Consider the following 57,671-nt stretch of genomic DNA (forward strand, 5'->3'; position numbering starts at 1 on the left):
CAGGAGGGAACTACGCTGGAAGGTACCGCAGGGATAAGGCCTAAAGGACAGGTGTTCGAAATAGATGTATTTGAAAACCTGGACGCTCAGTTTGTGATGCATGGCCATGTCGATAAAAACGGGCGCTTTATTCACAACCTGGCTACACATATCGCTGAAGGTTTTACGCATCGCGATAACTGGGTAGTACATGGCATATTATGGACGCCCAACAGCATTAAACATTACATCAACGGACAGCTGATCAAAGCTTATACAGACCCACATCAGGTATATTCCCCCAATCACTTCATGAACGTATTCCTGGGTAGCTATGGCGGCGGAGGAAGTGTGAATATGGAAGTAGATTACATTCGCGGATATCAGTGGCTACTGGAAGGTGGAAACGAATTGCCCAATCCGGGATTTGAAGCCAATAACAACCTGCTGCCCTGGGAAGGGACTGGTACTTTATCGGCCGGGGTGAAAAGGAATGGTCAGCATGCCCTGTTACTCAAGCCTGGCCAGGAAATAACGCAATATGTTTACCTGAACAACGATGCCGCCTACCAGTTGTCGTACTGGGCGCAGGGTAGCAGCGAATTGTACGCCACCGTGAACAATGTGAAGCTGGTGACCGGGGAATTGCAGCAGGCGGCTGAACAACATAAAACGGGAAAAAGCACTTTTACTGAAAACAAGTTTTTCTTTAAAACAGGGAAAGAGTACGGTAACAATACGAAAACCGTAAAGATCAGTTTCACCAACCGGGGTAGTGCTGATATTATACTGGACGATGTGGATGTACGGAAAGCCGGTAAATAAACAATAGCATTGCAGGCGGAGATAAGCGCGCCGCCTGCAATTCATGTTAATGATCACTTTTTGACCAGCTGCGAATAACGCAGTATTTCTCCTTCACCGGGCACAACGATCCTGCTGCCCAATTGCTCTTCCGCAATATATTTTCTCAGTTCACTTTTTGTAAGGCTGCAATGGTTGATGCCATCCATATGTACTGCCACTACCTTTGTTGCCGGCAATAGCTGCGTGATACTTTTCAGTTCTTCTGCAGTCAGCGTCATAGGGATACCCGGAGCCAGTACCGGATTTTCTTTAGTGAAGTGGCATTGTCCGGTATTGGCGATGACCACCGGCGGATGAGTGGCGTTCAGGGAGGCTTTCAGGCGCTCATCCAGGATAGCATCGCCGGTAAAGAATACGGATGCTTCTTTCGTTTTCAGATAGTAGGAAGATGATTCACCGAATGGAGGTGCTCCATTAGCGCCCTGGTGATGGCTGGCCCGGAACCGCGTAATGGAGATCCCTTCCCAGGTGAGACTGCTGTCGATTACGCGCGTATTGGTAAATCCTTTTTCCTGCAGTTTTTTATCTTCCCCAGGTTGACAAAAGATCAGCATATCCTTCGGTAAAAACTTTTCTGCTGCTTCATCAAAATGATCAGGATGGTAATGGGTTAGCAACACTGCATTTACATCTTTGATAACCTGCTCCCTGCTGAAAGGCAGGTCGATAGTGGGATTGGGAACGTCGTTGGAGAAAAAAATCGGCGGTTCCGTACCTTTGTCTCCGAGTATCGGGTCTACAAGCAATGTCACATGCTGGTAATGTACTTTCACCGTAGCGCTTCTGATTAACTGGATGGTTATCGCATCGGATGCCGTAGCTGCTGAAGAAGTAAAGGTCTTGAATAATATCGCAGCAAATAATGCTAACTTTTTCATGTATAAATGAATTTATTTGCAGCAAACGTAGACCTTTATGTATCCATCGTCAAGTAGGTACATTTCCGTTCGGCACATACTTTTTGGTGCGTAATGTGAATGGACGGATATCTTGAGAATAAAAAAAAATGAAGAAAAATGAGAGATCCAAAATTACATTGTCCTTTAACCTTTGCGGTGAAGGCCATTAGTGGGAAATGGAAACTATATATTTTAAGTTTATTATCAGATGGGAAAGTAAAGCGATATGGAGAGTTCAGAAACAATTTTGAACACCTCACCGAGAAAATGCTCACCAGTCAGCTGCGGGAGCTGGAGCGCGATGGCATCATTTCACGGACCGTATATCCCGAAGTACCGCCCCGGGTGGAGTATCAGCTAACAGAGCTGGGAAAGAAACTGTGTAAGGTGTTTGATGTGTTGTATGACTGGGGCGTGGAGTATATGAAGGAGCGGAAGCAGGAAGAGTTGGTACGGTTGGAGCAGGCGGGAGTTCATTTGGAGGATGGGGGAGGTGAATCTATTTAGTGATGTTTTCAGCAATAGTATTTATATCTATTTTTTCACAAATGGACTCAGCTAAAATTATTTGAAAGGATTTTTAATTGTAATCTTTCCATTGATGACCTGGCCGTTATGTAAATCTTCCGAATAGAGGACACTGCAATTACTTTCCAGGGCAGCAGATATAATCAAACTATCATAAAAGGAGAAACCGTACTTGTCGGCTATTTGACATGCTTGCAAAATAGTATTTTCAGTATTGGTATGAAGGTTATTGTTTTGGCAACATTCTTTTATTGCCATTGCAGCCTGTGTATAGCTAAATTGGAATTTACGGGTGACAATATTGCATAGTTCCTGCAAAACCTGGGTACTAATAAAAGAATTGTTATCAGTTATTAATTTTCGCGAAACTTCTTGTTTACTTATTTCCGAATTGGAATAAGAATAAACCAGGATATTGCTATCGAGAAAAACATTATCGTTCATTGGCTTCATCCCGATTAAATTTGTATCCTCTTGTATCAATCGATAAAGCAGAAAATGTTACCTTTTTCTTTAATGGTTTTTTCTCAGTAAAGCCTTCGTCTTTTGCAAAGGCAATCACTTCTATTTGTTTCCCTACATAGTCTTTGGGGATATCAAAAGAAATGGTTTGTTGATTGGGAATTATTATTGTGCGTATCATAATTTATGATGTATAAGTTAAAATGTAGTATTATTCTTTCGTTTCACTGGTCATATTCCCAGCATTTTAATGGACGTTCGTATAGTACTATTTGAGGTAAATATAGTCAAAATTCCCAAGAAGCTGAATACATATATACTATGTAATATGTAAATTTCTTATTCACTGCCATTCAAAATAGCTCCTATAATAATCATCGGATCAGCAGCATATTCATAGCACCTTTCCATCTCCCCACATTCTTAAAACAAAAATAATACTACGAAATACCAAAGTTTATCAACTTGCAGGCGATTGTATTCAGATGACACATTAATTTTTTAAGCGAAATACCTTCAGCATATGGCGACGGAAGAAACCAGCATACTGGTAAAAGAACTACAGCAGGGGGATTTAAAGTCATTTAATACCCTGTATTATAAATACTACCGTCCTGTATTTGCGAACATATGCCGGCTAATAAGAAAACAGGAAGATGCGGAAGAAATACTACAGGATGTATTTGTAAGCTTATGGAATAAAAGAGAAACATTGGATCCCGACATGTCCATCGGGGGCTGGCTGATGGTCGTTAGTCAAAACAAATCTATCAATTACCTGCAGAAAAAGGTCAGGGAGAAATTACTTTTGACGGGGGATGTCACGGATGAAGCGCTTCAAAATGCCGACAATAAAGAAACCTTTAATATAGAAGCACAGCTCGCACATCTGGATAAAGCCATTAGTAATTTACCTCCTAAACAAAGACAGGCTTTTACACTTTGCAAACTGCATCTCAAGACCTACGGACAGGCTTCCGAATTGCTGGGGATATCGCCTCATACAGTGCGGGAATATGTTACCAAAGCGGGCGAACGCGTTAAATGGGAAATGCTGCAAATAGACGCTGATCTGCTTTTTATTACACTCGTATTACTTCCTCTGTTGTCAGTGCCCCATTATTGTTAACATTAACGTAACATAGCCCAACCCCTCACTTCTGTTAAAGCGCATTGTATTTAAACGTGAAAGCATGCAGGAATTAGAAGCATTATTAGATAAGTTTTGGTCTGACACAATCAGTCAGGATGAATTGAAGCAACTGGAAACATTGTTACAGCAGCAGCAATCCGGAAATGGAGCGTCTGCTTTGATGATGCAGGGTGCTGCCGGAGAAAATGTGCAAAGTACTTTAGATCCGGAGAAAGCAGATGAATTATTTAAAAGTATCCATACAACTATTTCAAATGCCGGTGTTGCAAAGAGCACCAGTGCTTTGAAGAAGAAAACGGTAACACCCTGGCTTCGTTTAGCCGGAATAGCGGCGGGTATTATGATAGCTGTTATATTCACCTGGCTATGGACAAGGAAAGGCGAGGTGGTACAAATGAAAAATAGCATACAAATGGCAGGCAGTAAAGTGCTTCATCATACAGAAAATAAAACGGATACCATAATGAAAATTTCGTTGCCGGATGGCTCTGCAGTCATGCTTTATCCCGGAAGTGAAATCAGTTATTATTTCCCTTTTATAAATAACAAAAGAGACATCATACTTAGAGGCGCTGGTGAGTTCAACGTAGCCGGAGATCGTTCAAAACCATTTACTGTATATGCGAAGGATATCGCTACTACAGCACTGGGAACGCGTTTTAAGGTAGATGCAGAGAAAAAACAAGTGCATGTATTATTATACGAGGGGAGGGTTGTTGTTCAACCGGCCACGGGCAACAACAACTCCAAGAAAGCATACCTGTATCCTGGCCAGCAACTTGCCGTAACAAATGATTTTGATTACAACATCACCGGAATACAGTCAACGGCGAAGTTAGCCGCTGCAACAAAGGGTAAGAAGGTGCTGCATAAGAATGATTTTCCTGCAGAAAGTGCAGATACGGCCAACCTGAGTTTTAGAAATACTCCTTTGTCAGATGTCTTTGATAATCTGGCCAACAAATTTCATGTGCATATTATCTGTGCTGACAGAGATAAATTGCAACAAATACCATTTACCGGCCACTTCAATGGCAGCGATTCCCTGGAGAACCTGTTAAAGGTGCTTTGCGGAATGAACAACCTGCAATATCAGTTAGCAGGCGATGAAGTAACCATCAGCCATCCATAAAGCTATAGCGTGTACATCTGCTTTCGTCCTTTCATAAGGACGTGAAAACTCCTGCGAGGGGTGGTGGGAATGTATTGCCTTATATCAACCTTCAAATGAAAATTGTTAAATATGACCATCTTTAAAAAGAAGATTAGCAGCATCCTTTTTTTTATACTGGGTTTCCTGCCGATACTTGTCCATGCACAAAACGCAAGAATAAAAGGAACTGTTCTTGACGAAAAAGGAAGTCCCTTACCGGGCGTAGCGGTAAGCATAGGGTTAAATAATGCCTACACCTACGCAGCATTAACTGATACCGCAGGATTATTCAGCATAGACAACCTGGCTATCGGTAAAAAGTATGATTTTCGATTCAGCTATGTTGGTTACGAAACCTACACGGAAAAGGCGGTAGCAATTGTGAATAACATTGCCAACCTGCTTGTTCGTATGAAACCAGGGAATAAACAACTGAACGATGTAGTGGTAGTTGGATATGGAACACAAAAGAAAGTAAACCTTACAGGCGCTGTGAGCCAGGTGGATGCTACGGCATTTGAGAATAAGCCCATAGCCACAGTGGGACAGGCATTGCAAGGGGCCATTCCTAACCTGAACATCAACTTTGGAGACGGTCATCCCGGAAGCGTTGCTACCTTCAACGTCAGAGGCTTTGCATCTATCAACAATGTAAGCGGCTCTCCATTGATCATCATTGACGGTGTGCCCGGTAAGATGGATCTGTTAAACCCTAACGATATCAATTCTGTAACCGTATTGAAAGATGCCGCCTCTGCTGCTATCTATGGAGCCAGAGCGGCGTTCGGCGTTATCTTAATTACCACTAAAACAGCAAAGAAAGGAAAGTTAAATCTGTCTTACGGCTATAGCTACGGCATACAAACCCCTACTACAAGAACTGATTTCATGACGGATGCATACACCCAATTAAAACTGGTGGATGAGGCATTCAGCCGGAATACGGGCAGTAGCTACTCCGGGTATACCGATAATGACTATGCTGAATTAAAGAAAAGACAAACGGATAAAAGTCTTCCGGATATTGTAAAACAGAACAGGAATGGCAGAGATATGTACGTTTCCTACGGCAACACCGACTGGTGGCATTATCTGTACAGAAGATCCACACCTCAAATGGAGCATCATTTTACGCTGAGCGGCGGATCGGAAAAAACAAGTGTCCTTATTTCCGGCAGATATTTTTCCCAGCAAGGGCTATACCAGGACTACCTGGGGAATGATAATTACAAGGGCTACAATTTGAGAGCAAAAATAAACACGCAGGTCAACGACTGGTTAAACCTATACACCAATACTCAGTTTGCTGCGGGCAATAACAATTGGCCAGGATCCGGGAAATACGGCAATAATACCGGTTTGTATAATCATGCCATGGCGGCCTACGTTCCCAGGAACCCCGATGGCTCGTTGAGATTCAGAACCAACCTGAATAATTACGCTGCAAGTGAATATCCCGAGTTATCATACGGCAAATCAAAAGGAAAGGAAACAAAATATGATATATCGGAAATCCTGGGGTTTACGATGAATTTCTTCAATGACAAACTGAAAATAGACGGAAATTTTTCATACGAATATATGCCCGGCTACCTGACGCAAAGATCATCAAAGTTTCCATGGTCAGTTTATCCCGGTGTGTATGAATATGATGGCAACAGTGCTTTAACGGAAACGAATAATATCAATCAACATCAGACATTAAACCTTTTTACAACTTATACAACCGGCAAGGGCGATCATCATCTGCAAGCCACCGCCGGTTATAACCAGGAACTGCAAAGATTTAAATACACGAGTGCAAAAGCATACGACCTGTTGTCTGATGACCTGGGCCAGCTGGACCTTGCAACAGGAAGCAACTATACATACGGCAATGAGAATGAATGGGCGTTAATGGGCTTCTTCGGAAGGGTCAGCTACGACTATAAGAGTAAATATCTGCTGGAGCTCAATAGCCGGTACGACGGAACATCCAGGTTTCCCAAAAGCAGCAGGTTTGGATTATTCCCTTCTGCATCGGGAGGATGGCGGGTGAGCAGCGAAAACTTTTTTGCACCACTTAAAAAATACATCAGCGATTTAAAGATAAGAGCATCTTACGGTTTATTAGGCAACCAGGATGTAGGCAGTGCTTCATCCGATTATTATCCTTATATCCCGGTGATGAATAATGGAACAAGCAATTGGGTGAACAGTAATGGACAGGTAAAATACATCAATGCCCCTAATCCGGTAACACCAAATTTTACATGGGAAAAAACTAAGTCTTTAAATATTGGTGTTGATGTGACAATTCTCAGGAATCTGCAGCTGAGCTTCGACCGTTACCGGCGCCTGACAACAGACATGCTGATTAACGGAAAAACCCTTCCTTCCGTATTTGGAGCGGGCTCGCCCAAACAAAACGCCGGCGACCTGCAAACGGACGGCTTTGAGTTCTCTTTTAACTGGAGCAACAGCTACCGTGTAGGGGGCAAAGACATGTTGGTGTCATTCGGTGGAAATATCAGTAACTATACTGCGAAGATCACCAAATTTGATAACCCTAAACAACTGCTGAATAATTATTATGTAGGTCAGCGAATTGGTGAAATATGGGGATACACTACGGATGGCCTGTTTAAAAGTGATGCGGAGGCAGCTGCCTGGCCAATTAACCAGGACCAGATTGATCTCTCCCAAAGAGTGGAATCTCCCGGCGAGTGGAGTAAACTGAAGGGAGGAGATGTGAAATTCAAAGATTTAAACGGAGATAAAGTTATCAATAACGGTAGTAACACCGTAACAGATCATGGCGACTTAAGAGTGATTGGCAACTCATTGCCGCAGTATGCTTATAGCTTTAACACCCGCGTGAATTGGAACAATTTTGACCTGTCTTTATTTTTCCAGGGCGTATTAAAACAAGATTGGTATCCAACAGTGGAAGCCGGCCTTTTCTGGGGCGTTTTTGGAAGACCTTATACTTCTTTCATTCCTAAGGATTTTGAAAAAGATGTGTGGACGCCAACCAATACAGATGCCTATTTCCCAATAGTGAGAGGGTATGAAGTATATTCCGGCGGGGCTTTGAATACGCCCAACGACCGTTATCTGCAAAACATCGGTTATTTAAGATTAAAAACTGCGATTATAGGCTACACGTTATCTCCCCGCATCCTGGGCCGGTTCCGTAACTATATTCAAAATGTACATGTATACTTTTCCGGACAGAATTTGTTCACCTTTACCAAATTCAGGTCAAAATATATAGACCCGGAATCAGTAGGGCCGTATGATCTGGACAGAGGCGCCGGATCCTATAATCCCAATACTGCTGCTTCAAATACAACCGACAATGGCGCCAGGTCTTATCCTTACATGAAGAACTATACGGTAGGCGTAAACGTGACTTTCTAATATTACAAATGATATCAATTATGCAACGTAGTATAAAAACAATACTTTCAGTAACATTGTTGTCAGTGGTGCTTCATTCATGTTCAAAATTTTTAGATAGGGAGCCGCTTTCCCAGATAGCTCCTGACAAAGCTTTTAATTCTGAAAACGAACTGGACCTATACGCTAATTCTTTTTACGATGGTATTTTGCCCGGCCCTTCGGGAAATGATCAGGCAACCAGTCTTCCTTTTTATGGTCTGACCGGCGAAAATTCGGATAACATCGTATTGAATGGTCTGCCAGGCGAGCTTACGGGAAACAGGATCATACCGGTATCTGGGGGCGGCTGGAGTTGGGACCAGCTCAGGAATATCAATTATTTTATCAATAATTGCCGGAGCGGCAACGTAAATCCATCCATAGTAAATAAGTATGTAGGAGCGGCCAGGTTTTTCCGTGCTTTCTTTTATTTTTCTATGGTCGCCAGGTTTGGGGATGTGCCCTGGTATTCCGATGTAATATCTCCCAACGATGATAAAGCATTGCTGAAACCACGGGATTCCCGGGTCATGATCATTGACTCCGTACTTAATGATATAGACTATGCCATCAATAATCTGGATTCTTCAAAATCGAGTGTGAACAAGGTAAATAAGTGGACCGCATTGGCGCTTAAATCCAGGATCTGCCTTTTTGAAGGTACTTTCAGAAAATATCATACAGAGTTTGCACTGCCGGGAAGCACCGAATTATTAACACAGGCAGCAAATGCAGCATTGCAATTGATTAGCAGCGGTCAGTATAATTTATATGTTGGCAGCAACCCGCAGACTGCTTATCAGGAACTGTTCACCACTGCATCAAAAAATAATAGTGAGTATATTCTCGCACGTAATTTTTTGTCCCAGGCCAATATCTATTATAGCGTCAATTATTATACTATCTCTCCTTCATTTGGTAAGCCCGGATTGGAAAAGAATCTTGTGAATTCTTATCTTATGAAAGACGGAAGCCGGTTTACGGATACACCAGGCTATGATACGCTTTCTTTTTATACCGAAATGCAGAACAGGGATCCCAGGCTTTCTCAAACAATCAGAACGCCGGGCTATAAAAGGATCGGAGGAGCTGCTACACTGGTGCCCTCTTTTACCAGCACCTGCACAGGGTATCAGCTAACTAAGTTTGTAACAGATGAGTCACAGGATAAATTGAATGGAAATTCCAATCCTTTACCCATCTTCCGGCTTGCAGAGGTATTATTAAACTATGCAGAAGCAAAAGCAGAGTTGGGAACCCTTACACAGACAGATCTGGATGTATCTCTTAACAGGTTAAGAGCAAGGGTAGGGATGCCATCCCTTCTTCTTGCAACAGCCAATAGCGTCATAGACCCTTTCCTGGCAACTGCATATACCCATGTCAATGGCCAGAATAAAGGGATTATCCTCGAGATCAGAAGAGAAAGAAGGATAGAACTGGTGATGGAGGGATCCAGGTGGAATGACCTGATGCGCTGGAAAGAAGGTCACTTGCTGACAAACCAATTTAAGGGCATGCACTTTAGCGGGTTAGGTGCTTTCGACCTGGATCATGACGGTACTACAGATCTGGTTATATTTAAGGGTACGAAACCTCCGGTTGCTGCTGCTCAGTACCTGGAACTGGGAGTAGATGTTAACCTGGAAAATGATGCCAGCGGCGGCTTAATTACAATTCTTCCCACCATTAAAAAAACATTCAATGAAAGCCGGGATTATTTATTTCCTTTGCCAACGCAGGAACTGCTGTTGAATAAGAAATTAACACAGAATCCTAATTGGTGAGTAACAAAATAGCATACTAACGGATGAAAAGGAGAGAACTAATCAGGGCATTGGGAATATCGTCACTGTTCCCACTTTCATCGATCGCAGGCATTGGAAATGCAACGCCTGCAGGCAACCGGCGATTGAGGATTGCCCATCTTACAGATATACATTTAAAAGATGACTTTAATGCGCCCGGGCATTTTGCAAAATGTTTGCAGCATGTACAGCATCTCACTCCGTCGGTTGATCTCATACTTAACGGAGGCGATATCGTATTTGATGCCAATAAGGAAAATGTTTCAAGTATCACCCAACAGTGGAACTTATACCATGCTATTATCAAAAAGGAATGCTCCATCCCTGTATATCATGTCCTGGGAAATCATGATGTCTGGTGGAATGAGGATGACCGCAACCAGACCCTTTATGGCAAAAAACTGGCGATGGATCAGTTACATCTGGATCGTCCTTATTATTCTTTTGTGAAAAACGGCTGGAAATTTATTTGCCTGGATAGCGTACACCTGGATATCGATAACACCTGGTATATCGGTAAACTGGGGGAGGCACAATTTGACTGGCTCAAAGAAGAATTAAATAGTACCAACCCTGCTACCCCTATATGCATTCTTTCACATATCCCGATTTTGACGGCTACCAACCTGATTGCAGATGATGTTGTAAATAGATGGGAAATGTTAGGCGGTGATATGCATACGGATGTTGCAAAGATTATTCATCTTTTTTATCAACATCCTAATGTCAAATTATGTTTGGGAGGTCATATCCATCTGTTGGATAAAGTTGTTTATAACAATGTAACCTATATCTGTGACGGTGCTGTCAGCGGCGCATGGTGGAAGGGGAATAACAGGGAAACGGCCCCTGGTTACGGGTTAATAGATCTGTATGCGAACGGAGATTTTCATGCTTCCTATGTGAATTATTGATAATCCTGGAAGCGGAAATTTAGTTAAAACAATATTGAAGAAAAGGCTTGTAAGTGCTAAGCTTACAGGCCTTTTTATTGCCGGCATATATTCCGGTAAATCATTTAAAATAGTTTGGATAGATAACTATACTTGTTAGTAGTTTCAAAAAATAGCAGACTTATTAGTAGTAATAATAATCATGGAAATAATCCACAGTGCTGCTTCTTTGGGTATCATGCGGTATTATGTTGTTATCTTGAAAAAGATTTTACTCAAAGGGATTTGTTTTTTATTATCAATAAATACTACATTAGATTACTGTGCAGATATCACGGTAATTTGGAACCCTAACCCCGCATAAAAACCCGGTTATATATAATGATCATGTTAACTGGGAGCATACCTGATTTATCTTCCCGATAATAAAGTCTGTAAGCTTACATATTGTTATTTCTTAACCAAAAAAATTCTAAAAATGAACGGTCTTACATTGGAACTCCAGCATGTACCTGTTGTAGCAGTTAAACAGGATTTAATGCAAAAACGTACAGTTTCCGAACTTTCTGAAAAGGAAATGCTCGAAATCGACGGCGGTACTTCACCTATTTGCGCTGCTGCGGCAGTATGCGCTGTTGGCTATTACTGTGGCAAGGCACTCTATTATGCAACTCACTAAGGCTGCGAAGTTGCCCTCTGATTACACGTTTATTAAAAACTTTGATTTATGGAAAAAGAATTGGTATTAAGTAAACCCAATATTTCGCAACCTTTGTTTGAGAAAAGAACAGTAACAGAGTTGTCTGACGACCAGATGGAAAGGGTTGACAGTGGCGGAAGCTGGACACTCACCCTTATTGCCACCTCACTGTTTTGTGTAAGCGCTTATGTTGGTTACAAGGAAGCGGCGAAATAGTAAGTAACCGCTTTTTCAAACCCCGGCAACCCAGTTGATCAAAGTTAAAATGTGTTTATATGGACTTTCTCAAAAGAATATCGTTTGATAGTAATAGTGATTTTATGCATATTGTTTGGGTAGTCGCTACTTTGATATCAGTTAGCTTTCTTGGTTACATACTGGGAAAATTTATCTGGTATGTATCACATTAACTAAAGTAGCTTTGAGCGAAAATAAAAAAGGTTGCTGTGCGTTGGTGCGCAGCAACCTTTTTTTATTGCGCTTTTTTTATTCCACAGTCCATACCGCCAGCTCGTAACCGTCGGGATCTGTAAAGTGGAAACGCCTGCCGCCAGGGAATTCGAAGACATCTTTTACAATTGTACCTCCCGCTGCAATAACCTTGTCTTTGGTAGCATCAAGATCATTGGAATAAAGCACCACGAGCATAGTGCCTTTCACCGGTTTCCCAGGCAGGAACCCTCCGTCCACATAATCTCCCTCAAATGCCGTATAGTCGGGACCGTAGTCAGCGAACTTCCAGCCAAAACTGGCGGAATAAAATTTCTTAGCACGATCGAGATCTTCAGAAAGGAACTCGATATACTGTACCTGTTCGTGTTTGTACTTACTCTGGGATGGAGTGGACGACATAAAATATATGGTTTTGCCCGAAGATATCGAATTAGTCAGTTTGTCGGTTGGATAAAAACGACAAACTTCACCCAATGCAGCAATCAGGCCCCGATCCCAAATATTCACAATTCCTTAATTTTTAAGAAATACACTATTAATAAACAAAGTTTAATCTTGCTTAACAATTCGTGAAGGGGAAATAACAGATAAATCAGTAGCAATTGAGTCAACAGTAGCCAATTAATCATTGGTGGCGGATAACGCTGCCCTATAAACACACCGATGTAGCACACGTCAGCGATTAAATAAACTTTGAAACGATAACTATGGAATTGTCCAAATGTATTTGGAAAGCTATGCCCTTGCTTCTCGCATCCTGGGGATTTGCGGCGAAGTTATGCGCACAGGACTCTCTGAAAGCAGATAGTCTTGTCTTGTCTAATCGGAGTGGAGTAGAGAACATTTTACAGGGTAATGTAGCCGGATTGAGGGTTAAAAGCTGGTCGGGCACGCCAGGCACCCAATCCACACTTAACCTGCGGGGATTGAATTTAGATCCCACCGACCACTCCACCATGCCCCTTATTCTGATCAACGGCGTCCCTGTTATTGCCAGTCCATCAAATGTAACCGGGCTCAATCCGCTCAGTTATTACTCACCAGATCAGATTGATCACATCGAAATTATCCGGGACATCGACCGGCTGGCGGCCTATGGGGTTCAGGCGCCTAATGGTGCACTTAACATCGTCATGAAGGAGGGAAAACCCGGATCTATTCATGTCAGCGGCCGGGCGTTTGCCGGGGTCAACTTTCTGCAGAATATGGATTACCGGAAGGATGCCTTTTACAATTTCAACACCCGTGCCCGCAGGGAAGTATACGGCAGCGGACCTGTTGTTAACGGGCAAAGTGTACTGGTCGACGGCGCCGGCACTTACGGTTCATACCTGTTCGGGTTAACAAATTACCAGGATCAGGGAGTAATTAAGAATACCGGATTTGGAACACAGTCCCTCTTTCTGAATGCCAGGTATAATATTTCCAATCGGCTGTCGGCACACTTTTACAACAACCTGGCGCTTGCAAACCGCAAAGGGCGCTACGCCGGAGAGTTTAACAGGGATCTTCCCCAGCCGGTTGTTGGTGATGAGAATTTCTTCACGGACAAAAAACGGAACATTGGACTGATTTCTTCCATGGGACTTACCTATCAGCTGGATTCCAGTCTCAAAATCAGCTCTGTGGGGGGATTGTCGTACGAAGGTGCAGGTCGTGATGTATACGTTCCCTCGAATGTATTAGACGGAAATATTTATGCAGCGAGTGCCGCTTTCAGAAGACAGCTGATCACTTTAAATACGGCTTTAAATTATGTACATAGCTTTTCAGATGTACTGAAACTGGATATGACGCTTGGCAATGAGTTAAGATATACCGATGACAGGCTGACTTCAGTAGATGGTAAACGCAGTATGGAAAATGGAGGATCAAACTATGTAAAGGTAGTAACCGGCTACAATGCTAAACAAACTAATGCTTTGTCAGACCACGAAAGAGAAAGGCTGTTGTCTTTTTACGGAATCTGGAAATGGAAGTATAAAGAAGACCTTGGCGTAAATATGGTGCTCCGCGCTGATGGAAGCTCACTTTACAAGAATAAATGGGCGCTTTACCCGGCATTAGGTATTCATTATGATCTGAAAAACACGCTGAGCATACCTGTAAAAGTCAACGCCTCTATCGGAAAAACAGGCATGCTGAGCAGACCGGAAGTTTATCGAGGAGAACTGGAGGGATATGGAGATTATTATGGCGGTAATTATCTGGGTATCGGACAACTTTACCCGGCCTTCCGGGATGCAAAGAGTGTGGGGGTTTACCAGCTCGATGCAGGATTGTCTTTTGCACTGCTGCACAACCTGAATTTTTCTATTAATTACTTCAATAAAGTTTACCGGGATTTTACCTACCAAAGATACCTGTCTAATATTAATGGCATTGACTACAATTATGAAACCGGCGGATCACTTGGTCTGTCAGGGGTTGAATTGAACCTCGATGTGAAATGGGTGCAAACACGCCGCTTTATCTGGACAAGTAATTTCAACATAGCCTCCTACCGGAATAAAGTAAAATCGCTGCCTGGTGATATTGAGAATACCAGTCTGGCTTACCTCGGAGCACTTTCAAAAGGAGATGCAGTAACCTCACTGGTCGCCTACGAAAACAAACAGCAAAAGATTATAGGAAATAGTGAGCCCAAGGCCTTTGGCGGCTTCACCAATACTTTCCGTTATGGGAATGTTGCTGCGAGCCTGACAATGACGTATGCCTGGGGTGCGCACACCTTGGCAGAGTCTTTTACCAGCAGGTATTATGCAGACAGAGTGGATAATAATTTCCCGCTTAAAAACGCGGAAACGCCCTACTATCTGATAAACGCGGATGCAGACGGACGCACGGTGTATCAGGGAATCCGGACCATCGAGGAAGGAAGTTTTATCCGGTTAAACAAGGCAGCTGTTTCTTATCATCTTGGCACCCTGTTGGGCGGGCGACTAAGGCGGCTGAGCGATATGGAAGTATATGTCAGCGGCGACAATCTGTTCACGCTCTCCAGATACAGCGGAATTAATCCCGAGGAAAATATAACAGGTATCCGGAAGCACGATCTGAGCTATACAGGAACACCTTTACCTTCTTCCGTTGCACTGGGACTAAAAGTAGGTTTTTAAGAATGATGATGCAAAAAAAACGCTATATGAAATGTTGGAAGTTCATCCCGATAGTAGCGGTGACCATCCTTTTTTCCTGTCAGGATACCATGACGATCAGGGATTTGGAAAACAAGACTGTTACACAGGGTTATTACAATTCACCACAACGGATTCAGCAGGCCGTTATCGGGGGATATGTTGATCTCAGGAGGGCACTGCTGGCCAATTATGCCTGGATGATGTATGGGGAAGCAAGAACCGGAGATCTGAAAGTAGCCGTTCCTTACCAGGACGCGGTGGTAAATCAACAACTGACCGCAGACAATCGCTATGTAGCAGAGCTTTCCGACTGGGGGTATTTCTACGATGTGATCAAAGATGCGAACGACGTACTGGACATTGTAGACCAGGCAGACAAAGGAATACTCAATCCCTATCAGCGGAATTTATTCAGAGGAGAAGCACTGGCCCTCAAATCAATTGCCTATTTCTATGTTGCCCGTATCTGGGGAGATATTCCATCGGCTGAAAAGAACAATATGGGAACGCGCCTGACCAATGAAGCAGCTGTAACGCAGGCCGCTTTATGGGCATCGGAAGCCAGGGGCCTTTTACCCTGGCTGCTGATCAACGATGATGGTATTGAAAGCACTGCATTATCGTTAGTACGGTTTAACAAAACGGCCGTTACCTCACTGCTGGCTCAGGAGCAACTGTGGCTGGGTAAAGGACAGCAGGCATACGACCTGCTCAGCAATACATTTACTGCTGCCACGGCCGATAGCTTGTCGGGTTTTGGTTTATCTACCGGAACAGACAGGCGAACCGATATCCCACAGAATCCATTGGATGGCCGCGTAATAAATATGCCATTAGCCAGAATGGATGCGATTTATCCCAAAGCCGACGCGCGCCGTACCAGGATGTTTACCATTTCAAAAACTGACAACGTGGCTACGCTGATCGTAAAAGACGCTACTGTACTGGAGCTGCTGCCGCAACGCGAATTGAATCTGCTTTTTGCAGAGGCAGCGTGGCGGTCGGGCCATCTGGAAGACGCAAAGGGATACCTGAAAAAGGCTGCTGCCGGTGCTACAGAAGATTACAGCACTTTAACGGAAGCCACATTCGGAGATGCACTCCTGCTCGAACGGCAACGATTGCTGGTAGGTACCGGGCAACGTGTTTTCGACCTGATCAGGTTTGGTAAGGTGAGCGCATATATCCCCGCATTTACAGACGCCGATGTGAAAAAGGGAGCCGCCTGGTGGCCGCTTTCCGCAAACAGCATGAAGGGCAATGCGTTGAGTCAAAATAGTTTTTGGGCGAATCACTAAGCGAGTTCATAAAAAGTTGAATCGAAAAAACAAAACTAATGAAGGCATTAATGAAAGGAACCAGCTTCCTTTTTGCAGTACTGATGATCGCCGTGAATGTTACCGCGCAGTCGGTGATGACGGGTAAGGTAAGAGATTCGCATGGCAAACCGGTGATTGGCGCAACCATCAAAATACAAAGGAAAAATATCGGAACCATTACAGATGCAACAGGGAGCTTCCATTTGCAGCTCAGCGTGGGAGATACCTTACTCTGTTCCTCTATCGGGTACCAGGCCCGCCAGCTGGTGTTCAAACATCCCGCCGATCTGACTATCACACTGAACGACGATAACAGAACCCTCGGTGACGTGGTAGTTACCGGATATAAAACACAGGTCAGACAAGAGATTACAGGCTCCGTTGCTACCGTAAAGATGGACCAGATAACAGAAGGCCAGGCAGCGGAATCTTTCAGCTCTCTATTACAGGGTAGGGTAGCCGGGGTGAATATCCAGTTGAATTCCGGAGAACCAGGAGCAGCACCGGCTATTATCATCCGTGGACTGGCGGCGGTAAGCCGCGACGACGCTTCTGCCATTTCCGAACCACTCTATGTAATTGACGGGATCCCGGTTATTTCAAAAACGAGCAAAGAGTTCTCGATTACCAGCACCAACGTACTGGCAGATCTCAACCCCAGCGATGTGGAAGATATTGTGGTATTAAAGGATGCCTCTGCAGCAGCTATTTACGGCTCCAGAGCCGCCAATGGCGTCATCCTGATTACTACAAAAAAAGGGAAAAGAGGTAAGCCGCAGATTAATCTCAATATCCGCACCGGGGTCAACTTTGTTCCCCAATTGCAGGATGTTGCCGGCGGAAACAAAGAGCGTGAACAGGTAAAACACCTCTATGAACAATATGCTCCCTACGGTGTATACATGCCCGCTATGTACACAGATGTGACCAATCCATTCTATAACAATTCTTCCGATTGGCAAGGGTATTTGTATAACAAATCCATTACGCAGGATTACAACGGGTCTGTACGCGGTGCCGGCGACTTCGGCCAGTACAGCATCAGTATGGGTTATATGAATAGCAAAGGGATATTGTTCAACACTGGTTTCAAACGCTATAGCATCATGGCGAATACCAGCTTTAATGCGTTGAAAAGTGCATTAGTCATCAATAATACACTGGCTGTTTCCCGGACAGACCAAAGCCGCAACCCGGATGCGCTTTCCACTAACTACTCCTCCCTGATGCCGCTACCCAACAATCCGTTGGTGAAAGGAACAGAGGTGTATCAGCCCGGCTATAGCTCTAATCTCAACGACCGGGTACGTTTCAGCACCGACGCTGCATTGAACCTCTTCAGGGATCTGAGTTATAAGGCCAGCCTAAGTCTGGAATACCTGCGCAACATGCAGGACGTATATTCCGAATCACGCCGGACGCTGAGAGCAAGTAATAGCAGCGGTGCCGGCGAAAACCGGAACCTGCTTTTCCAGAATACCCTGACCTATGCGCCCAAATTCGGAGAGCATAGTCTTAGTGTGCTCGTTGGACAAAGCGCAGAAAAATCAGAATCAAAAATTACAAACGTAAGCAGCGTAACCAGCGCCCCTACTTTGTCGCAGACAGTTAACTGGCCTAAGGGCAACAGTATCGGCACCAGCAATTACACCGCCAGTACCCTGATGTCTTATTTCAGTCGCCTGGATTATAACTATCAGCAAAAATACCTGCTGGGCGCTTCTATACGCACAGATGGTTCATCGAAATTCGGAAAGGCAAACCGCTGGGGTGTATTCCCTTCTATCTCGGCGGGTTGGAACTTCTATAAGGAAGCCCCTTTTTCTAATATAAGCTGGTTGACGAGCGGTAAGCTGCGCGGAAGTTACGGACTGTCAGGAACCACCTGGGATAATAACTATCTCGCCCTCGGTATTATGGACGGAGGATCGCTGGACCGGTATAATTCACTACTGCAGATTTCTTATGGTGGGATATCCGGGTTTACTCCCACGTGGTATAACGGCTTTAAGAACGATAACCTCACCTGGGTGAAAACTAAGATGGGCAATATTGGCGTGGACTTATCCCTCTTTAAAAATAAAGTAGAATTTATTTTTGACGCATACGAGAAACTGACGAAAGGCCTGCTCCTGTCTACCTCCTTACCCACTACTTCAGGGTACAACGAAGTATACCGCAACGCAGCCGATGTATTGAACCGCGGATTGGAATTTACTGTGAATACCAATCTGAATCTTGGTCGTAAGGTGCTGTGGAGCATGAACCTCAACTTTGCTTATAACAAGAATCGCGTGGTAGGACTCCCTGACGGAAACGCTGATATTATCAAAGTAGGTACCTCGGGGCAGGACTTTGGTTCTATCGTAAGAACAGGTGCCCCGCTGAATGGATTCTTTTTCTATGAGTCGCAGGGAATTTATCAGACGGAAAGCCAGATCCCGGTGGATCCCAAGACAGGAAAAAGGCTGGTGGGCTTACAGAATAAGAGGCTGAACGTAGGTGACCGCAATTTCAAAGATCAGAATGGGGATTATCGCATAGATGCTGCTGACCGCATTTATGCCGGAGACCCTAATCCGAAATGGACGGGCGGATGGACAAATGATTTTACCTACAAAGGATTTAACCTGAATCTGGTGTCAACTTTTGTCATCGGCAGGAAAATCGTGAATACTGCATTGCTCGACAGACTTAGACTGGGTAAGGATTTTGCCGGTGCGTCTTCCCTGCCAAACTTCGATAATTATTCCATCTGGGAGAAAAGCGGCGACAATGCAAAATATCCAACATTGAACCCCTGGGGCAATGCTTCACAGATTGTCAACTATGATTCTCAGTACATAGAAGACGGTTCCTATTTCAAGATCAAATCGGCAACATTGTCTTACATCTTTAGCAGAAAAGTGATGGGACGTCTTCCTTTTGAAAGAGCGCGGGTGTATTGTACAATAGACAATCTGATCACTTTCCAGAAGTACAGCGGACCAGATGCAGAACTGGTTACAATAGACGGTTTTGATCGTTCAGGTGGTTATCCTATGCGGAGGATGCTGCTGTTCGGCCTTTCACTGGCATTATGATTCAGGAAAATATTAAAGTTAATTGAGTATGAAAAATAAGATAATAATTGCAGGATATATGGCCGTTCTGGTCCTTACCACAGCATCCTGTAAGAAGTGGCTGGATGAATTGCCGGTCAACACAGTAACAGAAGATCAGGCCTGGCGTACAGGTAGCGACGCTGAGGGCGCTGTAGCGGCGGCTTTCGCCATCTTTCGCAGGGCGTTGTCAGGACTAACTAAAGATGATACGCCATCGACTACACGTAATGGCTCCTGGGGCGACTATTATTTCTGGGGCGATGGACGTTCCGGAGATTGGATCACGCCTAATAATGATGGAGACTGGGATGCCAGTTTTCAAAATCATTTGATCCAGAGAACACAGCTGGAGCCATTGACCAACTGGCGGCTCTTTTACCGCACCATTGAACAGTGCAATCTTGTGCTGGAGAAAATTCCTGTGATCACAGACGGGCTTACAGAAGAAAGAAAAGCGCAATTGCTGGCCGAGGCACGTTTTCTCCGCGCCATGTCGCATTTTTATGCTGCACGGATCTGGGGAGATGTTCCCATCAACCTGAAAGCACGGAATGTTGATCCACTGGGTAGAGAACCACTTAACAAGGTGATGAAGATGGTGGTGGATGAAGTGAATATCGCTATACCTGGTTTGCCCTGGCTGAATAAGGGAACAAGAAAACAGTCGGTGTCAAGAGGTACAAAAGGAGCCGCCCTTGCGCTGAAAGCCCACGCCTGCATGTGGTTGAAGGATTATCAGGGTGCTTCAGATGCGATAAAGGAAATCATCAGCACTAACACTTTCAGACTGGTGCCGATAGAAGAGTTCCGGAATTTGTTTGATACAGGGGAATCTGATGAGATGATATTCGAGATGTATTATGATGCACAAAAAGGTGAGTTCTCAGATTACTATGGACATATTATGACCTACTATCTGACTAATCCTTACACTTCCAGAGGAGAATTGTCATTGGCAGTACCCAAATCGAAGATACTGGAGATTTATCCTGATTATGTCAGAGACAAATCCGACAAAAGAGTACCTGCCTTTTTTCAAAGTATCGATTTTTCTGTGAGCAACAGTGAGCTGCGGCCAGTATTTCCGGATCCGCTGCAGAACGGAGAACGCGCCATTATGTTCGCCAAATTCAGAAAGGTAAAGGATCGGACTTATAGCCTGATGCAGGCGCCGGTTCCTGTTTTCAGGTATGCAGATGTGCTGCTTTTGAAGGCGGAGGCCGACGCACGGCTTGGTCGCGTGAGCGATGCGCTCGAAAACCTTAACGCTGTTCGCACGCGGGCAGGTATTCCGCTCTTCACCAGAGACGATCAGGCGGTAGTGATCGAAGAAGTGCTGGAAGAAAGACGAAGAGAACTGATCGGCGAGTATCAACGCGTGTATGACCTGGTTCGTTTGGGTCGCCTTCATGAGTTTAATAAAAGTGTGACGGCACAGGGAGAAAAAGATGGTGCCGGATTTTGTCCGGTCAGTCAGGAAGCCTTTGCAAATAATCCAAATATGGAACAGACTTATTACTGGCAGTTTAATCAATAATCGTACGGCCGAATTAAAAAATAAAAAAACATGCGGATGAAATTAATTAAAGCAATCGTATTCATTGGCGTCTTGCTGGTTTCCGGGTGTAGCCGCAACTATTTCACCGATGGCGGCACCTTGCCCGTTGACAAGTCAACGATCCTGGGCGTATCAACAATGGATTATCTGAAAAGCCATCGCGAAATGTTCGATACACTGACTACCCTGATCCGGTTAAGTGGACTGGAATCGGCCGTTAATGCCAGGGGAACTACATTTCTGGCCCCCAGGGATTATTCTATACATAACTATTTCAACCTGATTTTTCCAGACCCGGAAAAAAGGCCGGCAACGCTGGATGCCATTCCACAGGATGAGATGACTAAGATCACGGAGATACTCAGGAATTACATCATTCCGAATGAAGAGATAGTCCGCGATAAATTAGCGAGTACTTATAGCTATGCAACAACTTACGGCGGCAAAAAGGCACGCTTTAACATTGTGCAGGAAGATTACCTGGGGAACGTGAAGAAAGGTGCGAAATATATCATCTTTTCCCTGAACGTTAGCGCACCAGGGGAAAAGGAGATATACCAGTCCGTACAAGTTGCAACCTCAGACCTGCGATCTACGAATGGAGTAGTCCATGTACTGAGTTCTGACACACATATTTTTGGATTTAACTAGAGTAAAAGGAGATGAAACACAACAGAATTTCCTGGTTTTTTACAGCAGTCTTTGCGGGTGCAACACTGCTGATAAGTGCCTGTACCAAGATTCCGCAGGAGGGAAGCATTGCTCCGGACGTCAGCTATAAAAACAGAAAACAATACGCCGTTTCCGGGTTGCAATTGAATATCGGCGACTTTCAGGCTTCCAGGTCCACGCTGCCCCTGAAATTCGAAATTGTTGATCTGAGGGAGCTGCACGGGCAGAAGACAGACGCCTTAAAGGAGAAGATCCCCGTTGTCCGCTACAAAGAACCAATTGTAGGCAACGAAACTCCGGCAGAACTGCAGCTGAAATCAGACACCGTGATGACGCAGGCAGTGAGCATTAATCAATATACCGGTAAGCTGGAAATCCTGGAGGGCAATCATATTCCTGCCGGCGAGTATCATTTTGATATACGCATCTCCAATCAGTCGGGAAGCAAGATGTTAAAGGATGCACTCGTGGTAGCATTCAAAGAATTCGATGTGAAATCATGGTCGTCCAAAATGGCCAAACAACCTGAAATAGAACGTATCGGAGATGCACCCAACCAGATCACTTTTGTGGGATACCTGAATGGCAAACCGCTTTCCGGCGACTATATCGATTTTACGAAGAATCGCTCCGCAGGTTTTAAAGGCACATTTGTGAACGATACTAAAGATGGTGAAATATGGAGTGTAGGCTTTCCCGTAAAGGAATCAGATACCTACTGCACCTGGAAACTGGTAGACACTACCGGCGGCGTGGAAAAAGTTACCTATGAGGCTTACAACTTCAATTTTGTCATAGGTCTTCCCGGCAATTATGTGGTTAGATTATTTAAGTAAAGAAAGATGGAACCGGACATGAACATTTTTTCTCACACGGACGAATGTATCACCGAAGTGCCATCCGGCTAATTTAAAAAAACAAAAAATACGCGGATGAACAACTTTTTTAAATATCCCTGTCTGATCCTGACTGCCCTGCTGATAGCGGGTCAGGTTGCCTATGCACAGACTGATAAGGCCAGGAAGATACTGGTGATCGGGGTCGACGGTATTATCAATACTGCCATCGACTATGCGGCTACTCCTGGTATCGGAAGGCTTAAGGCAAATGCTTCATATAGCATGAACGGTTACGGCGGTGTTCCTGCTTATGGAAGCTCCGGCTGGGCAACAATGCTCACAGGTGTTTCAGCCGGTAAACATGGTGTAACAGTCAACCAGTCTTTTTCCGGGAACAGATTTACGGAGTATCCATCGGTTGTCAGTCGCATCAAATCTGCGGCGCCGGCTATTGTGGTGGCATCCGTTGTTCGTACTCAGGAAATCAATACCCTGTTGAACCAGTCGGCAGATTATAAATTTCAATTTACTTCCGATGGAGAAGTATATAATAAATCTGTTGAGCTGGTGAAGCAGGCGAACATGGGCGCTGTATTCGTACAGTTCAGCAGTCCGGATGATGTGGGGCAACAGGTGGGATTCCAGCTTCGCCAGGCCAGGTACGTATTAGCCATCCAAAAGATCGATGAGTATGTGGCGGGATTACAGGCCGCCATCCAGTCGCGCGCAAATTATGCGAAAGAAGACTGGAGTATCTTTCTGGTGTCTACACACGGCGGAACAGAGTCAGGAATACCTCAGAGCACTACTCTTGAAGAGATCAACGTGCCTATTATTTTCTCGGGAGCTGAAATGGACAAAAAGGAACTGGTCGGCACCCAGATGGCGCCCCGGGAGAATGCGGATAACGTTTTAACGATCAATAAAGCGCCTTCGGGCGACCGGACGTATGTTCGTATTCCCATCCGCGGAACAGCCTTACAGGGCATGAATAAATTCACCATTGAGTTTTGGGCAAATGCAGGTGATAACAGCAGTGATCCATCCATCATAGGCGATAAAAACTGGGATTCCGGTGGCTTACCAGGGTTCACCATCTGCAGAAGTGGCACCTCCTGGAAAATTAACATTGCGAATCAGAAATCAGAACGTTATGATGTTGGCTCCAACCGGGTGTTGGAAGATGGTAACTGGCATCACCTGGCCGTTACGTTTGATAAAACAAAACTGTTAACCGTTTATCAGGACGGAGAGAAAGTGGCGGAATCTCCGCTGACCTATAAGGATGCGGACAATATGGCTTCCCCTTACGATTACCTGTGCCTTGCTCAGGAAGGAACGCAGAAATATAGTGGCGGCGCACCTAACTGGGCCGGCTCCTTTAATGAAGTGAGGATATGGACAGATGTACTTTCTGCCGGAACCATCCGTGATTACATGTATCTCCGCAATATCGAAACCAGTAACCATCCTAACAGGGCTTCATTGAATCTTTACCTGAAAATGGATGAAGTGAGAGGTAATGTGGTGAAGGACTACAGCGGTAAAGGCAATAACGGCGAATTGGTAGGCCCTGCCAGCGAACGTCACCCGTATTATCCGATTGGCCTCACTGATGTTGCCGTCAATGTGCTGAGCCATCTGGGAATGCGTGCAGATGGCAGCTGGGGCCTGGAGGGAAGTGTACTGAAGTCGAACGTTCCGTTCCGTTTGTTTAAAGTGAATAACTAATCATAAAAAGGATATGGCAAAGAAACTGAATCTGAAATCCTGGTGGCTGCTGCTGCTTATAGCAGGTATAGGAGGGCTGGCTTCCTGCAAAAAGGAATCATTGCAGCAGAGCGGGCTTAATAAAGAACAACTTGTTGCCGGCCGGCTGGATGGCACCTGGACAACCCCCACGAATATCATTACGCCTGAAAACGTACCGGCTGAGATATTTGGGACCATGCGCCTGGTATTTACTACAGACGGAGCAGGCAGCCCTTCGAAATTCATGGCACAGGACTGCCCCATTGTATTCGGCAACGCTGGTAATGCCGGAACCTGGAAGGTAACCGGCACGCAGGATAGTGCAAAGGTGAACGTGACAGATTATGGCCCGGTCGATGAGTTCAAAGTCAGGGTTACATCTTCAACACTCACCATCTCCTTTTACATGGGCTGGGAGAATACGGATACAAAAGCAACCGGAAAAGGCACCTTCCAGGTAACGCTCACCCGTCAACAATAAATACAGGCGCCGGACTTATAAAATCAAAAAATATAAGCATGCAAAAAAATAACAATAAACGATTCATTTTCTCATTCGCTATGGTGATGCTTAGCGCAGCGCTGCTTACATCGTGCAGGGAAAAATACGACTATACGATTGATACCGCCAACCCGGTTATCGTTAGCTATAACCCCTCTTCGGCTGTAGAAGGTATTGCGGTAAACAGTGGCCTGGTACTCACCTTTAATAAGTCGATCAAAAAAGGATTGGGAGAAGTGGTACTCGCCAGTAAAACAGATACCCAGCGTATAGATATTACATCTGATGCCGCGACGATTGGAAAAGACAAACCAGTGCTCACCATTAAACCGCCAAGGGATCTTAAGGCAGACGAGTACTATACTGTTACGCTGCGCCGGGGAATCGTTACCGACCTGCTTGGGAACCTGTACATGGGCATGCCGGACGGAATTTCATGGACCTTTAAAACAGTCGGGAAAAGTGGTCTGGCGCTTACTTCCATCAATCCTCTTCCGGGAAGCATAGATGCCTCCCTGTTTAAACTGGAACTGACTTTTGCTGCGGCGGTGAAGAAAGGAACCGGCAATATTGCCGTATTTGAATCCGCCGGCAATACCAAGGTAGCGGATGTACCTGTGACCGGGCAGGCAGTTACAATAGATGGCAGCCGCGTAACCGTCAGGCTGGGAACGCCTCTTAAATTCGCTACCAGCTATTATGTGATTGCTGATGCCGGATGTATGACAGACGCTGACGGGAAAGCGTTTGAAGGTTTTTTAACCCCCACTTCCTGGACCTTTACCACCACGAGTGGCAGTGGAAACAACCTGCTGGTTTATCTGCCGATGGACAACGATTTATCTGATGTCAGCGGAAACAGGTTTGACGCGATGCAGGGAGAGCGTGCCTCCGCAAAGGTGAGTTTCGTAACGGATGCAATACGGGGCAGAGTAGCATCATTTGTGGCTGGTTCGTATGCCGTATTGCCCAGGCACGACTTGTTAAGACCAGGTCTCACACAAAGCTTCAGCTTCAGCTTTTGGACGAAGCTGAAAGGAATCGGCTCAGATCCTGTGCTGTTCTCCAATTCCAACTGGGACAGTGGCAAAAATCCCGGATTTGTTTTGGCTACCGATGGTGGTGCTACCTATACAGGGCCAGGTTCATCAGGCAGGGGCTGGCTGGTTAAGCTTGCCGGCGATGCGGGCGGCGTCAGCAACCGCATGGACTGGCGAGCAAGTGAAATGATTCCGCAGGCACCTGCGCTGTCTGATAATCAATGGCACATGGTAACAGCAGTAGTGGATCAGGGCGCAAAGCTCCTGCATGTATACATCGATGGAAAAGAATATACAAAGGCTACACCTTTTGACCTGAACAACATAAAAGGACCATTGTGGGATAAAACAAACGACTACCCCTTCACTATCTGGGAAGATGGAACTGGAGCTTATAACAGTGGTGATGGCACCAGAAAAACACTGAGTGGATTGGTAGATGATGTCAGGATCTATAGTAAGGCATTGAGTAGCGGAGAAGTAAACAGTCTTTATATCGCCGACCAGAAATAACAGATCTCATAGGTGCTATTTGTATATTAACTAATCTTGAAAACATGAAACGTATTCTGAGTACATTACCCATTTTTCTTGTAATCTGTGGAACGCTGCAGGCGCAGCAACCCAGTAAAACCAAACCGCTGTTCCAGCATGTTGTGGTGATAGGAATTGATGGTTTAAGCAGTGGCGGGCTAATGAAGGCCGACGCACCGGTGATACACCGGATGATCGCTGAAGGAGCTTTCAAATACGATGCGAGGACGGTGTTACCTTCTTCAAGTTCGTCGAACTGGTCGGCTATGATCCTTGGCGCAGGCCCTGAAATAACAGGCATTACTTCCAATGGCTGGAAGCCGGACGGCAAATCTATGAAACCCGTTGTGGTAAATAAGATCGGGCGCTCACCCAGTATCTTCGATATTATACGCCAGCAGCGCCCCGACGCAGAACAAGGGGTTGTTTTTCATTGGGATGATTATGGCCGCTTACTCCAGAAGGAAATGGTGAACGAATACGAGCACGCTAAATCTGAAACAGAAGCCGCGGCTAAATTTTCAGATTATATCACAACCCGGAAACCGACGTTCGCGTTTCTTCACTTAGACCATGTCGACGGTGCCGGCCATAAATTCGGGCATATGACGCCGGAATATCTGCAGTCGATTGCCAGAGCGGATAGCCTGGTAGGCCAGGTCTTAAAAGCGATCGAACAGGCTGGTATGAAAAACAACACACTGGTAATGATCGTGGCCGACCATGGAGGAATTAACAAAGGACACGGTGGCGAATCAGCAGAAGAAATTACTATACCGGTTGTGTATTACGGCCGTGGAGTAAAGAAAGGATACAAAATTCAGCAACCTGTTTACCAGTATGATCTGGCGGCAACCATTGCGTTTGTTTTCGGACTGGAGACGCCATATTCCTGGACTTCCCGTCCTGTAAAAGCAGCGTTTGAAGGTTTTAATGAACCTGCAAACCTGTTAGTAGGACTTGAGTAGAAAAAGAAATTGTGATGTTGAAACTGAAAAGAGGCTGTCTCAATATTTATGAGACAGCCTCTTTTCAGTATATTATATTCCGTTTAACAGTTGAAGCGCTACATTTTCTTTGCGTGTATAATTTGGTTGATCCCCTTTGAAGCTTCTGTCAGCCTGATTTCCATAGCGTCATTTTCTTTAAAAATGATAGAAAACTTATAATCCTCAATCCTGCATAACCTGTTGTAATCAACAAAGAGGGTATCATTTACCCATTTTCCTTTAACGGCCATGGGTAATCCGAAAGTAATGAGATGGGGTTGCGGAAGTTTTTCCCGGTTCCATACTTCGAAGACGCCGTCAATTTTTCATTTTCCGCTCAAGACTACCAAAATATTGGTAGAAGGAAATACCGTACTGATGGTATTTCATCCAAAATATCTACTGGCTACTTTTACTGTTAATATTTATCCCTTCAGCAATACAAAGCTTCTCTCTATGAAACGATTGACATTTATCTGTACCGCCACAACTGCCATCGTGTATTTGTTGTTCATCGGCAACGGTTGCAGCAAATCGTCCGAAAAGAAACAGGATTCCACGGATAATCCGGCGGGCGGAACAACACCTAAGGCCAGTAACGATAACCAGAGTGGCGGTATTTATAAGGGTACGCTCACCGGTTCGAGTGGTTTTTTCCTGATCAACCTGCAGGCAACCAAGCCTTATCTGATTTATCAGTGGACCAATCCTGCCGGTGCTGTTGATAGTTTACTGGCTTCTTCATTGGGTAACTGGCAAACCGGCCAGGCGATTTCCAAAGCGCTGTTCACCGGACCCAGTGGAGCGAAATTCTGGTTTTCTGTAGGTGCCAACGGCAGTAATCCGATGATCGACTCTTTATACCTGCCTGCACATCCGGAGCCTGTATTCACTGCTATTGCAAAAGAAACTTCTGTTAATCCAATCAAAGTATACCAGGGCACGGGTGCTGCCACGAGCAGTAATGGGGGGAAATGTGGGAGCGCGATTGTCAATATATGGACGGGAGGCAGCGTTGCCATGGGAACCTATCTTGCCGCAAGCGGCGAACACGGGAGTGGCACCGGAACCATCAGTGGCAATCAGTTACAGATTATGATGGGCAATGAGTCCGGTACGCTGACCATCAGCAATGATGCCACCACCATTTCCGGAACGGCGGTGGGTAATACCTGCTCGCATATTATCACGTTAAAAAGAATCTTCTGAGAGAGGAATACACCAGGCCGTTGCATTTCCTGATGATATGTTCATGCTGCATTACTCTATACCTACAACAAGGGAGTGCACGGCTGGTTTTTGAAAGTAATTGTGAAGTCTGTTATAATTTGATCCAACCCTGGCTTGAAGCAAAGCGGAGTAACCCGGCCAAATTCCTTGATTTACTTTTTAGCATCATGTTTTTTCGATGCGTCTCTACTGTTCTGTAACTGATGTGCAGCAATTCGGCTATTTTTTCATTGGTATATTCCCTTGCCAGTAATTGAATGATCTCTTTTTCCCTTTCTGTGAATATCACCGATTTTTCGGTTGTCTCTTTCTTTGGCCCTTTATAGCCGCCCACTATGCGCTGAAGGACCGCTTCACTAAAGAAGAATTGTCCATTCGCTACTCTGTTAACCCCTTCTACCAGTTCATGCCGGGTACAATTTTTTAGCAGATAACCGGAAATGCCCATTTGTATCATTTCAGCAACGATTGCATCTTCGTCATGTGTGGTAAGGATGATGATCTTAGCCTGCGGCCGGTGCTGTTGTATCCATCGTGTTAGCTCCATACCACCAGGCCTGGGCATGTTGATATCGAGCAGGCATACGTCTACCTCTGTTTTATTAAGCAGATCGATCACCTGCTCGCCGTTTTCTGCTGTTGCTGCAATTTCGAAATTGGCCTCTGCGCTGAGAAGTAAAGTCAATCCGTCCAATAATACACGGTGATCGTCGGCGATCAATAACCGAATCTTCGTCGGTACAATTGCTTTCATATACGTAAATCTAAAAGCTGCAATCCAAATATTCCGGTAGTAATGATATTATCATGTATAAGGAATCTCAATGATGATCGTTGTGCCGCTGCCATGCTGACTATCAATGTCAATGGTTCCACCCAGATTTTTAATCCGTGACTGCATATTGTTTAATCCGCTGCCTCCTGTATTTTCACGGCTGACCTCAAATCCCTGTCCGTCATCTTCTATCGTGATGTTGATATTGCTGGCAGAACGAACCAGTTGTACTGTGATATTACAGGCCTGCGCATGTTTGACGATATTGTTCACGGCTTCCAGCACTACCTGGTAAATGCTCAATTCAGTGGCTTCATCTAGTCGGGAGGTAAATCCAAACGTAGTATAGTTGATGTAGATGAAAGATTGAGTAGTAATCCGGTTAAAAAGGTTTTGCAATGCCACGATCAGGCCTAGTTTCAATAAAGTGGCAGGCATAATACTATATGTTATATTTTTCATCTCCTGCATAGCGTCATCCAGCAATGCCAGCGCTTCTTTTATGTTCTCCTTTTCCTGTACCGGTAATGCATCTGTTTCTTCAACGACCGACAACTTTAATATAGCAGCTGATAAAAGAGACCCAAGAGTGTCGTGCAGATCTTCGGCGATCCGTTTTCTTTCCCTGTCAACAGCCCGGATAGTAGCCCCGAGGCTTTCTTTTTGCTGGATGTTAAGCACACTATGGAATTTGCTCTTTTGCCTGACACTGTACCATTTAAACAGGAATAGTACGATGAGCACGCTTGCGCAGGCAATGCCGATGCCAGGGTCTTTCCAGAACCTTCGCCGGTTCAGCGCGGCTTCCTGCAATCGTTGCCGGGTTTCCATTTGGTAATGGTGCTCTTTTTCAAGTACCGGCTGTCCGTTGTTTTTTGCTGCAATACTATCTGTACCCTGAGTGTAGCGCAGGTGATAAGTATATGCGCTATCATAATGCTGAAGCGCTGCGAAGACAATGGATAGTTGTTTGTTGGCATCCTGCAAACATTCCATATATCAGTTCATTTAACACACTTTAGAAGTGGGTTGCCCCGTCTGCGTTATTGAACAATTCTTCATGGGCCAGTCCTCGAAGGATATTTCCGTAGCAATCACATAATCCCCATCAGAAAAACTGGGGTTCATTTATAGCGGCCTTAATGCTCATACAGAGAAAAGTTTTCGAAAGTTACGATTAATTTTATCCTGCCGCGTACTTTTAAAACTATATTTATCATTTTTAACTGCTCTCTTTTGCGTCACCGTCTTCTTACTACTGTTTTCCTCTGTGAGCAGGCTTACCGGCATCCTGCCCGGAAAATCTATTCTCACTCTTCTCTGTGCTATGCAATCCGCCAAATCGCCAGCTAAAGGATAATGAAACAGAACGGTTATAGAACCAGCTGGTGGTGTTACTTTGGAAAGTAGGTGCAGTGGCAGTGCTCTTCTGCATAAGATTATTCTGAAACAGGTTATTCGCGCTAAGTGTCAGACTGGCTTTCTTATCGAATATCTCTTTTTGTACAGCAATGCGATAGGAATAGTTGGCTGAATTTGTTCCCTGCAGCGTAATATAACCATTCCCATAATCGCCTGAAATTAGCAGGCTGATGTCCTTTGGCAGCTCATAAGTGCTGTTCAATCTGAGTGTATAAAAATTACCGTAATGCTGAAGATTTAGAGTTTTGCTTTTAAACTTCTGATAAAATAACTCAGCACCAGCATTCAGGTTCCATTGAGCATTAAGCGGCAGGGATATATCGATGTTCATGCCCAGTCTGCTATTTGCTGCAATGTTCTGGGAGGTAGTGTACGAAACACCCGCTGTATCTACTGTAGCAATAGATTCTATGGCATTACTGTTTGTGTTGAAATAAATGCTGCTGTTTAATGAGAATCCGAATGCCGCACTGTAAGCATATCCCAGCTCAAACATCCGCGTCAACTCGGGTTTCAGATAAGGATTCCCGGCGGTAATGTTTTTCGGATCGCTGGCATTTACATAAGGATTCAAATCCCATATCCATGGTCTGCGGATCCGTTCGGTGTAATTCAGTTTCATTTCCTGCTCATCATTGAACTTCTTTGTTATAAGCAGGCCTGGCACCCAATTGCTGTAGCCTGAGCGGAACGAAGAGGTATTGTTGGTGAAGTCTCCTCCCAGCCGGGTATTTTCATATCGCAGCCCCGGGCGAAATCCCCAGCCATTGGCTGTTCTCAGGTTAATGCTGACATATGCCGAGAAGATTTCCTGGAAATAACTCATTACATTTGACCTGGAGGTATCTGCAGGATTCAGGCTATTGAATACTTTATAATCGCTTTTAGCATTATTTCCCAGATACCGCACGCCGGTTTCAATGGTACTCTTACCGGATTTGTTCAATGGATGCGAATAATCTGTCTGTAGGCTCCAGTCTGTACTACTGCCAATATTAGGACTTTCTTCTCTGAACGCGTGCGTACCATTCATCAGGTATTGGTCGGTGATGTACGCCGATTTGTCGTCTGATCTGCTTGCCTGACCAATGAACTGAAGCTCTTGCCCCTTTCGCGTGAACTTCTTCTGGTAATTCAATGAAAGCTCATAAGAGCTGAAAGAACCACCCTGGTCACTTTTCTGGGTATACTCAGTATTTTCTGTACTACTTCTATAACGACTATGAAGATCACTTTTTTCCGGCCAATTACCTTTCCAGAATGAAATTCCTGCTTCAATTTTTTGCAGTGAATCCACCCGGTATTCGGTGGTAAAGCTACCATAACCTCCTCTGCTGCTGCGTTTAGCATCCATTTCCTGTAATAGATTCCCGATAATCTTTCCATTGGCGAGGGAATTCCTCTCTGATACCGAAGTATTGCGCTCTTTCTCATGACTCATATTCAGCATGAATGAAAAATTGAATTTTCCTGTTGCGATATTCAACCCGAGGTCGCCGGACTGTTCCATGTTTCCACCCGACAGATCAAGATTTCCGCTGGTACCTTTCATTTTCTTCTTTGTAATGATATTGATTACCCCGGCTGCACCCTCCGCCTCATATTTGGCAGACGGGTTGTTGATCACTTCAATGGATACGATACTGCTTGCAGGAATCGTTTTCAGCGCTTCTTTCAGATTTTTAGCCATAATAGCAGATGGCATTCCATTGAGCAGTACCTTGATATTAGCGTTGCCCCGCATTTTTACTTCACCGCTTGCTTCTACAGTAAGCATCGGCGCTTTGCGCAATACATCAGCGGCTGTTCCTGCTTTATTGCTGATATCAGAGCCGGCATTGTAAATGATCCGGTCTTCCCGGATTTCTATCAGCTTCTTCTTCCTGTTGGCAGTTATGGTAACGCCTTCAAGAAGTTTGCCCGTCTGCGAAAGGCTTATCCGGCCAAGATCTACGGCCTCTCCGGACACATTGACAAGGCCCGAAAGATAGTCATTAAACCTAATGTACCTTACGCGGATGATGTAGTTGTTTTTAGCCGGCACCTCAAAAGTAAATGAACCACTGTCCGATGTTATTGTTGTATTTAATACAGTGCTGTCGTCTCTTTGAAGAATAACTGTAGCTCCTGGCAGTGGAGCATTATCATCAGCGCTTATTACTATACCTTTAAGGGCTACTTTGGGCAACTTATTCTCCTGGGCATAAAGGCCTGCAACATTAAAAAGGAGCAATGAAACAAGCAGGAATCTATGAAACAGAAACATACAGCATATTATAATTCCTGCAAATGAATACCAATAGTCTCTTATTAGAAATAACAAGATGACGAATACAGTCATAAAAATGACCAACAATGTTTGTCAATTTTTATTGCCGTATAATAAAAATTAATAGAGATTTGATACATCAACATAATGGATTAATCCTGTACAACAGGTTACATTACATTTTTGTAAAAGACACTGATATGTTATTGAATAGAAAATGGCAGAATAATATATATCTACAGGAAATAATCATCTTTATCGCCATGTTCATCCTGACCATGCTGCACGAATGGATCTGGATAGATAGCGTTTTGAATTTCTTCAAGGGCCTGGCGTTTTTTATCCTGCTATATATGCAGGCCCAGGCACACCGTTTTTTTATTTTCCCTTTCTTTTTGAAAAAGGATTTTGTATCGTATACATTGCTTACCTTTTTAACAACCTTTGCAGGCGCGTTTCTTCTTTTCGAGATCGACTATCGTTGGGTACAGCCTGGTTTGTATCAGGAAGATAGTGTAGCTGCTGAATTGATATATCATTTCGTGATTTGCATTATCAGCACGTATACTATCATGTCGCTCTTTTTAATGAGGCAATATATGACGGAACTGCAAAGGCGGAATCAGGATCAGCTGTTACTAAGCGAAATGAATATGAAATTTTTACATGCCCAGCTTAACCCGCATTTCTTTTTTAATATGCTGAATAATCTATACGGTGTCAGTCTTGCAGATCCGGCGAGAACGCCAGGGTTGATTATCAAATTATCCGATTTAATGAGATACCAGATCGAGAATGCTAATAAGTTCACTGTATCCTTATATGATGAAGTATCTTTCATCAGGAATTATATAGATCTTGAAAGAGAAAGAATAGGGAAGCGGTGTGATATCAGATTTGAGTATCCCGAAAGCAAAAACTTTCTTGAACAATATCAGGTGGCTCCGCTGCTGCTGATTGTTCTGGTCGAGAATGCATTTAAACACAGCATAACCAATGGAAGCTGGTTTGTACATGTGTTTATCGTGCCTAAGCATGATCAGCTGGAAATAAATATACATAATTCCATGCCCGACGAGAACCTGAAACGCAAGTCTACCGGTATAGGGTTGAATAATATCAGGCAACGGCTCGAGTTTCTCTATAAAGGAGAATACCTGTTTCTGACTTCACAGGATAAACAGGCCCACCAGACAACATTGATTTTGCGATTAAAAAATAATATAAATGGATAACCTGAAAGCTATAGTCGTAGACGATGAGGAAGGTGCACACCTGGTACTTTCTCACTATCTCGCTAATGTAAAAATGTTGACTTTAGCCGGCTCATTCTATAATGCTATTGAAGCCATGGAATATATCTACCGGCACAAGGTAGACATTATTTTCCTCGATATCAATATGCCGGGATTATCAGGTATGGAAATGCTGGAAACGATGTCAACACGCCCCCACGTCATTCTCACTACAGCATATAAGGAGTATGCGCTGGAAGGATATCAATATGAGGTAGTGGACTACCTTGTAAAGCCATTTGATTTTAAGAAGTTCCTGTCGGCCATTGATAAGGTATTAAACAGGATCAATCTGCATAGAGATAAAGCTATATCCCGTTCATCTGCGGATCACCTCATATTAAAGGTCAATGGAGATTTAATAAAGATTGATTTCGCCGATATCCTCTACCTTCAAAGCTATGGTAATTATGTAAAAGTATTCGTACAGGATGGCATGTATCTGTGTCAGTCGACTACTGCTGAAATAGAGGAAAAACTGCCTCCTCATCTCTTCTTACGGATTCATAAGTCGTTTATCGTTTCCCTGGGTTATATTGAAAAAATGTCTGCCACTCATGTTTGGCTGGGGGGCAGCATACAATTGCCTGTTGGAAATACTTTCAAAAGGAAGCTACAGGATTATTTCGGGAAGAAGGATTATAAATAGAGAGGTTATTCACTAAAGGGATATGCGCTGGCTGTATTACAAGGTCTATATTTTTTACCCTTTGTCACAGTTTATTTTACAGTCTTAACAAAAAAGGCGTCCTCTTTTAATACCCGAATTTTACCGCTGATTTTCTACACGCAGATAGACTGCGTAACCTTCATTTAACTTGAAATAGCTATCACGAGATATTAGTGTAGCATGTTTGTTAACAACGGAGTATTTTTCTGCTCTATTAAAAACCCTGGTATGAAGTCGTCTATTCTTTTTCTACTTTTAATTTTTCTATGTTATTCCCTGTCTGCACAATTTACAGTAAACTGTTATAGTGTTCTGGATAGTAATATTTCCAACCCTGACAGGGGATTTACAATGTATTATCTTTCCGGTACAAGTGCCAATACGGTATTGCTCAGAGACTATCCTGCCAATTCCCCGGAAAAGGTGATCAACAAACTCAAAGAAAATAAATACAGTCTTGTGGCGTTTATTGCTATCCTCAAGGATTATAAAACAGCTGCTATCAGTCAGGGGTATCTTGATACCCTGGCGCTTAATCTTCAGACAGTCAGGGATAGTGTGCTCAGCGTGTCCTGGGAAAAAACGGGCAACCGCAAAGCATAGGTAGACGCCATTCTCAAAGATGGACTCACCCGGACAGAGGTAGGACAGTCTTCCATTTGTTCACCAGCGCCCATGACAGTAGCTCTTCATAGGCATTTGTGAGCTTTGTGATCTGCTTTTCAAAGAATAAGGCAAACCTGGAAAATACCGTTTTCCCATCCAGATGGGTAAGCTTGGCAAAGCGCGAGGATATCATCGGCGTTAGGGTAAAGGAGACCATAAGACTGGACAGTGTGGAGACCACAATGACCAATGAAAACTCTTTTACCAGGCTACCCACCAAGCCAGGCACAAAAGCAAGTGGCAGAAACCTAAAAAACTGGCCTGGCACAGGCGGATACCTTTACTGGTGATACCCCTTTGAGTAAATACTCAAAATTTATTTATCAGCAATTCCATGATCGACAAATACGCACAGAGCCTTCCTATAATTAAAACTTAATATTAGGGTAATATTAAAACATCCAATTTTGCATTGGTTAGATGTATTCTCATGGATTATAAGCAGGCATCAGATATTGAGTTATGGTATTGTTGTCAGCAGGATGACATTCGGGCTTATAGTGAGCTGTTCGACCGGTATGCAAAATCGCTGTACCGGCAGGCTATCGCCTACGTCCATAACGAAATGGATGCGGAAGAACTGGTAATGGATCTGATGCTGAACCTTTGGGAAAAACGGGGACATTTGAAAGCCCATGCAGGCAACAACGTTAAAGCCTACCTGATGCTTTCCATGCGCAACCGCATCATTAACCATCTTCAAAAAAATATCCCGGACATGTCTTCCATCGATTTGCTCGAAGAAGACAGGCTCGTTGATAGCCGACAGGCTGACTATGGGATCATCTCCAGGGATATGGAAACCATCTACGAATCCGAGGTTGATAAGTTAAGCCCACAACGACAAAAAGTTTTCCGTCTTAGCCGGGAAAAGAACCTCAGCTATGCGGAGATCGCGGCAGAACTGAACCTGTCTGTCAATACTGTAGAGAACTACATGGTATCTGCCCTTAATACCCTCCGAGAAAACACCCGTGAATACCAATCGTTCGTTACGCTCCTAGTGTTCCTGTTGGTACAATAAACTCCGTTATTTTCTTATCGCCTTTTCACTTTTTTGCATTTTAATACCTCTCTGTTGCGTTTTTAATTATTCTCACAAAAAGAAATAATTAAAAATATCTTTCTGATTTACAGTTGATTACCTAAAATCATAAAAAATTGAAGATTTTTTTATGTCCCCATAGGTGGTCGGGCATTTCTTTTCCTGTTTATATAAGTAGAAGGCAATCATAAAATATGGATAACCAACAAAGGCAACTGTTACAAAAATTCCTGAACGGGCTTTGTTCCAAATCAGAAGACCAGCAGGTAAAGCAACTGCTGGAAACAGCGGAAGGAAAAACTATCCTGAGCGAACTGATGGAAGAACGTGACCAGGCAGCAGGCTTATACGAAAAGCCGGGTGCCAATGAACAGGATCTGGATGGCAGGGTACAGTATTGGAAAACACAGGTGTATGAACGTATGACACCTCTTAAAAAAAATGCCATCACTCCGGTCAGACGGCTGCGCTTTTTACGCTATGCCGCTGTTTGGGCAGGTATTGTACTTACAGCAGGTGTTGCCGTATGGCAAGTTAAAAAAGCAACTACCCCGCAGGAGATCGTTTATATCAAAAAGGAGAATGCCAAAGGGGTACCGGTGCACTACATTTTACCGGACAGCAGTAGCATCTACCTGGCCGCAGGAAGCAGTTTCAGTTATGCCGAAGATTATCCAAAATCGGGACGTGATATTGACCTGGACGGTGCTGCTTTCTTTGACGTAAAGCGGGATGAAGCGCATCCGTTTACCATCCATACCGGCGAAGTGCAAACCCGTGTATTGGGTACTTCTTTCCGGGTAACTGCCTTTGCAGGTGAACCGATGGAAGTAGCGGTGGCTACCGGGAAGGTTGCCGTGAGTGCAGCAGAAGGGAAAACGGAACTGGCCATGCTAACGCCCGGCGAAAAAGTGAGCTACGATCCGGCAACAAAAAAAGCGGAGCCGGGAAATATAGAGATAGATGCTTTGCAGCAATGGAAAACGGGCGAACTGGTATTTGATGAAGAGCCACTGGCACTGGTGGCAAAGGAACTGAAAAGACGTTATGGAGTCACGGTTGTGTGCCGTGACGGAGCAACGGCCGGTTATCGGGTAAGCGGAACCTTTGAAGCGACCGATTCCGTGGAAACAGTACTGAAAATGCTCAGCATTTTAGGCAAGTTTAAATATGAAGTGCAGGATGGAAATACCTATTATTTATCAAAAACAAAAGATATGCGGCAACAATAGACCAGGGTATCCTTTATAAAGTCAAATAGCGGCCTGCTGGTAACAGACCGCTATAAAGACAAAAAGCCGTTGCGATTTGACGATCAGGGCGGCTTGATGCGAACATCCCGAAATAATCGGGACTAACGAACTATTTAATTAAAAAATAAATAACCCGTAATTATTACAAACATATGCAAAAAGTAGTACAACTACTTCGCTTCATGCGATTTATTAAGCACATACCGGCGCGAACGGCATGTATGCTGCTTATCTTCAGTAGTTTCCTTTCATTAACAGCTGGCGCACAGGATTTTCAGAATAGCAAGGTCAACCTCGAATTGAAAAGTGTTTCCCTTAAAGAAGCCTTTGCAGATATACAGAAACAAAGTGGTATCCGTTTCATTTATGACCAGGACATTAAAAAATATGATGCCCTGAAGATCACGCAAAGCGTTAAGGATATCACGGTTAAAAGAGCCGTGGAACTCATACTAAAAGGCACCAACCTGCAATATGTACCGGAAGGCAGCCATGTAATGATCAGCGAAAAGCCGATGTCCAAATCTCCGGTCAGCCCAAACGCAGCAGCCGGTCAGGGACAGGGAACCGGCGGTCTTAAAGGCCGCATCGTGGAGTTTGAAACTTCACAGCCCCTGCCCGGCGCTTCCGTACAGATTCAGGAGCTAAACAAGGGAACTATTTCAGACAGCACGGGGTATTATCGTTTTACCGGTATACCAGCAGGACGCTATACCTTAAAAGTATCCTTTGTAAGTTATACTACCGAAAATCAAAGGATAGAAGTAAAAGTCAATCGCGACGAAGTGTACAATGCCAGGCTGCAAGGCAATAGTCAATTGGGAGAAGTGGTGATCACCGGCACGCAAAAAACGCGTACACCAGTGGCACATACTTCAGAGAGGCAGGTGCTGGAAGAAGTGAAACAGGCATCAATAGTGGTTTCTGCAATTTCTTCCGAACAAATCAGTAAAAGTGCTGATCGCAATGCCGCCGAAGTGATACAGAAAATAGCAGGCGTCAGTGTAGCAGATGATAAATTTGTGATTGTACGTGGATTAAACCCCCGCTACAATCTCACTTACCTGAATGATAATGTGGCGCCTGGTACCGAAATTTATAGCCGTGCTTTTGCGCTTGACCTGATTCCCAGCAGAATCATTGACAAAGTACTGGTCTATAAATCCAGTGGCCCGGAAACATTGGCCGACGCGACTGGTGGCGTGGTGAAAATATATACCAAGGATGCGGGAAATATAAAACATTTTGATGTAGAATTCCAGGTTGGATACCATGATCGTACTACCTTCAACAAGCATTTTCTAACCTATAACGGAGGAAAATCGGACTGGCTGGGATGGGATGATGGTACGCGAAAATTGCCTTCGTCTGTTCCCGGTTACGACCAGCTGTCGCTGGCCCGGCTTAGCCCCTCCGACTATTCAAAAACCTTCGGATCTACACTCAGTCTTAAGCAAACTACAGCACTGCCGAATTTTCAGCTTACCACAAACTTTTACAACTCCCTGAAGGTAGCCGGTAAAAGAATAGCTGTACTCACCTCCTTCAGTTATAAAAACGATTGGCTCCGCACCAACCTTTATCGCCAGGAAGGTTATCCCGAAGTATCTTCCTTTACCAATGACAAAACAACTGTGGATGACAAAAATACGCAAACTGCACAACTGAATCTGCTTCAGAACTTCACGCTTAAACTCAGTGACAGTAGCAAAATTTTCTTCAAAAACTTCCTACTACAGCAAGGGATCAACAATACGATTTCCAGGATAAGTTATCCAACTATGGGGCCTGACGGCGCTACTTCCTGGTCACGTAATAAAGATATCATCTTATCCTTTAATCAGCGTTTCCTCTATGCTGGCAATTTGGGCGGAAGCCATGCTTTACACAACCGGCAATCACTGAACTGGAATGTGGGTTATACATTCAGCAGACAAAGCTCTCCCGACCAGCGCGTAATCAGATTAACGGAAAGTCATCCTCAGGTCGCTACAGGCGATACTACCCTGCAATGGCGGGCAAGAGGCTTACCAGCAGGTCTTTCAGACGACAATTACAACATGCCTTTGAAACAAGGGATCATATCCCGTTTGTGGATGCGTAACAGTGAAGGCAATTACAATGCTTCCGCTGATTATGTGTTCCGGTGGAAACCTTCACTGTCAATCAAGGTAGGTACTTTTCACCAGTTTAAAGAGCGGCGTTTATACCGCCGGATTTATACGGTGCAGGATGGAAGTGTTACTGACCTTGCCCGGATCAAACCTTCTGATCACTGGGTGAACCCAACGTTGGCAAGATTTCATGAACAGGATCTCTCCGAATTGTGGAGTGAAAAATATCTGCGTGATGACTTAACAGGACTTTGGGTGGCCGATCGCACCACTGGCAGCGACAGTTACCTGGGAACGGAACAAAACAACAGTGGTTACCTGGCTATTCAGTTTGCACCTAACAAGCGTGCGTTTGAGCTTTATGGTGGTTTACGGTATGAATACAATCGTCAGAAGATTGGCGCCGCCATCCCCCCGGTGTCCGGTGAATCTTCAACATCGTGGTCTTCACTCAATTACCCCATATTCATTGATAATCCGGTAGGCACCTGGCTTCCATCTGTCAACGTTGCCTGGCGACCAACCCAAAGCTGGGTGATCAGAGGTAGTTACGGAAAAACTGTGAACCGCACTGAATTCAGAGAGGTAGCTCCGTATCGTGAACTGGACTATGAAAACAATGTGGAAATCATGGGAAATACAAGGTTGCAATCTGCTACTGTCAACAACTATGATTGGCGGGCCGAATATTATCCGAAGGAAAACAAGGAAGGGGAAATGATCAGCGTTGGGCTTTTCTTTAAGCAACTTCACCATCCCATTGAACGTATCAATACGGCTATTCGGGTAAGCGACGCCGATTTTCCAACTATCTCTTTCCAGAATGCCGCTTCTGCCACTATAAAAGGATTGGAAGTAGAGATACATAAAAAACTGGACTTTATTCCTGGTGCACTGTTCCGCCACTTTTCCTTTATTGGGAATCTGGCCCTTATCAAAAGTGAAACCCGGAATGACACCACCGGTCTGGCCAGCCTGTCGCTTTCAGGCGATAAACGTCCCTTGCAGGGGCAAGCTCCTTATATCGTCAATGCCGGATTGTATTACGATAATATAGGCTGGGGTACGCGTATATCAGCTATTTACAATACTACTGGTACCAGTATCTACGCAGCAGGAAGGGGATACGAATATAATCGGTTTGGTAAGGGACCCACTTATCGCGGAAGTTTGCTGGAACTACCTCGTCATAACCTTGATATTGCCATTACACAGCGTTTGATCAAAAGCCTTCAGGTGAAGTTCAGCATCCAGAATCTGCTGGATCAGGATATACTCATGGCAGAAGACTTCAACTTCAGTAATAAGTATGAACCGCTGCGTATACTACCCGGAACGAATCCGGAAACCGGCCGTGTGAACGCCGAAGGGGACAATATAACGCAGCGCTATAAACGCGGACGCTACTTTTTAATGAATTTTTCCTATTCGTTTTGATCATGAGTTTAACAACAAATACAACGAGCATACTTTGTGCAGCAGCGCTCTCATTGGCGTTATTGTCTTCCTGCAAAAAAGCAGCTCAATATTATCAAAAGCTGCATGCACAACCGGAAATATTGCAGGACTATAATGCAGTATATGCCATAGGTGATACGGTAACGCTCACAGGAAGATTAAATCCTGAGAATGCCCTCACCATTAAGGTGGGTGGCATTGGAGCAATGATCATTGCTGCTCAAAAAGTAAAGCCGGTAAACAGGCCTTTTATCGACTCTTCCACCACATTGGATAGGGTACAATTTATTATCACACCCGAAATGGGGCTTGGCCCCGACAAAAGCCTGGAGGTTATTTCTGGCGGAAATAGCACTAATTGGCCAGGTTTTGAAATTATTGAAAGTAGCAGCAATGGAGAACTACCACGTTCCCTGCAACTGGTGAAGCATGCTGATTTGCCTTTTGGTGCAGTAACACTTTATTGCATCAATGGCAAGGGAAATATTTATCTCTGGAAAAAAGATAACAGCCTGGTCCGGATTGCTCCGGATGGTGCTCAAACTATGCTGGCGGATCAAACAATATTGAAGGACGATATGGGGGCCTTTACCATTACCTCTTTCAATGCCGGTGGCCTAGATCCGCAGGAGCAGCATCTTTATTTTTCGGCCATCACTACAGATGGTGGTGCAGATAATCAGGGGAATAAAATATACAGGTTGTGTAGTTATAATCTGCAAACAAAAATCCTTACTACGCTCAATCGTACTGCCATACCTGTGAACCAGCCGGTACTGGAGAACTATCAGCCTTTTGAAGGGAGCAGCCAGCAGGTGAAATTACCGAAATGCCAGGAGCTGATACCAGATAGCAAGGGCAATCTATACATCAATATAGGCAACTATGCTGTTGCTAAACTAACGGCTTCCGGAAGCCTGAAATATCTGTTCAGAGTACAGAATAGTAACGATTTTCCTCAAATATGGAATCCTGTAACCAACAGTTATTTTTACGCGGATGATTTGAACAGCAGAATCCCCGGAATAGCTATTGTTGGTAAGCCCAAAGCATGGGATGTAGAAGAAGGTGTGCTATACTGCCTTCACCGGTCGTTGAATGACCTGGTGCAATATGATCTGGATAATCAGATGACCCTTTATACTTTACCCGCCAAATACAGCAAGATTCTTTATGAAAATGCAGTGCCCTATATCAGCGGTTCATTTTCCGTACTATCAGGTGATTATGAAGTCAGGTCTGCAGCTGAGTCTGGCCTGAAGGGGTATCTGCCGCTTCCAGGAGAGCAGTTGCTGATACTGTATTATCAGGGGCTGGACCAATTTCCCGCGCATAAATATTACAACCAATATCCTGCTTTGGGCACACGTGATTTTAAGAATAAACGTGGTCGTCGTTATGCTCCGGGAAAGCTCATCGATAATGACTTTATCATGCAGGGCAATGATCGTATGCTTAATTACGATGCAGCAGGCATGATTTATATGACCGCTGATCAAAATACTGTGATTGTTAAAACAAAATACCAATGATTAGGAAGATAGATATCTGTAAAGTCGCCTTTATAGCGATGTTAAGCATATCAGGATTCTCCGCCTGTAAAAAAGAGGATCAGCTGCCGGGAGATAGATTGGATACCTACATTAATTTTTGCAATCTCGCAGAGGCCTTGAATACGAATAATCAGCTATCACTGGATAATCGATTGCTGAGCGAACAGATTTACGGAACACGCCCGCTGCAGTTTCCTTTTGATGGGGAAGTAAGGCAGGTTCCCAGTCAGACCGGCATCAGTGATTTAACTCCTGATGGCCTGAGTGAACCGCTTAATTTAAACTATACATCGGTGTTCTGGTTGCCGGTGCGCGCGGGTAACTTTCATCTGTCTTATACCTCCGACAGTACGTTGGCAGTAATAAAGGATACCACGGTTGATTTGCAGCCAAAAACTTTTATCACCCAGTACCTGGTGGAAAATATACAATCAGATGAGGGGTACAGCATTTTTTCTTTTCCTGCAAACCTGACAGGGATCTCTGGAAAAGTGCAGGTACAGCTATTGAATCTCTCTCCCGATTTCGGTGCATTGCAAGTTGACAGAATAGACGATAAGGGTCATCTGATCACCTCCGATCTGCCGGTATCTCTGCCATCAGGCGGCAGCAATACCTCCTTGCTGGACACTGCTGGTGCGGCTGCAACGCGGAATATGATCTGGCTCAAATTTCACAAACCAGGGCAAACAAATGCATTGCTGATCCAAACAGTACCCGCTGTATCCGGCAGTTGCTTCCAGTTGGTTTTCAGAGGATTTGAAAGCACAACAAACAGACGCATAAAAATGCGGAACAATCAATACCAGCAGGTGGCTATTGCTTCCAATCTCCGCGTTAGCGTGCGCAGATTGCATTGACAAAATTTTAAATTAATATAATCGCATACCATGACAAAAATTAAGAACGCAAAATTTTGCCTTTTTTGGGCCGCCATTACACTCACCGGCCTGATGGCCTGTAAGAAAGACAAACAAGATACTGCCCCGGCACAGAAGGTGGAAACAGTGAACATGAGCATTACAGACCTGAAGGCCAAAAGCACTTCAGCAGCTGTTACCCTGACTGAAACGGGAAAACTTTTTAAGGTAAAAGGTATCGTCATATCAGACAAAATTGGCAAAAACATTGATGCCAAAACCGCTGTAATTGCGCAGGCAGATAATGCTGCAGGTATCATCGTAAATTTTACAGCAGCACATAATCTCTCACTGGGCGATGAAGTGGAATTAGGTGTATCCAACCAAAAGCTCGTGCAGCAGAATGGAGAGATCATACTGGATGGTATTCCTGTGGACAGTGCCAAAACCACCGCTACAGGAAAGACCGTCACCCCAAAGCAAACAACTATTGCAGACATTATTAGTAACAAAGCTGCCTGGGATGGTACGTTGGTGGCTGTAGGCGAAGGACTGTTTACCGGAACAGGTAAATATCACGGTACACTTACCTACACCATTGGAACTACAAGCATTCAATCGGAAATCGCTGGTGGCGCGGCTTTTGAAAATACGGATTACCCGGGTCTGACCACTGGTTTCACAGGTATTGTCAGGGCAACTAAAGACGGTGTATTGTTAAATATCCGTAATACTGATGATGTTAAAAAGCCTGAAACATTTGTATATGTGGAGGACTTTTCAGGAGCTAAGACGGGAATATATACAGGTTTGGGAACTATAGCTGCCGATGCAGATATATATGACAAGCTGATAACAACTACATTGACCAATACTTATCCTAACTCTCCAATATTTGGCACTGGGTGGGTGAGAAACAACAGGAAGGGCGTAACGGCTATTAACAGGATCAAAACAATTACATCTGGCAGCAATGATCCCGATGCTTCTTTTACAACAGCTAAAAATTACTATTGTGCACTGCCAACATCAACACCCTTCGTTTTCTCCGATTTCAGTGACCCCAATGGCAGATTTACAGCATGGGAATATTTTTGTACCTCCATTGGTTTATTTCGGGGTGCAGGAGAGGATGATAATTTAAAAGGCTTAAAAAGCATTACCGTTGTTTGTGCCGGCAGCAAAATGAAAATCGCAGATTTTGATCCGGAAGGAGCGGTGTCAAAAGATGCTACAATGACGGGTTTTGATCCTGGTAAAGACGGTTTTGCTGTAAATTTTGGAACCAATGTGGGGGAAAACCTGTACGCCGTTAACTTCAAAGACCAGGGGGTCTGGCAAACGGTGAAATTTGATAGCATAGCGGATAAGCTGGCAGCATTGGATAAGGATGGGAAAGGCAGAAGAGATTTATACATCACTTTTAGCAGCGCTCCAAGCCAAAGAGGAACCTTATTTACGAACCTTAATGGTGAATGGGAGCTGGCAGTAGGTACCCCGGTGATTATTGACAAGATCATCTTTGAGTTTACAGAAAAGCCTTTTTGGGCAAAGTAATATTTTAAGGGGTAACGAGCTTACTTGCCTTCCCCGGTAATAGAGATATTTACACAGAAGGCCTTCTGAAAAATTCAGGATGGCCTTCTGTGTATTTTGGGTCTTATTGCTGCCTGTATTTAGGCCAGTATAAGCATGATAGGTCATTTTGTACCACTATCTTGTTATACTTAGCTGTTATACTTTTAAAATTTAATAAATTTGCATATAGAAATGTATGCTTTGCGATGGCGAAGAAGATTATGCAAGTATCATGAAGAAAAAAGCTATTCAGTGCTATTTGAATACTACTTTATTTCCACTTTATTCGTAGTATAGGATAGTATATTTGTACGCATTGCTTTATCGAATACTGTCAACGGGTATTCTAAATCCAACCTTCCTAACAGACAGCAATACGCAGCCAATCAGTTTCCATGATACAAATATTGTCATACATTGCACACAGCATGTAATGTAATGTCCTATTGTACCACATTTTAGGAGCTGCAAGATTTGGTAATCAATTATTGAACAATAATGATTGTTGCAACAGATGATTTACCTGAACTGAAAGGAAGATTATCATTGGAATTTCGGTATGGCAATAGGTGGGTCGCTTTTGACAGTTCTAAACATTGTACCACAATTCGGAGACTCTAAACAGTTGCTTTATCGTTTACACAAAATATTTATATAGTCTCCTGGTAGATGATTACCAGTTCCTGGAATTTATTCAGCACATTATGTTTGTCAAATGGAGAGAAGAAAAAATTAAGCAGGCCAGCAGATATTTTCCGGGGCAAGGTTTGTAAAGAATGCAATTGGAGGTATTAACATGAAATTACGAAGTATTATTGACCCCAATGAACAAAAAGCCCGGTGCGTCAATAATTTAAAACCGGCAATTGTAAGGTGGCAACAGCGCCCTGGCCAGACCTGTTGGGCACAAGGGAAAATGCCGCTGTTTCTTTTCCGAGTGAATGGTTGATGATATCGATCCTTTCTTTTAGCAGTGCAAGTCCTAAAGACTTTTTCTTTATAGAGTCATCTGGTCTTTCTTCTTCCGTTGTTTTAATAAGCCCCCTTCCGTTGTCTTCTATGATGAATATAAGCAGGCCTCCATCGCGCATAACGGTCACTTTAAAATGTAAATTACCATCCACTATATGGCTGAGGCCATGATGGATCGCATTCTCCACAATGGGCTGAACCATCATAGGAGGAATGAGTAATTCAGAAAGGTTTGTGCCGGAGGCCTGTTCAAATTCGTAAGAAAACTGATTATTAAAACGCGCAGCCTCCAGCTCGGCATAAAGCTTCAATGCCTGCCACTCCAGTCCGGCATTGACATATTGTTGCGTAGAATTTTCCAGCATCAGCCTGCACAGTGCAGCAAACTTTTGCAACAGGCGGCTGGCTGTTTTAGGTTCATTGCTTATTATGAATGCTTCGATAGAGTTAAGGACGTTGAAAATAAAATGCGGATTCATTTGTGCGCGAATAGCTTTCAGCTCACTTTGCATTAATTGGTTTTGAGCATTCAATTCCCATTCCTTTCGCTCGGCCTGCTGTTGTTGTACAGCGTGTTGCAATCTCAATTGTTTTATCCTGTATTTGTTCAGAAAATACAGAAAACCGCCTGTTATAACCACTAAAGCAAGTATGACATAACCCCATAGGTTTCTCAAACGAAGTGCAGCCAGTTTTTGCTTTTCTTTAAATTCCCCCGCCTGTTTTTCCAACCGATAGTTGGTCTCCAATTCCGCAATTTTTTCGCGGTTTTCCTTAGAATAAAGGGAATCTTTCAGCCTGGTGGCTTCTTTCAGGCTAACCAGCGCCTGCTTATAGTCCCCCCTGGCTTCCTGCACCCTGGCAAGGGCATTCGTAGTTCTTGCTATGTATTCGGCATTGTTGGTCTCATTACTCAACATATTTGCGCGCCGGATATATTTTTCAGCTGAATCGAGCCACCGTGGCGCTCCCCGGTAGGTAGTCATGTCTAAGAAAGTGACTCCAAGGTTCTCCATGTTGGCAAGAGAAATGGTGAAAGCGGGGCCTATTTCGTCCCATATTTTTTGCGATTTTAACCCATATTCGATCTTTTGCTCCCTATCTTTCTCTATTACCGCCAGTTCATGATAGATGGTCGCCATCCCTTTCCGGTCATTGATTTGCTGAAACGCCAGCAACGCTTTCTCATAATAGCCCTTTGCCCGTGCTGTATCTTTTTTCAGTAACCAGGCATTGGTCAATGCATCCAATGCATTTGCCTTGTTGAGGTCATTGCTGTCTTTTTCTGCATACCCTACTGCCTGCTGCGCATAGAACAACGCTTTACCGGCATTGCCCATCAGGTAGTATAGTTCTGACAGGTTGTGAGCAGATATGGAAAGATCATTATAGTCATTTTCTTTTTCCGCCATTGGCACGATCTTGTATAAATATGCAACGGCCTTGTTATAGTCGCCCATATCCTGGTATGCGGCGCCTATGTTCAGCAAAACAGCGATAACACCGGCAGTGTTGCCGATATGTGTATTAATAATGTAGGCCTGGTTATAGTAATAAATGGAGGAATCGTACTTTCCCGTATAGGATAAAACATTGCCGATGGAAATGTTGAACGCCGCAATACCTTTGTTCCATTTCAGCTTTTCAGACCTGGCCAGCCCATCGCGCGCATATTGCATGCTTTTTACGGGATCGATGGTGGTATAGGCATCCCCGATCCGGTAGATCAGCCTTATTTTATCGGTATCCTCTTTCGCGGTCGGCAGACTTTTTATCATAGAATCAATGGCATGCAGCCCATACTTCTGCCCATAAACAGCCGGGATCAGCACCATGGGAAATAGGAGGAGGAAGATCCACTTTAAAGAGAAGATACCCATCTGATAAAGTTAGCGGTTGTTTGATCAATTTCAAAGATTTTCCATAGGTAATACCGGGGATTCACTCGGTGAACTACCTGGTTCGCTCATTTCGTCAAATAAGGGATCAAATGCTGCTTATCTTCAAAATAAAAACAGAATGATGAAGAAGTTTTGTTTTGCGATCCTGTTAACAACAATTCTTACCTCCTTTACCGCATGTAAAAAAAGCGGCGGTAATACCCCTGCACAGCAAGAACAAACCGGTGTGTATGTGGCAGGGTATGAAAGCAACGGAACAAACAATGTAGCCAAACTTTGGAAAAACGGGAAGGCAACCAACCTTAGTGATGGCAGTAAAGGTGCTTCCGCGAATTCCGTCTATGTATCGGGCAGCGATGTGTATGTGGCAGGCAACGACGGCTGGGCAGCCATATATTGGAAAAATGGAACAGCCATTCCCCTTACTGATGGAACTAAATATGCTTATGCAAAATCAGTTTGTGTATCTGGTAATGATGTGTATGTGGCAGGGGTTGAGGACGGAGAAGCCAAAGTATGGAAAAACGGAATAGCTACCACTCTTACCAAAGGCGGTGGTACCGCCTATTCAGTTTATGTATCGGGTAGCGATGTGTATGTGGCAGGCCGTGATGGCGTAGTAGCCACTTATTGGAAAAATGGAACAGCCACTACGCTCGATTACTCGGGCGCAGCTTTGTCCGTCTATGTATCGGGCAGCGATCTGTACCTGGCAGGGGCGAAAAGCACCGGGCCTGTATATTGGAAAAACAAAACAGCCACCCCCCTTACTAATTGTAGCCAGGCCACTTCTATCTATGTATCAGGCAGCAATGTGTATGTAGCAGGGGTTGGAAGCAACAGTACAAACACAAACGATGCAGCCAAAGTATGGGAAAACGGAACAGCGATCGTTCTTAGTGAAAACAATAGCACTGCCACTTCAGTTTATGTATCGGGCAATGATGTGTATGTGGCAGGCCGTGATGGCGTGGCAGCCACATATTGGAAAAACGGAGCAGTCGCCCCTCTTACTGATGGCAGCAAAGGCGCCATGGCGAACTCGGTTTTTGTTGTACAACGTTAGCTATACCGGATTCGCTCATTTGATTGAATAACCAACAACCGATGAGTTGAACTATCTTTGGGGAATACCGTTTATATGCATAAAGACCACAGATCATGATTAACGCGGCAATACTTGATGATGAGACCCGCAGCAGCTGGCTCATGGAGCAGAAACTAAGTGCTTTCCGGGATAGTATCAGTATTGCTGCCATCTATAATTCTCCTGAAAAGGCACTGAAAGAGATTAAAACTCATCAACTGGACATTTTATTCCTTGACGTTGAAATGCCTGGCATGAATGCTTTTCAATTTCTTGAGCGCCTGGGTGAATTCAGCTTTGAAATAATCTTCACTACTGCCCATAATACCTATATACTCGACGCCTTGCGTGTAAGTGCAATAGACTATTTGTTAAAGCCCATCGATGAAGAAGAACTGGAAAAAGCAATTAATCGGCTGAGCAAAAGAATAATGGCCAAACGCCAATCCAAAGAAACGCGCCCGGCTGTGGGCAAGCAGCAGGAGCAGGTGCGTTTGGCGCTCCCGACGGCGGAAGGAGTGTATTTTGTGAACAAGTCAACGATTACACATGTGGAGGCCATGAGCAACTATTCCATATTTCATCTCGCCAACAACAAGAAGATCACCGTTTCCAAAACATTGAAAGAATTTGAAGATACGCTCGGCGGTTCCTCTTTTCTGCGGGTAAGCCGGTCTGTAATCGTAAACCTCGACTACGTGGTAAAATACCGAAAGGGGGAAGGAGGTACGCTGGAACTAATGGATGGAAAAGAAATTGAAGTGTCTCCCCTGAAAAAAGATGCGCTGGTACAACGATTGTTCGGATGATGCTTTGCTTTTCAGGATACCCCGGCGATATATCAGGATAAATTTAATAACACTCAGTCTACAAGCAGTTATCATCAATAAATCTTCAGAAAAAAGTTCGAAACATGTCCCTTTCCACCCTGCAAAAGAAAACCAGCTCAATAAAGGGAATTAAAAAGCCTTCAAATCTTTCGACTTGAAGGCTTTTTAATTTTCTGGTTGCAAATTAAGATCTACTATAGAAAAAGTCTCTAAGTTCCTTTGCAAATAAATCAGGAGTGTCCAGTGCTGCGAAATGGCTACCTTTTTCAATGATATTAAACTGTTGCACATTTACTTTTCTATTGACCCATTCTATAGGAAAAGGGGCTTCTCCAGGGAACAGGGATACACCGGTAGGAACTTCAACTTTCATATCTGATTTAAGCCCTGTAGTCCACGCCGCCTTACTTTCTTCGGTATATGTCCGGATAGAGGTATTGATAGTTTGTGTAACCCAATATATCATGATATTGGTGAGCAGCGCATCCTTGGTGAAGTGATCATCAAGATTTTCAGGTTTGCCAGACCAACCATGAAACTTTTCCACGATCCATGAAGCTAATCCTACTGGTGAATCATTTAAGGCGTAACCTAACATTTGGGGTTTGGTAGTCTGAACAAGGTTAAAAGCACCTTCAGCAAAAAACCATTGTTGAATAACGCGACCAAACTCCTGCTCCGGTGCTGACATTGTTGCCCAATCTTCCCTTCCGTTTGGATAGCCCACATCCGTTATATGAATAGCAGAAACCAGAGAAGGATATTGATTTGCCAATGATTTGCTGATGGTTGAACCAATATCTCCTCCGGCGGCAAAAAAAGACTGATATCCTAAAACTTCTGTCATTAGTTTGGCCCATAAACTTGCGGTTTTATCACTGCTTTGGGGAACACCGTCCGAAAATCCAAAACCTGGTATGGAAGGTATGACAAGATCAAAATCCTGCTCTGCATTACCTCCATAACTTGCCGGATCAGTAAGCATCGGGATTACTTCATGAAACCTACAGAAACTATCGGGCCAACCGTGTGTTAAGATCAATGGTTTGGGGTTCTCAGATTTCCCCTTAACATGTATGAAATGAACCGTGATACCATCTATTGTTGTTTTAAACTGGGGTAGCTTATTCAGCGCAACTTCCTGCGCTCTCCAATCATATTTATGTTGCCAATAATCTACCAGTTCACGCAAATAGGTAGGGTTTGTTCCATAATTCCAACCAGCGTTCTCCGGCTCATCAGTCCAGCGTGTTTGCTGTAATCTTGTTGACAGATCGTTCAATACTTCCTGTGGTACTTCTATTTTAAAAGGTGTGATTCTAGCCATTTTTTTTGTTTTTACAAAGATACCAGCCTGCCTTCTGCCTTCATTGTAAAAAATTTACCTCCCCCGTCGTAACCTACAAATGATCAGAAGGAGGACGTAAGATCGTCGTTGCCCTTTCTTTCTTCCATAACCATAGAAGTAGAGGATTTTGCTACCTGTTCTGTTTAGCTTTTCTCCGATATTCACAGGTTAACTGTTTTGTGGTTAATGAAGAAATGGCTCAATGAATGTGCCATGCCAAAGAACGAAAGATTATCAGCGATATGTTCTATGCATAAGCGGTAGAATCTGGGAAAAGGGGAGCAAAAGAAACTTTTGAAATATTTCTCTGTAATGCTTTTCAATTGTGATATTTCGGTGTTTGCATGCTGCATGGAGTTCTGCTATCGGTCGTGGCGATTCATCATTTTTTTCACCGGTCTTAAAAGATCATCTAAATTTTAACTGCTGATGAAAAGGAAGTATTATTGATCGGCTGTTATCTGGTAGCCAGCTATGTTTTGGTAAAACCAAAACGGCTGGCTCACCTCATGCTATCGCATTCGGTGAGGAATTTTTTTCACGCTATCGCATTTAAAAAATAAAGAGGAGGTTGATATGGAGCAGCAGAATGCACCAACGAAGAAAAAGGGAGGCCGCCCCAAAAAAACTGTAAAGAAAGACCAAATATTAGCCGTTAAATGCAGCCTGTACGAAAGGCGCATTATAGAAGCAAGAGCGAAAAGTGCTAATCTTTCCGTTTCAGAATATTTGCGGGAAATAGCCATGACCGGAAAAATTGACAGGCAGGAAAAAGCATTGCCGAAAGAAGTTTTAGAACTAACTGGCACACTCAATCATGCAGCAGCAAACCTGAATCAGATCGCCAAGAAGAGGAACAGCATGGAAGAATTAAGCCCGCTTGAACGTGCCAATCTGAAAGTACAATCCAGAGAATTAAAAACATTAACATCAAAAATTAAAAACTATTTCCAATGATTGGTTGTGTAGGCACAGGAAGTCCCTTTTTTGAATGTATCCGTTATTGTTTGCAGGATAAAAAGGAATTGTCCGAAAAAAGAAGGAGGAACTTTCTCTAAAAGACAATCTCCAACACAAAAAACGGGCTGAAGTTTTGAGCTACAACAAATGCTTTGGGAATTTAAAAGAACTCTCCGGACAATTTATTGATGTTGCCAAACTTAGCAAACGGGTAGAAAAGCCGGTATTTCATTTTTCCTTACGCCTGGCTCCCGGCGAAATACTTACTAATAATCAGCTTATGGAAGTTGGTCAGGAATGCGCTAAAGAATTCGGTGTATCAGAGAAGCAATATACATGCGTATTGCACAAAGATACTAGTGAACCGCATATACACATTGTCGCCAACCGGGTTGGATTTAATGGGAAAGTAATCAGCGATATCAACAACTATAAGAGAATGGCAGCCTTTTGCCGAAGGCTTGAAAAACAATATAATCTAAAGGAAGTTTTAAGCCCCGTGCCTTTTTATCACCCCGTGAAAGACAACTACCTAGGCAAGATGTCCGGAAGGAAAAACTAAAAACAGATATTCGGGAGACATTAAAATGGGTATGCTCTTACTTAGAATTTGAGAGTAGAACGCAGGCATTGGGATATAAGGTAGTTAAAGGTCGGGGTATTTCTTTTATAGATAATAAAAAGATAAATTTAAAGGAAGTGAGGTTGATTTTTCATTACCAAAAATTGAGAAAATCCTCAGCATAAAGGAAGATTTAAAGGAAAAACAGGCACAACAAAAAGTATCTGAATCCATTGCTTTAGATAGGGTAACGAAACGACAAAGTCTTGCTGTATCCATAAAGTTTTTTCGTGAAATATTACCAGATGCTCCTTCAGTACCTATAATTAAAGACCTTCAAAGTCTTTTAGAGCAGCTTCTTCAACCTGAAATTATGCCAAACTACTTGCCCTTTGAATTAACGGAAGAAGGATTTAAAAAGAGAAAAAAAGCATAAGAATAGAGAAATGCATCACTAAGTACTAATCTTATAAAGGTCATCAGAAAGCAAAAAAATAGCTATTTAATAAGACTGAACTATCTGCCATCTTTTAAAAAGGGAATAGCGAGTCAGATTTTATTGACCCATTCTTTTCAAAAGAAAACAGGGGCGGAAATATAAAAGAAAGAGAATATAAGTAATTTCCTATTTCAAGAAGGATAAGCAATTAGTTTTAGTTAAATTCGCTAATAGCATTGTAAACCAAATATCTACTTTACTTATGAGTGGACCAATAAGGCATGAGTCACATATTTTAGAAAATAAATCCAGAAAATTCTTCCAAAAATCTATTCCCGATGAATGGGTGGTTAATTCTCCAGATAACGATTATGGAATAGACTTTAATGTTGAAATATCTGTAAATAACCGAATGACAGGTCTGAATTTTTCTGTTCAACTTAAAAGTACTGGTGCTTCAAAGAAGGAAAACACTATTTCTGCTACATTGAAGCATTCAACAGTAAGCTACTATTTTTCAAGGCTTGAGCCTGTAATGATCATTATATACGATTTAGAAGATGATGAGGCATACTGGTCCTGGATACACGAATTGAATATTGATTTAACGAAATCCAATGAAACATATACTGCGTCTATCTCAAAAAATAAAAGAATTAGTGCAATTGATTGGGATGATATTATAAATTTCATACAAGAAATATTCAATAGAAGATCGTTCATTGAATATTTAGATATAAAAACCTTATCTGCTACACAAATAGCTGCTTGGAAGGCGTTTTATTCAGGGGCATATGAACAAGCCATTTTTTTGTTTAAACAGTTGCAAAAGGAGGAAGATGATGTTAACATAACACAGGCAATTGCCTGGAGCCATTATTTAATTCACAATTATAAGGAAGCCTTACTCACAATAAATCGTTTATTAAACCTCGTTCAAACTGATTACATTCTACAAGTAAAAGCATGTATATTGACTGAATTTGGCATTCGGACAGGCGACAAAGGAATGATCCTATCAGGTAAAATGATATTTGAAAAATATATAAGTTCAAACTCTGATGCACTTCAATTGTATAACTATGCCAATGCTTTAGGTTCTCTTGGAGATGATACTAGGGCCGCTGAGTATTATAATTTAAGCTTAAGCAAGAATCCCAATAGTGCCGAGTGTTGGAAAAATTTAGGTAGTATATATTGGAATTTGGGACAACATGATGATGAAATAAAGTGTTATGATAATGCCTTAGCGATAAACCCTACCCTTAGAGAAGCATTGTTTAGCAAGGGAGTCACTTTATCTAAGGTTTATGGCAAGCATGAAGAAGCCTTAAATCTTTTTTCAAGCTTAATAAAAAATGAAGAAACCCTCTTGAATGGATTCCCTAAAGGCTACTATTGGATAGCTTATGTATTCGAGAAAGTTGGGAATATAATTGAATCTCTTAAATGGATTAATAAAGGTTTAGATTTTATCCCGACTGAAATATCACTATTAAATTTAAAATCAAATTTAGTAGTCCAGCATTTCCAAGACTATCCAAGCTTGAAAGATGAAGCCATAGCGTTCTTAAAATATAGGATTGATTTACAAAACGATTCACTTAGCATATACCACTATATAAAAATACGTCAGCTTAATGAACATGAATCATTCAGCCTTATCAAAGAAAGATTTCCAGCTATCATTAAAGTTAGTATAGAAGAATATCAGGATCTTGGGTTTAGTGCAAATGATCTTTTAGACGGATTGATAAATATGAATGCGTTTCTAGAATTTAGTGGGAAGTATCCATCAGATAGATATATTAATCATCTTATTAACAAACACTATTCGGTAGAAGCCATGTTTTGGAACTGTTTAGAAATCATACGTTTAATATCATTTACGAAGATTATTGATTCCGATAAAAACGGTGATTTTGTACTTAATATCCCTAGATGCTGTGACGTATTTAGTAATTCATATCCGTACTTGTTGGATGTTTTAATACCAAGTAACAGCTTTCCAAATGATGTGGCTAAGGAGATATTAGTTTTCATTATGGAAAATTATCCGGTGGTTGCGTATCGAGAAATTGGTGCTCAAATCGGACACGTAGGAAGTAGACTATCTTTAGATGTCACAGACCAGGAATCCAACCTAACTGAAGAATGGACTGAAGAATTTGAAGATAAAATTTTCTTTGTTGCCAATGAAATATTACAAATTAAGAACTAAAAAATGACACCTCATGCTCGATCCTAATGCAAATGCCGTAGGCGGCCTTAAAATTGGCTACAGTAGGGGAATGCCTACATATTTGGCACCCAATCTATTTACTCATAAGAAGCAAGAAGAGTATTTTGTTACAAACCTATATGCACAAGCTTTGATCTATAATAATTTTCATGTTACTGGTGTTTTGGTTTGTGATGACGATAGTAATAAAGGTGCTGATGCGATTATCAAGACTTTAGGTTCCCCTGATATAACGGTGCAAATAACTAGATTCACATTGACAAACTATTTATTACGAAGAAAATCTGCGGAAAAAAGGGTTGATTACATAATTTCGAAAATACTTCAACTAGGATCGTTTGAAGTGCCTGTTAACGTTATTATCTATCCAATTGAAATGTACACAGCCTTACCAATAAATAAACAGAAGAATGACAATATTCTCGCTGAAAGAATACACGCACTTATAAATGAAAATATTGATAAACTGAGCTTAAGAGACGGAAGTTTTATAAATCACTCAATTCCCCCAAAAGATGATCCACTAAGCCATATAACGCATCATATTTCATTGCAAAGTATACCAGAAGGATTCCACTCAAATTATTTTGGAAGAGATAAATTGTATATTAACTATGATTTTGATAATATCTATTTTACACAGGAAGATATTGATTTGGAATCAAATAGTATTTTTGAAAAGAAAAATAATGGAACTTCATCCGTATTATTAATCTGGGCAGATTTCTATGAGATACTTTACACCCCAGATAGAATTGTAGCTAGTTTAACGAAGAAATTCATAGAATCATCATTCGAACAGATATTCTTCTTGTCGTTTTATACGAAAAAGCCTCACTTTATGGAAAATCCGGTACATATTTCCCAAATAAAGTGAGTAGTCATAAATTTCCAGCCAAGATAAAAACAAGAAACTAATGAAAATTGGATAGCGAATTATTCTGAGCTTGTGATAAAGTAGTAACGATTTCTTTTGTAGTGACTAATTCACTCAGGTGATTTAATAAATATTTTTAAAAAAAGCAATGCAAGTAGATAATTTAGATATTCAAGGGGCATTCAACTTTTATCGAAATTCTCTTTTTCAATTTCTAACGATATCAAATTTTGGGCATCATTTTTAGACAAAATGATCGAAGAATATATTACAGAAAGTGTAGGAGAATGTGAAAGAATATTTGAATCTCTTTTTAATGTTTACGATTTGCAAAGTGATGCTCCTTGTGGATCTTTAAAAATTTACAGGAAATCTTTTAAAGTAGAATCAAAGAATCTGCAAATATATAAGATGAATTTTTTTTGCTGGTTAATGAATTTTTCAATAATTAAAGCCTATAATTCATGTGAACTTCTATTGTTACGCAGCATTCAATTA

The 57,671-nt window shown here is 43.2% G+C and carries 45 protein-coding genes (2 of these 45 running past the window's edge); 36 read left to right on the top strand and 9 right to left on the bottom strand.

Features of this window, described 5'->3' with window-relative positions; all coding sequences use genetic code 11:
* Positions 1-804 carry the 3' portion of a family 16 glycosylhydrolase gene (locus UNH61_RS05650; protein WP_326991156.1) on the top strand. 789 nt of this gene lie to the left of the window's left edge, so the window shows 804 of its 1,593 coding nt (coding positions 790-1,593); its start codon lies off the left edge, out of view; it ends in the stop codon at positions 802-804.
* A gap of 53 nt (positions 805-857) precedes the next feature.
* On the opposite strand, the gene UNH61_RS05655 is transcribed toward UNH61_RS05650, so the two are convergent.
* Positions 858-1,724 carry an MBL fold metallo-hydrolase gene (locus UNH61_RS05655; protein WP_326991157.1) on the bottom strand — a complete coding sequence of 289 codons (867 nt, stop codon included), beginning with the start codon at positions 1,722-1,724 and terminating at the stop codon, positions 858-860.
* A 138-nt stretch (positions 1,725-1,862) separates the two neighbouring features.
* On the opposite strand from UNH61_RS05655, the gene UNH61_RS05660 reads away from it, so the two are divergent.
* Entirely contained in the window at positions 1,863-2,252 is a 390-nt protein-coding gene (locus tag UNH61_RS05660; protein WP_326991158.1) for a helix-turn-helix domain-containing protein, read from the top strand.
* 57 nt (positions 2,253-2,309) lie between these two features.
* Here UNH61_RS05660 and UNH61_RS05665 read toward each other — a convergent pair whose 3' ends face one another.
* A complete protein-coding gene (locus UNH61_RS05665) occupies positions 2,310-2,726 on the bottom strand; it encodes a PIN domain-containing protein (protein ID WP_326991159.1) in 417 nt (138 codons plus the stop codon).
* Positions 2,707-2,916, bottom strand: a complete 210-nt coding sequence (locus UNH61_RS05670; protein WP_326991160.1) for a hypothetical protein — start codon at positions 2,914-2,916, stop codon at positions 2,707-2,709. The genes UNH61_RS05665 and UNH61_RS05670 overlap by 20 nt, the downstream gene beginning before the upstream one ends.
* Positions 2,917-3,258: 342 nt before the next feature.
* On the opposite strand from UNH61_RS05670, the gene UNH61_RS05675 reads away from it, so the two are divergent.
* The 7 genes from UNH61_RS05675 to UNH61_RS05705 all read left to right on the top strand — a co-directional run bounded on the left by UNH61_RS05675 (position 3,259) and on the right by UNH61_RS05705 (position 12,081).
* Positions 3,259-3,864, top strand: coding sequence for a sigma-70 family RNA polymerase sigma factor (locus UNH61_RS05675; protein WP_326991161.1), 606 nt, complete (start codon positions 3,259-3,261; stop codon positions 3,862-3,864).
* Positions 3,865-3,928: 64 nt separating this feature from the next.
* Positions 3,929-5,020, top strand: coding sequence for a FecR family protein (locus UNH61_RS05680; protein WP_326991162.1), 1,092 nt, complete (start codon positions 3,929-3,931; stop codon positions 5,018-5,020).
* 111 nt (positions 5,021-5,131) lie between these two features.
* On the top strand, positions 5,132-8,443 hold the full coding sequence (locus tag UNH61_RS05685; RefSeq protein ID WP_326991163.1) for a TonB-dependent receptor: 3,312 nt from the start codon (positions 5,132-5,134) through the stop codon (positions 8,441-8,443).
* Positions 8,444-8,463: 20 nt separating this feature from the next.
* Complete coding sequence (locus UNH61_RS05690; protein WP_326991164.1) at positions 8,464-10,251, top strand: RagB/SusD family nutrient uptake outer membrane protein; 1,788 nt, start codon at positions 8,464-8,466, stop codon at positions 10,249-10,251.
* 23 nt (positions 10,252-10,274) lie between these two features.
* Positions 10,275-11,186 carry a metallophosphoesterase gene (locus tag UNH61_RS05695; RefSeq protein ID WP_326991165.1) on the top strand — a complete coding sequence of 304 codons (912 nt, stop codon included), beginning with the start codon at positions 10,275-10,277 and terminating at the stop codon, positions 11,184-11,186.
* Positions 11,187-11,643: 457 nt separating this feature from the next.
* Positions 11,644-11,844 carry a class IIb bacteriocin, lactobin A/cerein 7B family gene (locus UNH61_RS05700; protein WP_326991166.1) on the top strand — a complete coding sequence of 67 codons (201 nt, stop codon included), beginning with the start codon at positions 11,644-11,646 and terminating at the stop codon, positions 11,842-11,844.
* A 48-nt stretch (positions 11,845-11,892) separates the two neighbouring features.
* Positions 11,893-12,081 carry a hypothetical protein gene (locus tag UNH61_RS05705; RefSeq protein ID WP_326991167.1) on the top strand — a complete coding sequence of 63 codons (189 nt, stop codon included), beginning with the start codon at positions 11,893-11,895 and terminating at the stop codon, positions 12,079-12,081.
* A 270-nt stretch (positions 12,082-12,351) separates the two neighbouring features.
* Here the strand turns inward: UNH61_RS05705 and UNH61_RS05710 are convergent, their stop codons facing one another.
* Positions 12,352-12,825, bottom strand: coding sequence for a VOC family protein (locus UNH61_RS05710; protein ID WP_326991168.1), 474 nt, complete (start codon positions 12,823-12,825; stop codon positions 12,352-12,354).
* Positions 12,826-13,055: 230 nt separating this feature from the next.
* Here UNH61_RS05710 and UNH61_RS05715 point away from each other — a divergent pair, with 230 nt between their 5' ends.
* From UNH61_RS05715 to UNH61_RS05765, 11 genes are all read left to right on the top strand, one after another.
* On the top strand, positions 13,056-15,437 hold the full coding sequence (locus UNH61_RS05715) for a TonB-dependent receptor plug domain-containing protein (protein ID WP_326991169.1): 2,382 nt from the start codon (positions 13,056-13,058) through the stop codon (positions 15,435-15,437).
* Between the two features lie 26 nt (positions 15,438-15,463).
* Positions 15,464-16,756 (top strand): RagB/SusD family nutrient uptake outer membrane protein, encoded by a 1,293-nt coding sequence (locus UNH61_RS05720; protein WP_326991170.1) that lies wholly within the window; start codon positions 15,464-15,466, stop codon positions 16,754-16,756.
* Between the two features lie 38 nt (positions 16,757-16,794).
* Complete coding sequence (locus UNH61_RS05725) at positions 16,795-19,860, top strand: SusC/RagA family TonB-linked outer membrane protein (RefSeq protein ID WP_326991171.1); 3,066 nt, start codon at positions 16,795-16,797, stop codon at positions 19,858-19,860.
* A gap of 28 nt (positions 19,861-19,888) precedes the next feature.
* Positions 19,889-21,418, top strand: a complete 1,530-nt coding sequence (locus tag UNH61_RS05730; protein WP_326991172.1) for a RagB/SusD family nutrient uptake outer membrane protein — start codon at positions 19,889-19,891, stop codon at positions 21,416-21,418.
* A 36-nt stretch (positions 21,419-21,454) separates the two neighbouring features.
* Positions 21,455-22,090, top strand: a complete 636-nt coding sequence (locus UNH61_RS05735; protein ID WP_326991173.1) for a fasciclin domain-containing protein — start codon at positions 21,455-21,457, stop codon at positions 22,088-22,090.
* 11 nt (positions 22,091-22,101) lie between these two features.
* Positions 22,102-22,947 carry a DUF5007 domain-containing protein gene (locus UNH61_RS05740; RefSeq protein WP_326991174.1) on the top strand — a complete coding sequence of 282 codons (846 nt, stop codon included), beginning with the start codon at positions 22,102-22,104 and terminating at the stop codon, positions 22,945-22,947.
* 96 nt (positions 22,948-23,043) lie between these two features.
* Positions 23,044-24,681 (top strand): LamG-like jellyroll fold domain-containing protein, encoded by a 1,638-nt coding sequence (locus UNH61_RS05745; RefSeq protein WP_326991175.1) that lies wholly within the window; start codon positions 23,044-23,046, stop codon positions 24,679-24,681.
* A 13-nt stretch (positions 24,682-24,694) separates the two neighbouring features.
* Complete coding sequence (locus UNH61_RS05750) at positions 24,695-25,183, top strand: hypothetical protein (RefSeq protein ID WP_326991176.1); 489 nt, start codon at positions 24,695-24,697, stop codon at positions 25,181-25,183.
* Positions 25,184-25,221: 38 nt separating this feature from the next.
* Positions 25,222-26,757 (top strand): Ig-like domain-containing protein, encoded by a 1,536-nt coding sequence (locus UNH61_RS05755; RefSeq protein WP_326991177.1) that lies wholly within the window; start codon positions 25,222-25,224, stop codon positions 26,755-26,757.
* 44 nt (positions 26,758-26,801) lie between these two features.
* Complete coding sequence (locus tag UNH61_RS05760; protein WP_326991178.1) at positions 26,802-27,746, top strand: alkaline phosphatase; 945 nt, start codon at positions 26,802-26,804, stop codon at positions 27,744-27,746.
* Positions 27,747-28,223: 477 nt separating this feature from the next.
* Positions 28,224-28,976 carry a hypothetical protein gene (locus UNH61_RS05765; RefSeq protein ID WP_326991179.1) on the top strand — a complete coding sequence of 251 codons (753 nt, stop codon included), beginning with the start codon at positions 28,224-28,226 and terminating at the stop codon, positions 28,974-28,976.
* A 112-nt stretch (positions 28,977-29,088) separates the two neighbouring features.
* On the opposite strand, the gene UNH61_RS05770 is transcribed toward UNH61_RS05765, so the two are convergent.
* The 3 genes from UNH61_RS05770 to UNH61_RS05780 form a co-directional block, all read right to left on the bottom strand.
* A complete protein-coding gene (locus UNH61_RS05770) occupies positions 29,089-29,751 on the bottom strand; it encodes a response regulator transcription factor (protein ID WP_326991180.1) in 663 nt (220 codons plus the stop codon).
* A gap of 51 nt (positions 29,752-29,802) precedes the next feature.
* Positions 29,803-30,768, bottom strand: coding sequence for a sensor histidine kinase (locus UNH61_RS05775; RefSeq protein ID WP_326991181.1), 966 nt, complete (start codon positions 30,766-30,768; stop codon positions 29,803-29,805).
* 259 nt (positions 30,769-31,027) lie between these two features.
* Positions 31,028-33,460: a TonB-dependent receptor gene (locus UNH61_RS05780; RefSeq protein ID WP_326991182.1), complete on the bottom strand. Its 2,433-nt coding sequence runs from the start codon at positions 33,458-33,460 to the stop codon at positions 31,028-31,030.
* Positions 33,461-33,663: 203 nt separating this feature from the next.
* On the opposite strand from UNH61_RS05780, the gene UNH61_RS05785 reads away from it, so the two are divergent.
* The 9 genes from UNH61_RS05785 to UNH61_RS05825 all read left to right on the top strand — a co-directional run bounded on the left by UNH61_RS05785 (position 33,664) and on the right by UNH61_RS05825 (position 45,934).
* Positions 33,664-34,698, top strand: a complete 1,035-nt coding sequence (locus tag UNH61_RS05785) for a histidine kinase (protein ID WP_326991183.1) — start codon at positions 33,664-33,666, stop codon at positions 34,696-34,698.
* Positions 34,691-35,407: a LytTR family DNA-binding domain-containing protein gene (locus UNH61_RS05790; protein ID WP_326991184.1), complete on the top strand. Its 717-nt coding sequence runs from the start codon at positions 34,691-34,693 to the stop codon at positions 35,405-35,407. The genes UNH61_RS05785 and UNH61_RS05790 overlap by 8 nt, the downstream gene beginning before the upstream one ends.
* Before the next feature lie 249 nt (positions 35,408-35,656).
* Positions 35,657-36,031, top strand: a complete 375-nt coding sequence (locus UNH61_RS05795) for a hypothetical protein (protein WP_326991185.1) — start codon at positions 35,657-35,659, stop codon at positions 36,029-36,031.
* Between the two features lie 493 nt (positions 36,032-36,524).
* Entirely contained in the window at positions 36,525-37,118 is a 594-nt protein-coding gene (locus tag UNH61_RS05800) for an RNA polymerase sigma-70 factor (RefSeq protein WP_326991186.1), read from the top strand.
* A gap of 215 nt (positions 37,119-37,333) precedes the next feature.
* Complete coding sequence (locus tag UNH61_RS05805; protein WP_326991187.1) at positions 37,334-38,371, top strand: FecR domain-containing protein; 1,038 nt, start codon at positions 37,334-37,336, stop codon at positions 38,369-38,371.
* Positions 38,372-38,544: 173 nt separating this feature from the next.
* A complete protein-coding gene (locus tag UNH61_RS05810) occupies positions 38,545-41,943 on the top strand; it encodes a TonB-dependent receptor (protein WP_326991188.1) in 3,399 nt (1,132 codons plus the stop codon).
* A gap of 2 nt (positions 41,944-41,945) precedes the next feature.
* The gene (locus tag UNH61_RS05815) at positions 41,946-43,496 is read left to right on the top strand and encodes a hypothetical protein (RefSeq protein ID WP_326991189.1); all 1,551 of its coding nucleotides are present in this window, start codon (positions 41,946-41,948) and stop codon (positions 43,494-43,496) included.
* Positions 43,493-44,377, top strand: a complete 885-nt coding sequence (locus UNH61_RS05820; protein WP_326991190.1) for a hypothetical protein — start codon at positions 43,493-43,495, stop codon at positions 44,375-44,377. Before UNH61_RS05815 ends, UNH61_RS05820 begins: the two co-directional genes overlap by 4 nt.
* 30 nt (positions 44,378-44,407) lie before the next feature.
* The gene (locus UNH61_RS05825; protein WP_326991191.1) at positions 44,408-45,934 is read left to right on the top strand and encodes a DUF5689 domain-containing protein; all 1,527 of its coding nucleotides are present in this window, start codon (positions 44,408-44,410) and stop codon (positions 45,932-45,934) included.
* 866 nt (positions 45,935-46,800) lie between these two features.
* Here UNH61_RS05825 and UNH61_RS05830 read toward each other — a convergent pair.
* Positions 46,801-48,807, bottom strand: a complete 2,007-nt coding sequence (locus tag UNH61_RS05830) for a tetratricopeptide repeat protein (RefSeq protein WP_326991192.1) — start codon at positions 48,805-48,807, stop codon at positions 46,801-46,803.
* Positions 48,808-48,946: 139 nt separating this feature from the next.
* Between UNH61_RS05830 and UNH61_RS05835 the strand changes: the two genes are divergently transcribed.
* Positions 48,947-49,894, top strand: a complete 948-nt coding sequence (locus UNH61_RS05835; RefSeq protein WP_326991193.1) for a hypothetical protein — start codon at positions 48,947-48,949, stop codon at positions 49,892-49,894.
* A 95-nt stretch (positions 49,895-49,989) separates the two neighbouring features.
* Entirely contained in the window at positions 49,990-50,724 is a 735-nt protein-coding gene (locus UNH61_RS05840) for a LytTR family DNA-binding domain-containing protein (RefSeq protein ID WP_326991194.1), read from the top strand.
* 205 nt (positions 50,725-50,929) lie between these two features.
* On the opposite strand, the gene UNH61_RS05845 is transcribed toward UNH61_RS05840, so the two are convergent.
* A complete protein-coding gene (locus UNH61_RS05845; RefSeq protein ID WP_326991195.1) occupies positions 50,930-52,072 on the bottom strand; it encodes an epoxide hydrolase family protein in 1,143 nt (380 codons plus the stop codon).
* A 597-nt stretch (positions 52,073-52,669) separates the two neighbouring features.
* Here UNH61_RS05845 and UNH61_RS05850 point away from each other — a divergent pair.
* From UNH61_RS05850 to UNH61_RS05870, 5 genes are all read left to right on the top strand, one after another.
* Complete coding sequence (locus UNH61_RS05850; protein WP_326991196.1) at positions 52,670-53,050, top strand: mobilization protein; 381 nt, start codon at positions 52,670-52,672, stop codon at positions 53,048-53,050.
* Between the two features lie 136 nt (positions 53,051-53,186).
* Complete coding sequence (locus UNH61_RS05855; RefSeq protein WP_326991197.1) at positions 53,187-53,615, top strand: relaxase/mobilization nuclease domain-containing protein; 429 nt, start codon at positions 53,187-53,189, stop codon at positions 53,613-53,615.
* A 701-nt stretch (positions 53,616-54,316) separates the two neighbouring features.
* The gene (locus UNH61_RS05860; RefSeq protein WP_326991198.1) at positions 54,317-56,275 is read left to right on the top strand and encodes a DUF4365 domain-containing protein; all 1,959 of its coding nucleotides are present in this window, start codon (positions 54,317-54,319) and stop codon (positions 56,273-56,275) included.
* A gap of 13 nt (positions 56,276-56,288) precedes the next feature.
* Positions 56,289-57,173, top strand: a complete 885-nt coding sequence (locus tag UNH61_RS05865) for a hypothetical protein (protein ID WP_326991199.1) — start codon at positions 56,289-56,291, stop codon at positions 57,171-57,173.
* Between the two features lie 252 nt (positions 57,174-57,425).
* Positions 57,426-57,671 carry the beginning of a hypothetical protein gene (locus UNH61_RS05870; RefSeq protein ID WP_326991200.1) on the top strand. 471 nt of this gene lie beyond the right edge of the window, so 246 of the gene's 717 nt are visible here — the first part of the coding sequence; its start codon is at positions 57,426-57,428; the stop codon falls past the right edge of the window.

The sequence above is a fragment of the Chitinophaga sp. 180180018-3 genome (genome assembly GCF_037893185.1).
Taxonomy (GTDB): Bacteria; Bacteroidota; Bacteroidia; order Chitinophagales; family Chitinophagaceae; genus Chitinophaga.

Bases quoted from the DNA above. Each gene is read 5' to 3' on its own strand.
- UNH61_RS05655 (WP_326991157.1), bottom strand. From the start codon at position 1,724: ATGAAAAAGTTAGCATTATTTGCTGCGATATTATTCAAGACCTTTACT.
- UNH61_RS05660 (WP_326991158.1), top strand. From the start codon at position 1,863: ATGAGAGATCCAAAATTACATTGTCCTTTAACCTTTGCGGTGAAGGCC.
- UNH61_RS05665 (WP_326991159.1), bottom strand. From the start codon at position 2,726: ATGAAGCCAATGAACGATAATGTTTTTCTCGATAGCAATATCCTGGTT.
- UNH61_RS05670 (WP_326991160.1), bottom strand. From the start codon at position 2,916: ATGATACGCACAATAATAATTCCCAATCAACAAACCATTTCTTTTGAT.
- UNH61_RS05675 (WP_326991161.1), top strand. From the start codon at position 3,259: ATGGCGACGGAAGAAACCAGCATACTGGTAAAAGAACTACAGCAGGGG.
- UNH61_RS05680 (WP_326991162.1), top strand. From the start codon at position 3,929: ATGCAGGAATTAGAAGCATTATTAGATAAGTTTTGGTCTGACACAATC.
- UNH61_RS05685 (WP_326991163.1), top strand. From the start codon at position 5,132: ATGACCATCTTTAAAAAGAAGATTAGCAGCATCCTTTTTTTTATACTG.
- UNH61_RS05690 (WP_326991164.1), top strand. From the start codon at position 8,464: ATGCAACGTAGTATAAAAACAATACTTTCAGTAACATTGTTGTCAGTG.
- UNH61_RS05695 (WP_326991165.1), top strand. From the start codon at position 10,275: ATGAAAAGGAGAGAACTAATCAGGGCATTGGGAATATCGTCACTGTTC.
- UNH61_RS05700 (WP_326991166.1), top strand. From the start codon at position 11,644: ATGAACGGTCTTACATTGGAACTCCAGCATGTACCTGTTGTAGCAGTT.
- UNH61_RS05705 (WP_326991167.1), top strand. From the start codon at position 11,893: ATGGAAAAAGAATTGGTATTAAGTAAACCCAATATTTCGCAACCTTTG.
- UNH61_RS05715 (WP_326991169.1), top strand. From the start codon at position 13,056: ATGCCCTTGCTTCTCGCATCCTGGGGATTTGCGGCGAAGTTATGCGCA.
- UNH61_RS05720 (WP_326991170.1), top strand. From the start codon at position 15,464: ATGAAATGTTGGAAGTTCATCCCGATAGTAGCGGTGACCATCCTTTTT.
- UNH61_RS05725 (WP_326991171.1), top strand. From the start codon at position 16,795: ATGAAGGCATTAATGAAAGGAACCAGCTTCCTTTTTGCAGTACTGATG.
- UNH61_RS05730 (WP_326991172.1), top strand. From the start codon at position 19,889: ATGAAAAATAAGATAATAATTGCAGGATATATGGCCGTTCTGGTCCTT.
- UNH61_RS05735 (WP_326991173.1), top strand. From the start codon at position 21,455: ATGAAATTAATTAAAGCAATCGTATTCATTGGCGTCTTGCTGGTTTCC.
- UNH61_RS05740 (WP_326991174.1), top strand. From the start codon at position 22,102: ATGAAACACAACAGAATTTCCTGGTTTTTTACAGCAGTCTTTGCGGGT.
- UNH61_RS05745 (WP_326991175.1), top strand. From the start codon at position 23,044: ATGAACAACTTTTTTAAATATCCCTGTCTGATCCTGACTGCCCTGCTG.
- UNH61_RS05750 (WP_326991176.1), top strand. From the start codon at position 24,695: ATGGCAAAGAAACTGAATCTGAAATCCTGGTGGCTGCTGCTGCTTATA.
- UNH61_RS05755 (WP_326991177.1), top strand. From the start codon at position 25,222: ATGCAAAAAAATAACAATAAACGATTCATTTTCTCATTCGCTATGGTG.
- UNH61_RS05760 (WP_326991178.1), top strand. From the start codon at position 26,802: ATGAAACGTATTCTGAGTACATTACCCATTTTTCTTGTAATCTGTGGA.
- UNH61_RS05765 (WP_326991179.1), top strand. From the start codon at position 28,224: ATGAAACGATTGACATTTATCTGTACCGCCACAACTGCCATCGTGTAT.
- UNH61_RS05770 (WP_326991180.1), bottom strand. From the start codon at position 29,751: ATGAAAGCAATTGTACCGACGAAGATTCGGTTATTGATCGCCGACGAT.
- UNH61_RS05775 (WP_326991181.1), bottom strand. From the start codon at position 30,768: ATGGAATGTTTGCAGGATGCCAACAAACAACTATCCATTGTCTTCGCA.
- UNH61_RS05780 (WP_326991182.1), bottom strand. From the start codon at position 33,460: ATGTTTCTGTTTCATAGATTCCTGCTTGTTTCATTGCTCCTTTTTAAT.
- UNH61_RS05785 (WP_326991183.1), top strand. From the start codon at position 33,664: ATGTTATTGAATAGAAAATGGCAGAATAATATATATCTACAGGAAATA.
- UNH61_RS05790 (WP_326991184.1), top strand. From the start codon at position 34,691: ATGGATAACCTGAAAGCTATAGTCGTAGACGATGAGGAAGGTGCACAC.
- UNH61_RS05795 (WP_326991185.1), top strand. From the start codon at position 35,657: ATGAAGTCGTCTATTCTTTTTCTACTTTTAATTTTTCTATGTTATTCC.
- UNH61_RS05800 (WP_326991186.1), top strand. From the start codon at position 36,525: ATGGATTATAAGCAGGCATCAGATATTGAGTTATGGTATTGTTGTCAG.
- UNH61_RS05805 (WP_326991187.1), top strand. From the start codon at position 37,334: ATGGATAACCAACAAAGGCAACTGTTACAAAAATTCCTGAACGGGCTT.
- UNH61_RS05810 (WP_326991188.1), top strand. From the start codon at position 38,545: ATGCAAAAAGTAGTACAACTACTTCGCTTCATGCGATTTATTAAGCAC.
- UNH61_RS05815 (WP_326991189.1), top strand. From the start codon at position 41,946: ATGAGTTTAACAACAAATACAACGAGCATACTTTGTGCAGCAGCGCTC.
- UNH61_RS05820 (WP_326991190.1), top strand. From the start codon at position 43,493: ATGATTAGGAAGATAGATATCTGTAAAGTCGCCTTTATAGCGATGTTA.
- UNH61_RS05825 (WP_326991191.1), top strand. From the start codon at position 44,408: ATGACAAAAATTAAGAACGCAAAATTTTGCCTTTTTTGGGCCGCCATT.
- UNH61_RS05830 (WP_326991192.1), bottom strand. From the start codon at position 48,807: ATGGGTATCTTCTCTTTAAAGTGGATCTTCCTCCTCCTATTTCCCATG.
- UNH61_RS05835 (WP_326991193.1), top strand. From the start codon at position 48,947: ATGATGAAGAAGTTTTGTTTTGCGATCCTGTTAACAACAATTCTTACC.
- UNH61_RS05840 (WP_326991194.1), top strand. From the start codon at position 49,990: ATGATTAACGCGGCAATACTTGATGATGAGACCCGCAGCAGCTGGCTC.
- UNH61_RS05845 (WP_326991195.1), bottom strand. From the start codon at position 52,072: ATGGCTAGAATCACACCTTTTAAAATAGAAGTACCACAGGAAGTATTG.
- UNH61_RS05850 (WP_326991196.1), top strand. From the start codon at position 52,670: ATGGAGCAGCAGAATGCACCAACGAAGAAAAAGGGAGGCCGCCCCAAA.
- UNH61_RS05860 (WP_326991198.1), top strand. From the start codon at position 54,317: ATGAGTGGACCAATAAGGCATGAGTCACATATTTTAGAAAATAAATCC.
- UNH61_RS05865 (WP_326991199.1), top strand. From the start codon at position 56,289: ATGCTCGATCCTAATGCAAATGCCGTAGGCGGCCTTAAAATTGGCTAC.